We start from the raw sequence: 57,671 nt of genomic DNA on the forward strand, positions 1-57,671 counted from the left end.
CGGCGCATCCACGTCGCAATCGAATAGCGCTGACGATGGGCGATTTGCACTTGATGTTGTAAGTCACTATCAAATATGACTAGTCGATTGGCAACAGGCATCACATCATGATGGACTCCATGTTTATCGACGACTTCTAATGCACCGCCGTCACTGGCTGCCCATTCATCATTAAGATAAAACACCGCGGAGATAACGCGTTCATCGCGACCAGCCGGATTATCACTATGCCATTGATAGCCAAAGCCCACTGGATAGCAGGCATAATGCGCTTCACTATGGCGAATACCAGCGAACAAGCTACGATTAAACAGCATGCCAAGCGCATTGATGCTTTGCAGATAAAAATAGCCGGCAAAGAAGTTCTCAGTGATCCAGCGGATGCGATCACCACGAATATCACTGATACGCACACCCGCCGTTAGCTCTGCATCACGATAGTCAATAAAACCGCTTTCCGCTTGCAAGGCTAATAATGCTGTATGCTCAAATATGTCATCGATAACTATCCAACCATCATCCACGAACTTATCAAGTTGCGTATCCGTCAGCTTATCTTCCCAGCTCACATCAAAGTCGGACATTTGCAAGATATGTTGGGTTGCCAACTTATTGCTCGTTTTATCGCTTCCCATATCAGCGCATGGCGCAAGTAATGGCGGATTATCAGGACCTATCGGATGATCAACCACCAGCTCTGTCACATTCAGGTTGCTAATAATTTTCGTCATTTCACCTCGTTCTTTTGTTAATATTGAATCAATCATCAAATAACTATCAATTAGTCATTAATCATTTGGTGTTTATGGCCTTTTTGTTGAAGCTACTTACCAAAACCACATTATCTTTTACTCTGCCTATGCTACCATAGATGCAATTTTTCTTATTTAAACTTTTGAGATTATGAACTATAAACACGCCTACCACGCTGGTAACTTTGCTGATGTGGTTAAACACATTTTATTAGTACAACTACTTAATCAACTGGGTCAAAAAGACAAGCCTTTTTATGTGCTCGACGCTTATGGTGGCCGCGGTCTGTATTCGCTTAGCAGTGAAGAAGCACGTAAGACAGGGGAGGCCAAAGGCGGTATTCAGGCTTTGTTAAAAGCGGATACCGAAAAAGCACCAGCTGCTGTCAAAGATTATATGGAAGGCATCAAGCAAGCCAAATTCACTTATGATAGTAAAGTCTATCCTGGCTCACCGTGGTGGATTGCTCATCATGTCGAAAAGAATCCAGACGCTGGCGTTCGTGGTGAAGCATTTGAGGCAAAAGCTAGTGAATATGATGCGTTGAACTATCAATTGCATAAGCTACCAATTGGTATACAGCATCGTGATGCTTTTGAAGGTATTACGGCGGTTATTCCACCAAAAGAAAAACGTGGTCTAATTTTTCTTGATCCTCCTTATGAGCAAGAGCATAAAGACTTCACGCGCCTTATCAATCTGCTAGTCGCTGCTTATAACAAGTGGCCACAAGGCACTTACGCATTATGGTTCCCAATCAAGAATGTCGAAGCGGTAGAGCTGTTTTATAAGAAGCTGAAGCGTACTGAGATGAGACGTCAGCTGGTCTGTGAGCTTAATATCTATCCTAATGATGTTGCGGTTGGTCTTAATGGTACAGGTATGCTCATTATCAATCCGCCATGGCAGTTTGATAACCAAGCGCGTGAGATATTGCGTTTCCTACAGCCTGCTCTAAAAGTAGCTGATGCTCCAGACTTAACTCCTGATAGTGCGACCAGTGTACGCTGGCTAGTTGGCGAATAAGGATAGCGTTATGACGACTGAGCAACCACCCCATAAGAGCCTAAATGATAGCGCAGCTACTCAGCCGCCTTTTGTTGACGAGCATGAATTCAACATTCGCTTAGCGGATAATGACAATTATGATGGTTTGACTTTTGAGGTGATTGAAACAGAAGTTGCAGAAGGTAAACCTGTGGTCAGTCGCGGTGTCTATTTGGCACCCAATTTGATTACAACCTTATCGCTATTGTCTGGTTTTTACTCGATTCTAGCCAGTACCCAAGGCGAATTTTATAAGGCATCTTTAGCGATTTTCTTATCGGCTATCCTCGATGGCGCTGATGGTAGAGTCGCGCGTATGCTGAATGCGCAAAGCCCTTTTGGTGAGCAGTATGATTCTCTGGCTGATATGTTAGCCTTTGGCGTTGCACCTGCTATCTTGATTTATAGCTTCGCTTTAGAGCCCTTAGGTCGTATTGGGCTTGGTTGCGCCTTTGTCTTTACCGCTTGTGCCGCTTTCCGCCTCGCACGTTTTAATGTTCAGGTTGGAATTGTCGATAAAAAGTACTTCGTAGGTTTGGCAAGCCCACTTGCTGCGATTTTGGTAACAGCTGCTGTGATGGTTGCCGTCGATCATAATGAGTGGGTCGGGCAGTATGATACGCAGGTCATGTTATTGTTTGCTGCTTGGGTAGTCATTTGCGGCTTGTTAATGGTTAGTAATATAAAGTACTACAGTTTTAAAGAGTTTGATAAAAGAAAAGTCCCGTTTGTGGTTCTTATTGTAGGCGTATTAGTCATGAGCATCGTGCTGTATGACATACCCGTAGGTATTTTAGCGATTGGTATCATTTATGCTTTGTCGGGTGTATTTACCACTCTAAAGGCCAAAGCCGGACATTAATATGATTGGAAGGTTCTGCTGTATCTCTTATAAGAGTTAAGAATGTAAGACATAGACCCAAAAAAACCGCTTATTTTTAATAGGCGGTTTTTTTGTGCGTTTTATTTGGTAAGAGGGGTTTTTATACATGGCTATAAGTTTTGGTCTTTTCGGCTCTCAATAAATCTGCTTTAAGCCATGTTTCAATTCATCATATCCCGCCTACCGTTTATCCGTAATATTGTGTTTTTTCTTTACAAATTAAAAGTGTTTTTGATACATTGGAAATATAAGTTTACAAATATACACATATGTATTTCTTTGGCTATCACAAGGCTCCATTTTTTGGAAAATTAAGATTGTTAGTTAGCAGCTTGAAAATGGTTTTACTTAATTTCAATGGCACGATTCATGCATTATTTATTTGGTACAACAAAACATAGCTCTTTTTTATACGAAAACCTAATCAACTACTTTACCAATAATGCTACACATACATAGGATACATCGATGTTAAACCATGTCTACCGCGTTGTCTTTAATCGTTCTACGGGTTGCTATACAGCCGTTAGTGAAATCAGCAAGTCGGGTGGAAAGTCTAACAATAGATCAGGTCAAGCTGGTTCAGTGGGTGCGTTGCCATCCGCGACTTTAGGTACGTTACTACGTCGAAGTACTATAAGTGTTGCCATTGCTGGCGTGCTTGGATTGACGGCGATGAGTAGTCAGGCAGAAGTGTGTTTGACAGAAAATTTCATGCCAAGTAACAGTGTTGCATCATCTGAATCTATAGCCTGTGGGTTTTTAAACGAGGCATTAGGCACTCGTAGCACTGCAATAGGCTATGACAACACAGCTTCAAATATTTATAGCTCAGCTGTCGGTACTATAAATATCTCTTCTGGTGAAGGTAGTTCAGCGATAGGTTCTTATAACATCGCTAAAGGTAATGTCACCTCAGCCATAGGTTCGCAAAACAATGTTGATGGCCTAGGAAGTTCAGCATTAGGCATACTAAACCATGTGAACAATACTTATAGTACGGCAGTAGGTTCTAGTAATACAGTAAACGGGCAAATGGCTTTAGGGGCAGGGCATAAGAACGTAGCTTCTGGCCGATTCAGTTCGGCAGTAGGTTTCGTCAATACCTCTGCAGGGGATTATAGCTTAGCAATAGGTAGCGACAACTCAACCGCTAATGAACGTAGTACTGCAGTAGGTAGTCTAAATGTAGCTTCTAAGCTGCATAGCTCGGCAGTGGGTTATAGCAACGAAGCCTCTGGTGAACGTAGCTCAGCACTAGGTCACGACAACACTGCTTCGGGTAATGATAGCTCAGCAGTAGGTCGTATCAATATCGCATCAGGTAATGAAAGTGCAGCACTAGGTCGTATGAACACAGCCTCAGGTGTTGCTAGCACAGCGGTAGGTGTTGCTAACCAATCTTCAGCTAACAATACCTCAGCATTGGGTACTGGAAACAGAGCTTCTGGTAATGACAGCTCAGCAATGGGTCGTGCCAACTTCGCTTCAGGTGTCAACAGCTCAGCGTCAGGCTACCTTAACCAAGCTTCTGGTAACAACAGCTCAGCTGTAGGTTATAGCAATATAGCATCAGGCTATACCAGCTCAGCACTAGGGGGTTATAGTAGAGCCACTGCTAGTGGGGCTACTGCAATAGGTAGTGGCAGTACATTTGCATTAGCTGCTGTTAAGGATGCTGCTGTGAAAGCGGACTTTACGGTTGCGACCACACCTATTGAGACAGATTCTCAAGGTCGTAGATTTAAAGCAGATGGCTCTGGTGGGGTAATCTATGAATTTGCACCCACAGATTATGAGGCGTTAGGTATTGGTGCTACGGCAAGTGGCATTCGAGCAGTTGCGCTTGGTACTAATGCAGTAGCTGATAAGCGTGACAGTATCGCTTTAGGTAGTAAAAGTGTCACTACTGTTAATGCTGGCATTGCAGGTTATTCAGCTAACGGTGATACCAGTTCGACATGGAAATCTACCCTTGGTGCCGTTAGTGTTGGTGACACTAGAGATGCTGATCCTGCCAACTGGGAGACCCGTCAAATCACCGGCCTTGCTGCTGGTACGACTGATACTGATGCAGTCAATATTGCTCAGTTAAAAAGATTAGAAACAACAGGTTTGTCTCATTTCAGTAGCGTAGCAACTGCTCTAGGTGGGGGTGCGCAGCTTAATAGTATGGGTGTATTCCAAGCGCCTACGTATCGAATAAGCAGTGCAGACTACAGCAATGTGGGTGCAGCGTTTACTGCGGTTGACGGTAAGCTGACTGACTTGCAAACACAGATAGATACTATTGAATTAACACCCGGACCTAAAGGTGATCAGGGTGATAAAGGAGAAACGGGTTTTCAAGGCCTAGCAGGTCAAAACGGCACTGACGGTTTAAATGGTATCAACGGTACAGACGGAGCTGATGGTGCTCAAGGTCCAGTTGGTCCGCAAGGCTCGGCAGGTCAGGACGGTACAGACGGTTTAAATGGTACTGATGGTGCTAAGGGAGACAAAGGTGATTCAGGTATCAGCGAAGAAGCTAAAGTTGAATTAGAAAACAAAATTGAAGAAAGCAAAGAGCGCTTTGTTAGTATCAACACTTCTGGTACTAAGATAGAAGTTGACTACGATAATGAAGGAGCTACAGGCAACGGTTCAATAGCAGTTGGTGTCAACGCCAAATCTGCTGGTCAGGATAGTATTGCAGTTGGTACAGATTCTAAGGTAACAGGCAATCAGTCTCTTAGTGTTGGCGTAGGTAATATCGTTTCAGGCGACAAGTCAGGTGCAATTGGTGATCCAAGTATTATCGGTGGCGATAGCAGTTATTCATTGGGCAACGACAATATTATTGGCGATACCTCTAACAACGTTTCTGTAATAGGTAGCAACATAAAAGTAGGAGCTACAGCTGCAAGTATTGTAGATGGCAATCCAGTCTTTACTGGAGTAACTAACGCCTCAAACTCTGTCGCTATCGGTGAGTCAGTGAACGTTCAAGCCACAGACGCAGTAGCTATCGGTGCTAATAGCAGTGTAACTCATAGCAATGCCGTTGCATTAGGAGCAAACTCACAATCAACAGCAGACAATACGGTATCGGTAGGCAATGCAAACACTCAACGCCGAATCACCAATGTCGCCGCTGGTATCAACCCAAATGATGCGGTGAATGTATCTCAGCTCAACCAAAATCGTGCTGAAGCAATGGGCTATACAGACAGAAGAATAAATGATCTCGAAGGAGAGACTCATTCAGCAGTTGCAGGTGCACTCGCATTCGGTGCACTGCGATATCCTAATGTTCCTGGCAAAGTTAGCGTAGGTCTTGGTGGAGGCACGTGGGAAGGCGAAACAGGATATGCTTTAGGTGTAGGCTACACCACATCAAACGGACTTTTCTCTATCAGTAGTGCTTTCGGTGGTAGCGGCAGTCAACAAGGTGGAAACGTCGGAGTAAGCTATACCTTCGATTAAAGCCAGTTTTTAATTGAGTATGCATATATTTGAGCCTACCTTCTTTATGATGGTAGGCTTTATCAATTGGTGTCATTGGCTACTGGTATTTGAAGAATAAAAAATAATTTTTAATATTAAGCTATTGATAAATATAGAGGTATTTCTTTAATGTTAATTGTGTAAAAATAAACTCTACAAACCCCCTTGACCCTCAACCGAAAGCGCGTATAATGCGTCCCAGTCGGAAGGGAAGGTAGTTTGAGAAGTGGTTCACCACTTATTAAGAACGCTTCTAGGTAAGTTACTTTTAATTCAGTTTAAAATAAAATAATTTACTGCTTGACACTTCGTTAAAAGCGTCTATAATACGCCCCTCAATGAGACAAACGGTAATGATTGCAGTGTATTATTACACAACAATAACCCAATTAACTTATTGAAACGAAACAAAATAAAAGCTTGACAAATCAAATCATTATGATATGATAGTCGGCTCGCTAGATAGGTTAAGCCATAACGGTTTAAGGTTATTTAGCAAAGAGAAGTACCCTATATATCAACTACTGGACGACAGTAGATTGACACTATTTAAAAGCATAACTAAAGAACAACTTGTGTGGATTTTTGCTGATTCAGAATGCTAAAAAATAAAGTTGACTATCTTTTCTTTTCGGGAAGATTATTAACTATAAAAATTATCATTTAAGACAGCAGAAAAACTCAAAGTTAATTCATTACGAACATAATTTTTAGCGATTTGCCAGATTAAATGAGCCAAGTTTAGAAGTCTCTTTAAAGGACTTCATAGCAAGATTAAACTGAAGAGTTTGATCATGGCTCAGATTGAACGCTGGCGGCAGGCTTAACACATGCAAGTCGAGCGGTAACATTTCTAGCTTGCTAGAAGATGACGAGCGGCGGACGGGTGAGTAATACTTAGGAATCTACCTAGTAGTGGGGGATAGCTCGGGGAAACTCGAATTAATACCGCATACGACCTACGGGAGAAAGGGGGCAACTTGTTGCTCTCGCTATTAGATGAGCCTAAGTCGGATTAGCTAGATGGTGGGGTAAAGGCCTACCATGGCGACGATCTGTAGCTGGTCTGAGAGGATGATCAGCCACACCGGAACTGAGACACGGTCCGGACTCCTACGGGAGGCAGCAGTGGGGAATATTGGACAATGGGGGCAACCCTGATCCAGCCATGCCGCGTGTGTGAAGAAGGCCTTTTGGTTGTAAAGCACTTTAAGCAGTGAAGAAGACTCCGTGGTTAATACCCACGGACGATGACATTAGCTGCAGAATAAGCACCGGCTAACTCTGTGCCAGCAGCCGCGGTAATACAGAGGGTGCAAGCGTTAATCGGAATTACTGGGCGTAAAGCGAGCGTAGGTGGCTTGATAAGTCAGATGTGAAATCCCCGGGCTTAACCTGGGAACTGCATCTGATACTGTTAGGCTAGAGTAGGTGAGAGGAAGGTAGAATTCCAGGTGTAGCGGTGAAATGCGTAGAGATCTGGAGGAATACCGATGGCGAAGGCAGCCTTCTGGCATCATACTGACACTGAGGCTCGAAAGCGTGGGTAGCAAACAGGATTAGATACCCTGGTAGTCCACGCCGTAAACGATGTCTACTAGTCGTTGGGTCCCTTGAGGACTTAGTGACGCAGCTAACGCAATAAGTAGACCGCCTGGGGAGTACGGCCGCAAGGTTAAAACTCAAATGAATTGACGGGGGCCCGCACAAGCGGTGGAGCATGTGGTTTAATTCGATGCAACGCGAAGAACCTTACCTGGTCTTGACATATCTAGAATCCTGCAGAGATGCGGGAGTGCCTTCGGGAATTAGAATACAGGTGCTGCATGGCTGTCGTCAGCTCGTGTCGTGAGATGTTGGGTTAAGTCCCGCAACGAGCGCAACCCTTTTCCTTAGTTACCAGCGGGTTATGCCGGGAACTCTAAGGATACTGCCAGTGACAAACTGGAGGAAGGCGGGGACGACGTCAAGTCATCATGGCCCTTACGACCAGGGCTACACACGTGCTACAATGGTAGGTACAGAGGGCAGCTACACAGCGATGTGATGCGAATCTCAAAAAGCCTATCGTAGTCCAGATTGGAGTCTGCAACTCGACTCCATGAAGTAGGAATCGCTAGTAATCGCGGATCAGAATGCCGCGGTGAATACGTTCCCGGGCCTTGTACACACCGCCCGTCACACCATGGGAGTTGATTGCACCAGAAGTGGATAGCTTAACCTTCGGGGAGGCGTTCACCACGGTGTGGTTGATGACTGGGGTGAAGTCGTAACAAGGTAGCCGTAGGGGAACCTGCGGCTGGATCACCTCCTTATAGATGGCATTCGGTCAGCAAGAATTCACAACAAGTTGTTCTTTAGTTTAAGCTAGTTTATTAAAGCCTAGGCGTGATATATATGCGCTCTATAGGCCTGTAGCTCAGCTGGTTAGAGCACCGTGTTGATAACGCGGGGGTCGGCAGTTCAAGTCTGCCCAGGCCTACCATTATTTCAGGGGCCATAGCTCAGTTGGTAGAGCGCCTGCCTTGCACGCAGGAGGTCAACGGTTCGACTCCGTTTGGCTCCACCATATAATAAACTATTCTTTAGTATGCAAATAAATAAGTAGATGTATAAATAGAAACAAGTGATTCAGCCAATAGGTATTGATTACTTCTTTCTGTTTTATACAGAATCTGTGGCTCGACGAGAGCACAGAGACTATTTAAAAACATAGATATGAGTCTGGGTTAGGAACACGTGTTCACGCGTTGTTCCTAACCTTAATAATCGACCTCTTAACGACATCAGTTGTTATCCCAGGGGTTGATTATTAAAAAAGTAAAGAGAACTGAATCAAGCGTATAAACATAGGTGATATCGTTATCATAATTAGATTGTAGAACACTTAGGAATCTAACTCTATTTATAGAGAAAGACTACTTGGGGTTGTATGGTCAAGTAATGAAGCGCACATGGTGGATGCCTTGGCAGTCAGAGGCGATGAAAGACGTGACAGCCTGCGATAAGCTTCGGGGAGGCGGCAATATCCTGTGATCCGGAGATTTCTGAATGGGGAAACCCACTTACCATAAGGTAGGTATCTTGTACTTGTACAAGAAGCGAACGAGGGGAAGTGAAACATCTCAGTACCCTTAGGAATAGACATCAAATGAGATTCCCCAAGTAGCGGCGAGCGAACGGGGAGAAGCCGATTAGTGCTAATGTAGAAGAACAGCGTGGGAAAGCTGACCGTAGTAGGTGATAGTCCTGTATTCGAAACATTAGCGTTAACATATTAAGTAGAGCGGGACACGAGAAATCCTGTTTGAAGATGGGGGGACCATCCTCCAAGGCTAAATACTCCTGACTGACCGATAGTGAACCAGTACCGTGAGGGAAAGGCGAAAAGAACCCCTGTGAGGGGAGTGAAATAGAACCTGAAACCGTGTGCGTACAAGCAGTGGGAGCCTTAATTTATTAGGGTGACCGCGTACCTTTTGTATAATGGGTCAGCGACTTATGTTCTGTAGCAAGGTTAACCGTTTAGGGGAGCCGTAGGGAAACCGAGTCTTAATAGGGCGTTTAGTTGCAGGGCATAGACCCGAAACCGAGTGATCTATCCATGAGCAGGTTGAAAGTGCCGTAACAGGCACCGGAGGACCGAACCCACTGTCGTTGAAAAGCCAGGGGATGACTTGTGGATAGGGGTGAAAGGCTAATCAAACTCGGTGATAGCTGGTTCTCCCCGAAAGCTATTTAGGTAGCGCCTCGGACGAACACCATTGGGGGTAGAGCACTGTTTCGGCTAGGGGGTCATACCGACTTACCAAACCGATGCAAACTCCGAATACCGATGAGTGATATCCGGGAGACACACAGTGGGTGCTAACGTCCATTGTGGAGAGGGAAACAACCCAGACCGCCAGCTAAGGCCCCAAATTCCTAGTTAAGTGGGAAACGAGGTGGGAAGGCATAGACAGCTAGGAGGTTGGCTTAGAAGCAGCCATCCTTTAAAGAAAGCGTAATAGCTCACTAGTCGAGTCGGCCCGCGCGGAAGATGTAACGGGGCTCAAACTAGGAGCCGAAGCTGCGGATTTGAATTTGTTTTCAAGTGGTAGGGGAGCGTTGTGTAAGCCTGTGAAGGTGTATCGTAAGGTATGCTGGAGGTATCACAAGAGCGAATGCTGACGTGAGTAACGATAATGCGAGTGAAAAGCTCGCACGCCGGAAGATCAAGGGTTCCAGTCCAACGTTAATCGGGGCTGGGTGAGTCGACCCCTAAGGCGAGGCCGAAAGGCGTAGTCGATGGGAAATCGGTTAATATTCCGATACTTGTTTATAATGCGATGGAGGGACGGAGAAGGTTATGTCAGCCTGGCGTTGGTTGTCCAGGTGAAAGGATGTAGGTTTATAGCTTAGGTAAATCCGGGCTATTTCATACCGAGATCTGATAGCAAGCTGTACTTGTACAGCGAAGTGGCAAATACCATGCTTCCAGGAAAAGCTTCTAAGCAATAGTTATAAACGAATCGTACCCTAAACCGACACAGGTGATCAGGTAGAGAATACCAAGGCGCTTGAGAGAACTCTGCTGAAGGAACTAGGCAAAATGGTACCGTAACTTCGGGAGAAGGTACGCTGTTGATGGTGATAGGACTTGCTCCTTGAGCTGTTGGCAGTCGCAGATACCAGGCTGCTGCAACTGTTTATTAAAAACACAGCACTCTGCAAACACGAAAGTGGACGTATAGGGTGTGATGCCTGCCCGGTGCTGGAAGGTTAATTGATGGGGTTAGCGTAAGCGAAGCTCTTGATCGAAGCCCCAGTAAACGGCGGCCGTAACTATAACGGTCCTAAGGTAGCGAAATTCCTTGTCGGGTAAGTTCCGACCTGCACGAATGGCATAATGATGGCAGCGCTGTCTCCAGCAGAGACTCAGTGAAATCGAAATCGCAGTGAAGATGCTGTGTACCCGCGGCTAGACGGAAAGACCCCGTGAACCTTTACTACAGCTTTACATTGAACTTTGACCTGACTTGTGCAGGATAGGTGGGAGGCTTTGAAGCCGAGACGCTAGTCTCGGTGGAGCCAATCTTGAAATACCACCCTGGTCATGTTGGGGTTCTAACTCAGGTATAACAATACCGAGGACAATGTATGGTGGGTAGTTTGACTGGGGCGGTCTCCTCCTAAAGAGTAACGGAGGAGTACGAAGGTGCGCTCAGACCGGTCGGAAATCGGTCGTAGAGTATAAAGGCAAAAGCGCGCTTAACTGCGAGACCCACAAGTCGAGCAGGTACGAAAGTAGGTCTTAGTGATCCGGTGGTTCTGTATGGAAGGGCCATCGCTCAACGGATAAAAGGTACTCTGGGGATAACAGGCTGATACCGCCCAAGAGTTCATATCGACGGCGGTGTTTGGCACCTCGATGTCGGCTCATCTCATCCTAGGGCTGAAGCAGGTCCTAAGGGTATGGCTGTTCGCCATTTAAAGAGGTACGCGAGCTGGGTTTAGAACGTCGTGAGACAGTTCGGTCCCTATCTACCGTGGGCGTTGGAAATTTGAGAGGATCTGCTCCTAGTACGAGAGGACCAGAGTGGACGAACCTCTGGTGTTCGGGTTGTCACGCCAGTGGCATTGCCCGGTAGCTACGTTCGGATGGGATAACCGCTGAAAGCATCTAAGCGGGAAGCCCACCTCAAGATTAGATTTCCCTAAAGAGCCGTTCAAGACTAGGACGTTGATAGGCAGGGTGTGGAAGCACAGCGATGTGTGTAGCTAACCTGTACTAATTGCTCGTTTGGCTTGACCATACAACACCCAAGTGGTTTGTATACAAGTCTAATTAATCTATCTTGTATGAGCTGTAGTGGCTTATAAAGTAAGAATATTTCGATATCACCTTAAACCTTGATTCAGTTAGGTTTATGTTGACAGGCCTCAAGTAATATTGAAGTCATAAGAACAACAACAGACTCATATCTAACCCCCTTTGCTGACGACAATAGCACGATGGCCCCACCTGATCCCTTCCCGAACTCAGAAGTGAAACATCGTTGCGCCAATGGTAGTGTGGGTCCGCCCATGTGAGAGTAGGTCATCGTCAGCTCTCTATTCTAGATGAAGCCCCCTGTACATAAGTACAGGGGGCTTTTCTTTCGTGTGGGATTATAATTTAGTATGAATATACATGAGAAATGAATTAAACTGAAAGAGATGGTAATCCCCCCCCTAAAAACAAGAACACTTGAAAGTAGAGATTAACTGCTAAACTACCAGCAGGAGATTTTTATGAAAAAGACACGCTTTAGCGATAACCAAATCGTTAACATCTTAAAGCAAGCGGAACAAGGCGTACCTATCGTTGAGTTATGCCGTGAGCACAATATTGGCCAAAGTACCTTTTACAACTGGCGTTCAAAGTATGGCGGTATGGATGCCTCTTTGATTACACGTTTAAAAGAACTTGAGGTTGAAAATGCTCGTCTTAAAAAGATGTATGCTGAAGAACGCCTTAAGTCCGACATCCTACAGGATGCCATGACAAAAAAGTGGTAGCGCCGATTGGGCGCAAAGAGATAGCTTGTCATTACATTGCAGAACGAGGTCTCAGTATACGTAGAGCTTGCCATATCTTTAGCATTAGTATGACCTGCTATTACCACAAGTCGGTAGCCTCTGATGCGAACAGTCAGATAGGTGACTTGCTTATAGAGTTGACCACTCGGAATAAGAACTGGGGCTTTGGATTATGCTTTATGACCCTGCGTAATGTACTGGGGCTGCCCTACAACCCTAAGCGGGTGTATCGTATCTACTGTGAGCTTGAATTGAATCTGAGAATTAAACCTCGCCGTCGAATTAAACGCGCTAAACCAATTCCCTTAGCTGTACCAGACAAGATAAACCAAAGTTGGAGCATGGACTTTATGCATGATGCCTTGACGGATGGCCGTGCCTTTAGACTGTTTAACGTGATTGATGATTACAACCGTGAAGCTTTAACCGTTGAGATTGACTTCTCACTGCCCGCTCAAAGAGTCATACGCAGTCTGCATCAGCTGATTGAATGTCGAGGTAAACCGGTTCAAGTAAGATGTGATAACGGACCTGAGTACATCAGTAATGCACTCAAAGACTGGGCGATAGAACAAGGCATTACGATAAGCTATATTGAGCCTGGCAATCCACAACAAAATGCTTATGTTGAGCGCTATAACAGAACGATGCGCTATGATTGGTTGAATCAAGAGTTGTTTACTGATTTAGATCAAGTCCGTCAGCAAGCAGAGGATTGGTTGTATCACTCACTACAATAACGAACGTCCTAATATGGGCAATGGCGGCTTTACGCCAATACAGAAACTAAATCAGGCAGCTTAATTCTATTTGGTAAGTGTCTTATAGTTGGGATGATTACCAGATAAAGGTCAACATTAAGAAATAACCTCACGATAAAGGTTCTAGTTTTGGTATGTATAAGGCATTTAAACAGCCATTTGATAGTCATTAGTTATTGTTTTTTTCTACCATATTAATTCGTGGAGTATATATGGACGCTGAGAATAAGGAAACAACTATATTCTTTTTAGAAAGTTGGTTAAACGAGGTCATAAATAATAGTCAGGTTTTTCTTCAAAATATTAATGAACCTATTTCATTTGAAGACAACTTTCATAAAAGAAGGATGTTTGATGAACATTATATTCTAACAGCTACTGTAATGAGTGTTAGATTTTCAAAACAGTTAGTTAATCATGTATCTAAAAATATTAAGCATAGTCTTTCATCTTTTATAGAAAATACTAAAGATGCTGTCGATGTTAGAGACATGAGAGAACACTCAGATGAATATTTTCTTGAAAAAGGTCGTAAACAGGGTGGTTTTTTTAAAGGCAGTTGTGAAGATATTCAATGTGACATGTCATCATCAGTACAGAATTAATTTGGTTATATGCTTGGTAATTTGATCGCTATGGAAAAAATCCAGAGTGAATGTGCTAAGCTTTTGAGTTCATTGATAGAAAATACATAAAAAATCACTGTAAAGAACTAGAATAGTGACCATTGTTTATACCTTAGTTTTTTAGAATAAAAATCTCTTGTATCTAATTAATGAGTCGAATACAAACTCTTTTCTATAATTTATAGCTGTAAAAGTTTCACGTATTAATTAATAATTTTAAAGTACTTATTGTCTATTAATAGGCTATTTAAATTTTTAAACGGCAATAACTCAACAGGATAATCATCAAAGAGAAACCTATGACAACCTCAAAAGTAACCTACCGAGGCGATTTGCGTACTACTGCTATCCACTTGCAATCAAACAATGAGATTATCACTGATGCGCCTGTCGATAATCACGGTAAAGGTGAAGCATTTTCACCGACTGATTTGCTAGCAACCAGTTTAGTTAGCTGTATGCTGACCATTATCGGTATCAAAGCTCTTGATATGGACATCGATATTGCAGGCACTATGGCTGAAGTGACCAAAGTAATGTCAGCTGACCCAAGACGTGTGAGTGAAGTACATATCGCTATTACTTTCAATCAACAGTTAGATGATAAAACGCAAAAGATATTCTATAACACCGCGCTCACTTGTCCGGTTGCGAAAAGTATTCATCCTGATATTATTCAAAAAGTGACTATTAATACTAAGAGCTATTGATGCCAAGAACGAATAATTCCAAAAACTAGTAACCTTTATAAGGGTGATTGATATGGCTAGCAAAACCTTACTTATCGTCGCGCATGCACCATCACCCAATACCAAAAAATTGGCGCAAGCGGCTTATAACGGTACTAATCATGCTGATATCGGTATTGAAGTGGTATCAAAGCCGTCGATACAGAAATTGATGTTGTAACTACTATGCCTGAGGTGATCAAAGCTATAGCGGCTAAATTGAGAAGAGTCAGTGAAGTGAATATGATCATTATTGAGGTAGCTTGTGACGCTTGAGATAAACGTCACGATCCGCCTGTTTTAATTAGTTCTATTTTACTTTTTCAAATAATTTTAGGTTTGACTCAACAGGGGTAATGCAACAAGCCTCAAACGATAAAGCTTGCCAAAACTAAATTCTGGCAAGCTTTATTACTGTTATAATGTTAAAACAACCTTCATGAAATGCGTTTTTGGAAATTACTCAGCTAGACATAAAGCCTAAACCTTGGTTCTTATTTTTGCTCAAGTTTTGGTACACCATTTCCCCAAACATCCCAGTTATTAACGATATGATTGACAGTTTTTGATCCCACTGACACTATGTTCTCAACTGTTTCTGAAAAGCCACCTGCTGTTTCTCCTGGAGCAGGATCTAGGTGTTGAAGAGTAGTCTCATTTGGATTACCTTGGTCAAAATTCACTGCACCGCGTAAGCTCATTATGCGTTCAGTTCCCACGGTTCTGTTCAGTACTTGTGCTATTGCAGCGGCTTCCATTTCAGTGATAATGTAATCATCTGCATTATATAATTCAGTTATGTATTGGGCTTGTTTTGACAACCCTGGACCATGAAAAAATGTATCTCCTGTCATATGAGTTCCTACTGTTATAGCTGGGCTGCGTCGTGCTGCGGCATTTGGATATCTCATTCGATAGGTGTTGGCTTCTTCTGAATCCTTTAAAGGGACCGATTGGCTTAAATATAGATTCCAGTTAAGTAGTTCAGGGTTAAGTTGATATCTACGAATGTCTTCATAACCTTTACGGGGCATAAAAGTAGGTGCGCCTTTTTCACCTTCTTCGGCTTTCCAGCGATGACCTAAATCATAATCTACTAGCCAAGATCCCCAGCTTACATCACCTATTGTTCCTTTGTCGGGTGGTGTTCCTGCGACACCGCTTAGAACGAAGTAGCTTTTCGTAAAGTCAAATTTAGGAGAAAGTGTTATTGCTTGCATGGATGCTGAAGACCCTACTTTACCCATGCCTAATACCGAACCACAGACCCCTTCGGAGTTACAGTAAATTGGGCTATGGGCACCTTTTACTTTTATGGGTTTACTGTCGGTAAAATATTGGTTATACCAATGCTGAAATTCGCCTGCTTTATCTCCACTGTTTTCACCAATTTCGAACATCGCTGCGATAAATACCTTCACTTGGATCTTATCTTGGTTAGTTTCAGCTTGTGCATTACTACATAATACAAGCATCACAGTAAAAATGGGTAAATGAAAAAAACGTTTATTTATAAACATATTGGATGCCTATTTAAAGTGTTTGAGTCTGAGTTTGAAGTCTAATTAGCAATAACTAAAAATTTTTGCTAAAACTAAATGAGGTGGTGTTCTAAAAAGTATGCTGACATCAGACATAGCCATAATTGATATAAAAGAATACCAAATCAAACACTTTTAAGTGATTATCGAGCTTCTTAGAGAAACAACAGGTTCTTCTAACGGCTCGTTTTAGTCGGTGTCTAAGACGGCAGTTATTACCTTCAATACCTATCGTATGCTGTTTGCCAACTTGTTTGTTATCTGGTTTAAAGGCCGTTATGAAACTGTCCCAGTTGTCCATGCTAATAGCGTCATAGCTCACTTTAAGTTGCTTAAGACAGGCTCTTAGTTTCTGAGCCGTTTTCAAGTCGCGTTTGCCCCAAACATAAGCAACAATCTCATTAGTAGCCCGGTCATAAGCGTAGATGAGCCAGACTTTACGCTTCTTGCGATATACGTAAGTCCAAAACTCATCAACTTCTAAGCGTTCATAGTAGCGCTTATTAGGCACGATCTTATAAATGGATGAGCCTATGGTGCTGAGCACTTTACCAATACTCACCGAGGTAATGATGGCTATGTCTCTAACACCGCAGCCTCGAGCAGTCATCAGCCGTATTATGTCTTCTATTTGAGAGTGACAGCCTTGGTAGCTTAAGGCATGGTCGCCAATGAATTGTCGTTTGCAGTCCTTACATTGGTAGTTCTGCTTACCATAGCTTTTTATATAGCCAAACCCATTTAAAAGTGTTATAAACTAATTATTAAACCCAATTGTTATCATAAAGACCATGACTTACTCACTAGATTTTCGCAAACAAGTACTAAAAAGCTTAGACGAGGATATGACCTTTGCCGGGGCGGCTGAGTTCTATAATCTCAGCCCAACCACCATACAAAACTGGAAGCGACGTGTTCATAGCAAAACAATCAGGCAAACCAAACCCTATAAAATACCAGATGACGTGCTACTTAATGATGTCAAAGAACATCCTGATGATTACCAGTATGAGCGAGCACATCGTTTAAATTGTAGTAAAACAGGCATTTATCATGCCCTAAAGCGCCTAGGCATCAGTCAAAAAAGACCTTAGAGCATCCAAAAGCTTGCCCAATAAAAAGAGCGGCGTATCAGGGAAAGCTTGATAGCTTTACGCAGCAAGGCTATCCCATTGTCTATATGGATGAAAGCGGCTTTGAGCACGAGACCATCCGCTCTCATGGCTATGCGCCGATCGGTAAGCCTTGTATCGATAGCTACAACTGGCAAGGTAAAAAGCGAACCAACGTTATTGGTGCTCTGTATGAAAAGATGCTGTTTGCGCTTGATTACTTTGAGACAAACATCAACAGCATCGTCTTCTATCACTGGCGCAAACACAAGCTAATCCCAAGTCTTAAAACCAAATGCGTGATTGTGATGGATAACGCCAGATTTCATAAGAGCAAACGCATTCAAAAGCTACTAAACAGGCACGGGCATCGTATTCTTTGGTTGCCGCCGTACAGCCCAGACCTAAACCCTATCGAAAAGAAATGGGCTCAAGTGAAGTTTCTACGCCAAGGTTGGATGCAAAATGACTTATCCAAATTGTTTTATGATATTTGTCCAAGGCATAACATTTTTATTTTGAACTGACTATACCATTTTTCTTTAGACTAAGACTGTGACAGTCGGGGCAATTGATCTGTATTTGTGTCTTCATAACCTCAAATATATCATCTTGCTTCGGCTGTCACCCTTCCTTTATTACCCCAGCATACTTTTTGATACACCACCCTAAATGAATGCTTTCATATATCCAATATAGAATAACATAATCTGTAGATAGGCTGCAGCAGTCAACAAGCTTAGGGCGTTGGCCAAGTTAATTTGCTTATTAGCCTGTCCTAGATCTGAGATTTTCGAACAATAAAGGCATCACTGACGCGCAAACAGTCATGCCTTTTCATCAACAGATCTATTAGCGACTATTTTAATAAGTTGCATGCTGATAATTCTTAGTATTGAAGCTCTTGACATGGATATCGATATTGCAGAAACTACTGCTGAAGTAGCCAAAGTAATGGCAACTGATCTCAGACGAATCAGTGAATTAGATGTGGTCATTACTAAGGTAGCTTGTAATGCTTGAAATAAGCTTTGCCGTCAGCCCGATTCTCACTTTCTTAAATAATTTTAGGTTTGGTTTAATAGGCGGGATAGAACTAGCTTAAAACAATAAAGCTTGCCAAAACTGAATTCTGGCAAGCTTTATTGTTGTCAAAACGACCTTCACATATGAGGTGCTTTTATATATAAGATACTTTAAAAATTAATTAACTAGACATGAAGCCTAAATCCCAATTTTTGAACTTGTGTAGATTAGGTGCTACCATTGCTAGATTATTATCTGAGACGCCAAACCATTTAGCCAAAGTCGCTGAATACTGATCAATAGATGTCGTAGGTAACCATGCACCTTGACCGACATCAATAGCTGTATTTAGACCAATCTCTGGTGCTTCACCATAAAAATCTCTGCCTTTCACTGCGCCACCCATAATAATATGATGACCTCCCCATCCATGCTCTGATCCGTTACCATAGCTGTTAAGAGTTCGACCGAACTCTGACATAGTGAAAGTGGTGACATTCTGGGAAACGCCTAACTCTTCAGTGGCTTGATAAAAACTTCCTAATGCATCATCAAGTAGACGCATCAACGTACTATGTCGCCCAAGTAGATCATTATGCGTATCGAATCCTTTAAGTTTTACAAAGAATATCTGACGTTTGACACCCAGATTATCTCGTGCTTTGATGAGTGATGCTACTGTTTTTAACTGTTGCGCCAACGCATTCTCAGCAGGAAATTTAGTTGAAATAGTTTTTGCATTTTGTAAAGCAGATAACATCATTAATTCATTAGTAGAATTTGCAACTATATTATCATCAGATGAATTGACTAAGTTATTCATTGCTTCTGAAAAAGTCATAGCACCAGATACTGATGACTCTTTTTCAATACCTCCAGTAATTTTGAGACCATCAGAGGTAACTTTTAATGGATTGGTATTTTCGCCTGTCAGAAATACAGTATCATCATCGGTACTAATACAAGAAAACGCTCCATGCGAATTTTGTTTTAGTATGGCATCACCAATTTTTCCGCCCCAGCCTTCTCTAAAAGAATCCGATGCGGTGCTTTGCCAATTTTGCTTCTGATTAAAGTGAGCAAATAAACCTCTAGGTAACGCTACTGATCGATTCTTATACTGATCCAATGAGGTAGGTTGCACTAAAGATCCCACATTTTGTAAGACTGCCAATTTTTTTAAGTGAAATAAGCTATTTAAACGTTTAAGATTGGGGTTAAAACCCCATTTTAGACCGCCAGCTAGATCAGTTGCAGGTATTAAAGGTAATAAAGTGGATCGATCCAAAGCAATATCTTGACGTATCTTACGGTAAGTTGCATAGTTAGATGCGTCGATGGGAATCAAAGTGTTGGCTTGATCATTACCTCCGTCTAATACAACACAGACCAAGGCTTTATAATCTGAGGCTGTCGTTGCCGCTTTCGCTTCGTTCATAGCCGAGAAATTGATAGCCATAGGAGCAACAACACCCGCACCCGCTAAATAACTTAAACGCTGTAAAAAGGCTCTTCTTGATAACTCATTCACAATAACTTTCCTATAATCTTTATTACTTTATTGGGTATTAAACTATTGACCTGCGATACTACTAATAAAAATATCATCAACTATAATTTTTATTACCTGTTACATTTTGGACAATGACATTGGTCGAAGGATCAGCTTTAAAGCTTGCAACTTTAATGTTAGTTTTAGTATTAATATTTCTGGCAACACAATCTTCGCCAAGGGTAATTAGCCAGCTAAAAGATATCGTATTATCTAGTTTAATATTCTCAAACGTACAGTCTTCAAGTAACTTCTCATACCTTGATGTCATAATGACGCGGTTATTATATGTACCACCCTCAACATTGATACCTCTAAACACTTTTTGATCAGATTTTGATTTCAGGCTTATGAAAGGGGCATCTCCATTATGATTACCTTCCTTGATCATAAGACAATTACGAATAGTAATATCAAAGTAATTGCGATTATTACGATTGTTATCTTGTATTATGATTCGTCGACCTCCAGACGAGTTGCTAGCATTGATAAACTCAATGTCTTCATATAGTACATTGCCCCATTGAAGAGAAGAGGTAGGTGGTTCAATATCAGCAAGGTATAAACCGCCATAGGTTGGTTCAGAGTCATCTCGTCTAGGGTTTGTAGAATAGACATATGTATGTTTTTTAAACCGAATGACGCCATTTTTAAGCGTTATGCCTAAGCCTGATGCGATAGTAAGACAGTTTCTGTTAGATGGACCTATTTTGAAATCACTAGCTTCAAAGTTCATTTCACCATCGCCACGTATATATAAGCTATCGTATATCGCTCCTTCAGACGTAAAGTTACTAAACTTACAATCCTTACCCCATATCCACATGCAATAGATAGAGGTGGCCAATGGGCTGTTAGTGTCAGCATGCTTTATAGTTTGACCTCTAAAATGGATGCCTGTCGCTTGAAAGCCATTTCCTTTTTCACGAACCTCAAGCACTGCCGATCTAGATTTAGCATAAAAGTAGGTTTCACCCGTACCGAACAACCGAATATTGGGCGCTCTAGGTTTTAGCGCTACTTCATACTTACCATCTGGGAATATAATGTTGGCACCTCCGCGTTTAGCCGCATCCTCAAGCGCTTCTTCAGGCGTATTATAATTATTCTTATAATAGATTGTATCCTGATTAGGGTCAGGGTATACGCCCTCAAAATTTTGAGGAGGCAGTACTTCGCCATCCTTTACAAACATACGTTTGTGGTGGTAGGCACGGCCACCATTCATATTGAGACGCGCATAGTGAGCATCTATAGGGGCAGTAACGGTGATACTTTTAGAATATCTGTCTCTTGCGGATACCCGTTTGATAAAATCTCTGTTGCTATCGTAATAGGCAATATAAATAAATGTGTCACGACCTCTGCGTTGTTCGCTAGAGATGTTATATTTAGCATTTGGCTCTACTTTAATGAAGTCAGATATATCACAACCACGATTACTAACAACTATACCCTCGCTGCTAACCATCTTACCTTCTGTGACCGTATCCAAATTCAACAAATTATCATTGGTGGATTGATTCTGGCTAATACTCATAAATATTCCATTCATTTAACTCAAATTGGTTCGAATAGCCGAGTTTGTAGGGCTATAATATAGTTTTGTCTTACATATGTTGAAGATTCAGTGCTTAATTTTGACTGTAGTATCGGGATTGTGAGTATAGACTAGCTTTCTTTCTATAAAACCCATGACAACCAAGAAATTGTAGCAATCAAGTTTTGATAACCATACTGATTTGCATAAGTCTTATACTAATGTAAATTAGTGTAATGAGATCATTCTATATAGGCACTGCTACTAGCAGGTATAACAACTTAAGCTACCTTTGAGTGATAACGTGCAAAAAGTATTCCACAATACTGCCCTTGAGTGCTTTTTTCCCAAAAGTATCTATTGTGATATTATTCAAAAAGTGACTATTAACTATAATAATGGTGATTGATATGACTACTAAAACTTTACTCATCGTCGCGCATGCGCCGTCTACTAATACCGAAAAATTAGCACAAGCTGCATACGAAGGTGCTAATCATCCTGATATAGATATTAATGTTATCCTAAAATCGCCACAGGATACCCAGCCTGAAGATGTGTTGGCAGCAGATGCATTATTATTAGGAACGACTGAGAATCTAGCTTATATGGCAGGGCTGACCAAAGACTTCTTTGATCGCTGTTATTACCCTGTACTAGAAGAAAAGCAAGGCATGCCATTTGCGTTATATATTCGAGCTGGACAGGATGGTACGGGTACCAAGCTTGCTATGAAGACGATTACCACTGGACTGCGTTGGGAATGGATTCAAGAGGCGCTAATCTTAAAAGGTGATTGGCAAGAAGGCTTCACTGAGCAAGTAGAAGAGCTGGCGATGACGCTTGCAGCTGGAGTAGAAGCGGGTATTTATTAGTTTTAAAGCGTTTAGCTACTATTTGTGAATGTTCAATACGCCCTAATATCGTGATATCAATAGTATAAAAATTAGGATGTTAATAATGAATAATAATATTAATACTGATTCTATGTCTGCTGCTGTACTGCCATTCTCTCGAGCTTGTGAGAATAACAAGCAGCCTATATTAGCTATTTTGCAAAAAGAGTTAAAAGACTCTCTGCATGTGCTAGAGATTGGCTCAGGGACTGGTCAACATAGTATTTATTTTGCCCCAAGATTAGCGCACTTAACATGGCAGACCAGTGATGTTGTCAACAATCATGCAAGTATTAATGCTTGGCACACCGAACATCCTGCGGCTAACTTATATGCACCTCTTGCTTTTAATTTAGCTCATGACTCAGTGCCAGTTAACCATAATATTGATACGCCTTACGATGCAGTATTTACTGCCAACACCCTGCATATCATTGCTTGGTCTTTAGTTGAGCAGTTGTTTGCTTTGGTCGGAGATATACTACCTGTACACGGAAAGCTGATTGTATATGGACCATTCAACGAAAATGGACACTACACCAGTGTCAGTAATCAGCAGTTTGATATCAGCCTACGGCAGCGTGATGCACAGAGCGGCATTCGCAATTTGGAAGACATAACAGATTTAGCAGAACAACATCATTTAACGTTAAGTGAGAAGTATGCGATGCCTGCGAATAATCAGCTATTGGTCTTTCAGAAAACAAGCTAAGACAAGGGTTGTATAGGAAGTTATGTTGCACCTGAAAAGTTGAAAAGGCATCAAGATAAAATCACTTAATTCTATCTTGATACTCTACATATGATAGATATCTTGTTGATTGGACTAACACAATTTATTCTAATTATTTATATTCTTCTGCTAAAAAATCCAAATAACGCTTCCAAGAGCGTTCATCGGCACGTTTATCATATCTATCACTCCCGAATACACTAAAGGCATGTGGCGCACCACTATAAGTTACCATCTCATGTGGTACCTTAGCAGTCTCTAACGTCTTACCCAAAGTAGCAAAGCTCTCAAGGGATACAGATTCATCAGCAGAGCCGTGGAAAACTAAGATTTCTCCAGTGGTATTGTCATAACTTTGACCCGTTGGAATATCAAAAGCACCATGGAATGGTACAAACGCTTTTTGCGGGAAGCCTGAGCGTGCTAGCTCTAAAGCAACCGTACCGCCAAAACAATACCCCATTGTAGTGCCTTTACGCACATCATTACCTTGTAGTCGTCCGGCATTCAGTGCACCTTGTAGCAAGCGGCGCATCTTGCTACGATCGTCATATAATGCTCCGGTTAAGCGTTTGTTTTCTTCAATAGAAGTAGGGTGAATGCCTTGCCCAAACATGTCTGCTGCCAATACGTTATAGCCTTCAGTTGCTAACATATCAGCGCGTTTACGCTCATAGTCTGTCAACCCATCCCAATCATGAATGAGTAAAATAAAAGGCGCATTAGGTTTATCGGCTTTAGCGTAATAACCTTCATATACTTGGTCATCAACCTTATAGGTAACGTTTTTGGTAGTAATGGCTGCAGCTGTTTGGCTAAAAGTGAGCGCCATCAAACCTAATGAAGTTCCCAGCATTAATGAGCGATAGAGGCTCTTAGAAGAAGAGTCAGATGTGGTTGATGATGTTGGTAACGGTGACATAATAGGTAGCCTCATAATTTGATAAGAGAGAGATAAATATGTGGCTAAGAATAATGTCCATTTATTTATCATCGGTGTGTAATCCTTCATAAAATCATACCTTAAAGAAGATCTACATTACAAGAATCGATTTCTAAGACGTAGGCTAAAGAAATAAGGTCTTTCTATTTAAAATGCATAAACTTTAACTAAATATCAACAAGGTTCACTATATACACCACTTAGTTTTTGGGTAATATAACTCGTAAGCCTATTATTTATTTATCTTTTTGATAATCGGCAGTGCTAAAACACAGATAACTAATAGACATATGAAGTCATCATTATCTCCAAGGATACTAAACCTGTGTAAGCACTTTATTAATGATCTCAAAAGAGGTCATTTTACTCATTAGCTAGGATATATTATGAATAAGAATCTAGATTATACCGACCCCGCTAAGAATATGAATACTGAACGTGGTAACGGGGGTGAGACTCATCAGCGCGCAGGTGATGACACTAAAGTTTTAACGACCCAGCAGGGCGTCGCTATTTCTGATAACCAAAATTCTCTAAAAGCAGGCGCTCGCGGGCCGACTCTATTAGAAGATTTTGTACTGCGTGAAAAGATTCATCATTTTGACCATGAGCGTATTCCTGAGCGTATTGTCCATGCGCGCGGTAGTGCAGCGCACGGTTATTTTGAACTAACAGAGTCATTAGAAGAATATACTACGGCGAAAATCTTAACTGAAACAGGCAAGCAGACGCCATTATTTACACGTTTTTCTACGGTTGCTGGTAATAAAGGTTCAAAAGATACACCACGTGATGTACGTGGTTTTGCAGTGAAAATCTATACCGAAGAAGGTAATTGGGACATCGTTGGTAACAATATGCCAATCTTCTTTATTCAAGATGCGATGAAGTTTCCAGATCTTATCCATGCCGTAAAACCAGAGCCTGATCGTGGCTTCCCGCAAGCGGCATCTGCCCATGATACGTTTTGGGACTTTGTGTCGTTAAGTCCTGAGACTATGCATAATCTAATTTGGCTGATGAGTGATCGTGCTTTACCGCGTAGCTTACGCATGATGGAAGGCTTTGGCATTCATAGCTATCGTTTGATTAACAAAGATGGTAAGAGTACCTTTGTGCGTTTTCATTGGAAGCCAGTACTTGGTGTACAGTCGACCACGTGGGATGAAGCAGTGAAAATTTCAGGTGCTGATCCTGATTATCATCGTCGTGATCTGTTTGAATCAATTAATAACGGCGACTATCCTGAGTGGGAGTTTGGTGTACAGCTATTTACCGAAGAAGAAGCCAATGAATTCCCATTTGACCATTTAGATGCTACCAAGCTGATTCCAGAAGAAATGGTGCCAGTTAAGGTAGTGGGTAAAATGGTACTTAATCGTTATCCGGATAATTTCTTTGCGGAAACGGAGCAAGTCGCATTCTGTCCATCACACTTGCCGCCTGGTATCGATTTTAGTAATGACCCATTATTACAAGGTCGTCTATTTAGTTATTTAGATACCCAGCTCTCACGGTTAGGCTCGCCAAACTTTGCACAAATTCCAATCAATGCGCCAAAATGTCCGTTTGCAAATAATCAGCAAGACGGTCATATGCAAATGCAAGTACCTAAAACTCGCGTCCTTTATGAACCTCAGAGTTTAGATCCAACCAGACCGCGTGAAAGCGTTAAGCGTGGTTTTGAATCATTCCATGAGCAGTTAGATGATGGCGTGAAAGGTCGCGTACGTGCGGAGAGCTTTGCGGATCATTATAGTCAACCGCGTATGTTCTATCGCAGTCAAACGCCAGCTGAGCAAGCACATATTGCTTCTGCTTACGCGTTTGAGCTTGGTAAGGTAGATACGGCGCATGTACGTACTCGTACGCTTAGTCATCTCATTCATATCGATGAAGACTTGGCAAATCGTGTGGCAAAAGCGCTTGGTATGGAATTGCCAGAACCAGCCGACGCAGCAGCACCAGTACAAGATATGGCAACTTCTGACGCAGTACAAACGATTGGTCTTACTCCTAAGAGTTTGAAAGGACGTCTGATTGGTATCTTGGTCGCTGATGGCTCCAAACATAGCGAAATCAAAAAGTTTGAAGATGCGGCAAAAGAGCAGGGCGCTAGCGTAAAAATCGTTGCGCCCAACAAAGAAGTTGTGTTGGATGACGATACACGCATACAAGCTGACGAGCGTCTCGCTGGCGGTCCTTCAGTGATGTTTGATGCAGTGGTTAGTATCATTATGCCTGATCAAGCTAAAAAGCTTGCCAAAGACAGCTCAGCATTAGATTGGTTCAATGACGCTTATGGGCATTGCAAAGCGATTGCTTATTGCGGGGCGACCGATGAATTTATCTTAAGTAAGCTACCTATCGAAAAAGATAGCTTTGTCACGCCATTGGCTGAGTTAGATACCTTTATCGAAAATGCCAAATCACGTCTGTGGGAACGTGAGCCCAAGGTTCGTGATCTTGCCTAGTTAAATCAGTAAAGGCTAGCTTAGCAAAGATCAATTTTGTTTAAACAACGCTAACTGCAATTTCAATTATTAAATGCTTTATCTTAAACTCAGCCTATGTGCTGAGTTTTTGCTTTTCTGATGACAAATTTATAAGTTTTTTGTTCAAGCGTTATTCAAGATTAACTATTTATAGTCACAAGCGTTCACTCAAAGTCATTTATTTAAAAATGACGAACGCTATACTAAAGATTATTGCTTACACTGAAAGGAAGCCTCACAACAAGAATGATTAACGAGGCAGGGAATATAAATGAGTTTATGTGAAATTGTACGCTTAGATGGATATATTCAAAGTACGTATCTTGCGATATATCCATCTAAAATTATGCTATTAGATGGTGGCTGCCGCCCTGATATAGCGATGGTGTTAGACTATATTAGAGCGACTTTGCAGCGCCCGATAACGGATTTGAAAGTAGTGATAGTCACTCACATGCATCCAGATCATGCCGGCGGGGCACACAAATTCAGAGAAGCGACAGGCTGTGTTATTGTATCTGCGGATAAGAATAGCCAGTGGTATAGCGGTATCGGTGGGCGAACCATGCATTTTGTAGATATGGGTCTGGCTAATTATGTGGCGAGACGTCAAGGGCGCTCACCTAAAAACTTGTATTATCCAGCGCACCTTAAGCCTGATATTGTCGTTAAAGATGGAGATTGTGTGCCGGGGTTTGATGAATGGCAAGTCCTAGAGACGCCAGGCCATACAGATCGTGATTTATCTTTGTTCCATGTGCCGAGTCGGCAAGTATATACGGCTGATTTGATTATTAAGCTACGTCATAAATTCGTTGCACCTTTTCCTATTTATGATCCTAAAGTTTATATCCAGTCATTACAAAGAATAAAAGATTTAAAGCCATCAGTAGTCATGATGGCGCATGGACGTGAGTTAGCTATAGATGAAGCGACTTTTGATATGTTAATAAAGCAAGCGCCTAAGCACCCACGTACGATTAAAGATACTATCAAGCATAAACTGCTGTGGCGAAAAGATGCTGACTTTAGTATTTTTAAAGGTAACCGTAAGAAATAAAGAAAAGCTTCAGACGAAAAAAAGCCCAGTCACTATATCGTATAGTGACTGGGCTTTTAGGAATATGGTGGGCCGTCCGCGATTCGAACGCGGGACCAATTGATTAAAAGTCAACTGCTCTACCAACTGAGCTAACGGCCCTGAGAAGCGTATAAAAAAAGCACTGCTTTTTTAGCTTCGCAAGAGAAAATCCTTTAAATAGGATTATCTAATACTTATGCATATAATCAATATATCTGATTGTATGCAAGAATAATTTCCTTAAAGGGAAATTATATAAAACTTGAAACATAAATAAGGTCTTTCAAACTAACTTATTAAACAACTACCGGATAGGGCAGAACGCTTAATAAGGATCAAACTAAAAATGGTGGGCCGTCCGCGATTCGAACGCGGGACCAATTGATTAAAAGTCAACTGCTCTACCAACTGAGCTAACGGCCCTGAGAAGCGTATAAAAAAAGCACTGCTTTTTTAGCTTCGCAAGAGAAAATCCTTTAAATAGGATTTTCTAATACTTATGCATATGATCAATGTATCAGATTGTATGCAAGAATAATTTCCTTAAAAGGAGATTATTTCAAACTTAATTTCTTTATATATCGACTTATCAATATCAACAGAGACATCAAGTTTGTTCTCTCGTTTAAAGAATTTGTATCCCTAAACGTGAGAGCACATTATATATATTATTATGACAATTACAACCCCGCATTTTAAAAAAAGTGCAAATCTCACATAAAAATTTAGATTTCTTTCTTTTTTTACTGTTTTATCTATTCTTAAGCCTTTATATCTTATATGTTGCTTCATGAATCATTAGCTAATCTCTAGAAAGTGCTTCAACGGGATCAAGTTTGGCGGCATTTCGTGCTGGCAAAAATCCGAAAACAACCCCAATCAGCGTTGAGCAAACAAAAGCAGCAATAATAGAAGTTGGCGAGTAAATAACTTTGAAGCTATCGCCGCCAACACGGTTGATTAATTCACCAATGGCGAATGCCAACCCAATACCCAGTAGACCACCTAAAATACAGACCAACACAGCCTCAATCAAAAACTGTTGCATAATGTCATTTTGACGCGCACCAACTGCCATACGCACCCCAATCTCGTTGGTACGCTCGGTAACTGATACCAACATAATATTCATCACGCCAATACCGCCAACTATCAGTGAGATAACGGCAACTGATGAGATTAGTAGCGTCAAAGCGCCTGTTGTTGACTCGATAGTTTGACGTATAGAGTCTGAGTTGCGAATTTGGAAATCCTCTTCACCATGACGGCTCTCTATTAAGTCAGAGATTGCAGACTCAGCCACACTTGAGGAGACATCATCACTTACCAAGGCCACAAATCGATCGATATTGGTACTGCCTCTAATACGTGACATTACGGTGGTATAAGGCATGTATATGGTAGGCGTAGTAAGATCTGCGCCAAAACCGCCATCATTTTCTTCAAGCACACCAATGATTCGCCCTGGAACGCTGCCAATTAATATTACCTCGCCAATAGGATTGTCATTATCTGCAAAAAAGGTTTGCTTGGTATTGTCATCTATAATGATATCTTGGCTACGCAAGTTAATACTTTGCTCGTCGAAACCTTGGCCGAGTGCTAAGGTCTCACCAGTGACTTGTAGGTAGTCTTTACCGACACCATTGACGGTAGATTCCTCTTGTATGTTGCGATAGCGAACACTGGAGTTGGCATTAACCTGCGGACTAACACTGGTAATATAGGGCTGATTACCAACCGCTTGTGCATCCTCTGGGGTCAGGTTGTCATCATTGTAACGACGTCTTGGATCGCCCCTAGGGTAACCATCACTAACGGTAATGGTGTTAGTACCCAGTGAGCTGATATTGGCAAGAATCTGCTGCTGGGAGCCTTGACCAAGACCTACAATAGAGACGACAGCAGCAATACCGATAATAATACCCAGCATGGTTAGCAAGGTGCGCATCTTATGGGCTCGCATAGCAAGCAAAGACATCTTAAATGCTTCGAACAGACGATCAATAAAACTAGCAAACGCGCTTTTGCGGTGATTGTCTAAAATGGGTTCGGGTTTAGCATCAGTTTGTTGATAATTGTCATTTTTATAATCAGCAATGACATAGCCGTCTTTGAGCTCAATTACTCGTTCAGCTTGTGCAGCAAGGTTTGGGTCATGAGTAACCATGATGATGGTATGACCTTTTGCATTTAGGTCGTGTAATATTGCCATCACATCTTCGCCAGACTTACTATCAAGCGCACCAGTTGGCTCATCGGCTAAGATGATATCACCACCATTCATCAAGGCCCTAGCGACAGAGACACGTTGTTGTTGTCCGCCTGAAAGCTGATTGGGGCGATTACCGACTTTATCCCCAAGCCCTAAGTCGGTAAGTAACTTTTCGGCACGGTTAATCCGAGCTTCCGTATCCATGCCAGCATATACGGCAGGGACAGCAACATTGTCTCTTGCACTGATATCACCAAGCAAATGATAGCGCTGAAAGATAAAGCCAAAGTGCTCACGGCGTAGCTTGGCAAGCTCATCAGCGTCTAACTTACGTGCTGACTTACCATAGATTTTATATTCACCAGCTGTTGCTTGATCGAGGCAGCCTAAGATATTCATCAATGTGGACTTGCCAGAGCCAGATTGCCCGATGATAGCGACCATTTCGCCTTGGTTAATGGTTAAATTGATATCGTGCAAGACGCGAATGGTTTGCTCACCTGCAGGAAACTCTCGAATAATACCCGACAGTTGCATGATAGGCTTGTCAGCTGCCGATTGAGTATGATTCTGTGAGTCAGGTTTTCTAGTGGCGTTAGCACTGTTGGCAGACGCTTGTTGCTCTAAGCCTTGGCTGGCTTCACTGTTAGACGATGGTTTAGAAGATTGAGATATAGTCATAGCAATGTCTTTAATCAAGGATGATGAACGTCGCTGCAGTAGGGCTATCGTGCTTAAGCCCCATTGCAACCAACATATACAAAGAGCAAGTTACATTCCTGGTGGACCGCCACGCATACGACCGCTACCAGAACCTTTGGCACTACCTTCACTGATAATGACTTGTTCACCTTCTTGTAGACCACTTAGAATTTGTGCATTTACTCGGTTATCAATCCCTACAGTTACTGCGCGTTCTTCTACTGTTTCATCGTTATTTAATACGCGTATGAATTTACTGGTTTTAGCTTTTTTATCGGCTTTATTTTTAGATGGTTTTTCTTGCACTGCAGCTGATGGTACGAGCAACGCGTCTTTGGCTTGGTCGATAACAATATAAATTTGCGCCGTCATATCAATGCGAAACAATCTGTCAAGGTTTGGCACTTCCACGTAGCCCACATAATAGATAGCAGAGTCCGTTGAACTGGTCTCACTAATTTTCTCAGGTGCTGGTTCAATAGCAGTCAGCACTGCATCATATTGCTGGTCTGGATTACCAATGATATTGAAATAGGCGGGCATACCAGCTTCAACATTGATAACATCGGCCTCAGAGATTTGTGCATTGATACGAACCGTTGATAAATCCGCTAAAGTGACCAGTGTCGGTGCGGTTTGATTGGCATTAACAGTCGTCCCTTGCTCGGTAGTAATAGAAACGACGGTGCCTGATATAGGCGCACGGATGGTGGTATAACTGAGATCTTCCTCTGCCGTACTTACATTAGTTTGCGCTTTACGTAATGCTGCCTGTTGGCCATTAATATTAGCCTGCGTAGTGGCAATAGCAGCCTTAGCAGTATCTATAGCAGCGCGCGCATTAGCAACCGCGGCTTTTGCTGTTTCAACGCTAGTCGCTTGAGTGTCATACTCTTGCTGCGAAATCGCATCGATAGCGACTAAGTCTTGCAAACGTGCGAAGTCTGACTGTGCTTGCTTAAGCTCAGACTGGCGGCTGGCAAGATCAGCATAGGCACTTTTTAGACCAGCTTGACGGCTTAATGCTTCTGCGCGTGCACTTTGTAATGCGGCCTCACTTTGCTCAAGGCTAGCTTGCTCATTGCTTAAGTTATTATTTTGAGTTACTTGATCGATTTGAGCAATAAGATCGCCTTCTTGTACTTCATCACCAACCTCAACGTAGAGACGTTTTACTTCACCAGATACCTGTGCACCGACATCAACGGTATTGAGGGCTTTGACTTTCCCTGAGGCCATGACATTGTTTTCGATATCACCAATCTCAGCAGTCGCTGTCAGATAGTTGGGTTTTTCTTCTTCTGGTTTTAGAGTAGTGTAAGCTAACGCCGCCAACGCTACGACAATCAGGACAATGACACCCCATTTAATAGCAGACTTTTTGCTCATTTTACGCATAACAACAATCCAATCACAGTGAACTCAAGTGTATGTATAGTAGAGACTTCATAGGTAAAAGGGAATGGCAATTAGTTTAAGAAAGGTTAAGGTTGTTTTATGGAATATCAGAAAGCAGAAGGAGGGCTGATTATAAACGACGGTTTGTAAAATCAATCTGTGTAAAAAACTGAATAATAGCTAGGAAAAGTTATCAAGGTAATTGATTAAAGAGTAGAGGCTATGAAGTAGAAGGTATAAAGAGCGAAGATAGCAGGGCTAATAGTTATCGAGCAGTAAACAAGCGCTTGCCAGAAAGTTCTAACGCTGCTTGCAACAGTAATTCCCAAGCTGGCTGACGAACCAGTCCTTTGATCGCTTGGTCACAGCGATAAAGCAGGGTAGGCCATTCGGCAGTATAGGCTTTTGACTGACGGCGGCAAGCTTGTTGATATAAGCCTTGTTTGCTGCGCCATATGCCAAGAGCTTGTGGGTCTTGTCCATCCATCAATTGCATAATCTGACGCATGTCCTTGCTAATCGCCCAGAGCACTAAGGTCGTTGGCTCATCAGTGGCTTTAAGCTGAAAGATGATTTTTGCCACTTGTGGACTATTACCAGCAAGCATTGCATCCGATAAATCAAACACGCTAAATTGGGCATCACTGACTAAGGCGGCTTGTAAATCTTTTATATCCAAGGCGACATTGGTAGCAGGCTTTGTAGATGTACCATGCTCTTGACTGGCATCATCACCATTCGCCATTAGTTGTGGCGCAAACAGATAAGAGAGTCGCCACAGTGTTTGATAGGCACTTAACAGATGGTGCTCAGTATGTGACATAAGCAGTTGCCAAGCCTCTTGAGACAGCTTTAAGCCAAACTGTTGAGCTTGTATTTGCAATAGCTGTTGACGTTGTTGTTCGTTGTATAAGTTGCAATCAATAACGTGACCATATTGAGCAAACGGTGTAAACCATTTACTGCTTTGGGCACGCTTGTCTTGTTTGGATGTTAACCATAATAAACTATGACTATGTGCACCTGTTTGCGCGTCCTGAGCGAAGCGTTCTAGCTCAGCGATAACTCCCTTATCTGGCTTATGGTTGCCAGTCACGATGAGCGCACTTGCATCGTCAAATAAAGACTGGCTACCCAGCTCCGACAATACTTCTTGCCAGCTTTTCACCGATATCAGCTCGATACGCTTGATGGCATAGTTTTGCGCGCGCCAATGTGGGCGCATGGCATCGATAAGCCATTGACTCAGTAACGGCTCATCACCATGTGCCAGCCACAAGCCTACCACTGCAACTGAAGGTTGTAGTAATTTTGGATAAGCCTGTATAAAGGTATCTTGCATAAGTATTGAGCTATAACCTTTTAGAACTAAAATAACACCAAAAGATGCTAATAATAAGCGTTAAGAGCTTGGCACAATTACAGTGGTCTTCTCTGGACTTTTAAGCGTTTGAGAAGACTTATTGGCACTAGCAGGCGCCACTTTAGGAAGAGAAATAGCAACGTATTGATCAGTAATACGGCGTGCTAAAGTATCATAAAGCCAGTCACGAATCTGATTGCCTTGCTGATCATCGGTACTGACAGATGCCTCATTATATTGATAGCTGCGCTCAACTTGAATAGGATTGCTTAGCGTCACAGGTTTGCCATTCTCTATGGTTTGGTAGCTAACATCTGCTGATAATACTAAACGAATCTCTGTTAATACACCGACTAATTCATAACGTTTAAAGCGTATGTTATTTACCGTAATAGCAGCAATGGGGTCAGCGCCCACATTGTTGCTGTTGTTAGCGATGTCAGCCAAGGTCATGTTATCGATTACGTCGAGACCTAAAGCTTCTAAGCGTCGTGTTAATGGCAACTTGAGTGGAAATGCAGTGCGATTGTCTTCAATAATTACCGCTGTTTTGGCAATATCAAAAAGCATTGGTGTATCATAACCACGTAGCTGAAACCCGCAACTACTAAGACCTGCTGTCGCACCAAGCACCGTAAGCATTGGCAAAGTAGCGAGTAGTACTTTCGCTAGTTTTTGTCTGCTTGATTTCTTTTGATGTGACTGCACAGCTTGATGCTTATCTAACATAATCGCTATCCTTATTTTGATAAAAAGGCTTAAAGCACTAAGTGTTAAAGGGTTTAGCCTGCAACCACAATATTAACCAGTTTATTAGGCACGACGATCTCTTTTTTAATCTCACCGGTAAGGAATTTTGCCACACTTTCCATTGTCCGTGCTTGTGCTTTTAGCTGCTCTGGATCGCTATTAGGGGCTACATCCATCTTGCCGCGCATTTTACCATTGACCTGCACAACCATCGTGATCATATCCTGCACAAGGGCACTTTCATCAACGGCTGGATAGTTTAGTGTTACTGTATCAAGCCCTAGCTGCTCAAGTAAGTGCTCACCGACGTGCGGTGCATATACTGATAACATGATAAGCAAATCAATCAATGCTTCATGCTGTACTTGCAGATCTTGCTCACTATTGGCGCTGAAGCTAGCAAGTTCGTTGGCAAGCTCCATAAGGCTTGATACTGGTGTGTTTAATGCTAGACGATCACCTAAGTCACTATCAATCTTAGCTATCGTTGCATGAGTCTTACGGCGCAAACCTTTGGCAGCTTTGCTTAAGCCGTCAATATTGAGGGCTTCTTTGTTTAGGGTATCAAGGTCTAAGTTCGCTGCAGTGAGTGCTTGCATGTGCTCGGTCGCAATACGCCACACTTTTTTGACGAAATTATAAGGACCTTTTAGCGCATCATCTGACCATTCTAGTGTTTGATCAGCAGGAGCGGTAAATAGCGTGTATAGACGAACCGTATCAGCACCGTATTTATCAATGGTGATTTGTGGATCGACACCGTTATTTTTTGACTTAGACATTTTTTCAATTTTGCCAATTGTTACAGGCTGTCCATCTGATTTTAGGATAGCTTTAATCGGTTGTCCGCGCTCGTTATAATCAATATCAATGTCTTCAGTGAAGTAATAAGTCGTACTGCCATCAGCATTAACGCGATAGAAAGTGCCAGCAAGTACCATACCTTGGGTCATGAGATTAGCAAATGGCTCATCGCCTGATACTAGTGACTCATCGCGCATTAGCTTGTGGAAGAAGCGCGCATAAAGCAGATGCATAACGGCGTGCTCTACACCGCCGACGTATTGATCGACAGGCAACCATTTGTTAGCAGCAGACTTATTGACCATGTTTTGCGAGTCGTTCGGGCTAGCAAAGCGCGCATAGTACCAGCTTGACTCAACGAAAGTATCAAAGGTATCGGTTTCACGCTCAGCAGGATTGCCACACTTAGGGCAAGTAGTATTAACAAACTCTGGAATATTTTTAAGTGGATTACCACGTCCATCAGGTACGACATCAGTCGGTAAGACGACTGGTAAATCTTGCTCTTCAACAGGTACCGTGCCGCAATGCTCACAGTTGACCATTGGAATAGGGCAGCCCCAATAGCGCTGGCGAGATACACCCCAATCACGCAGGCGATACTGAATCTTTTTATTAGCGAGACCTTGCGGTTCAAGCTTAGTTAGCATTGCTTCAAACGCTTGCTCAAAATCCATACCGTCAAATCCATCTGAATTGACTAGGGTATTGCGCTCAGTATAAGCAAGGTTTGGCTCAGAACCATCTGTTTTGGCTTCGGCGATAACGGACTCAGCATAACCATCAGGGGACTTGATAACTTGCTTGATAGGTAAGTTGTATTTAATAGCAAACTCGTAGTCGCGCTCATCATGCGCTGGCACTGCCATGACCGCACCTGAGCCATAGCTCATTAATACGTAGTTAGCAACCCAAACAGATACTTTTTCGCCTGTTAATGGATGGGTAACGGTTAGCCCAGTATCCATACCGATTTTTTCAGCTTTAGCTAAATCGGCTTCAGCAACTGAGCCTTTTTTACAAAGTGCACAAAATTCAGCAATCGCTTCACTATGTTCAGCAGCATATTGCGCTAGCGGATGTTCAGCGGCAACTGCTACATAAGTGACGCCCATTAAGGTATCAGGGCGAGTAGTGAACACGTCTAAAGTGTTATCTTCCCCAGCAAGCTCATAAGGAAAATGCACTTCCATACCTGCACTACGACCAATCCAATTGCGCTGCATGGTTAGTACTTCAGATGGCCAATGACCCTCTAACTGATCTAAATCATCAAGCAACTCATCAGCATAATCGGTGATGTTAAAGTAATACATTGGGATGTCGCGTTTTTCGACCGCAGCGCCACTACGCCAGCCTTTACCATCGATGACTTGCTCATTGGCTAAGACGGTATTATCAATCGGATCCCAGTTGACGGTAGCAAGCTTCTTATAAACCAAACCTTTTTTGTATAACTGTAAAAATAACCACTGCTCCCATTGATAATACTCAGGGCTACAGGTAGCAAATTCACGTGACCAATCAATGGATAAACCAAGCAGTTTAAGCTGCGCGCGCATGTTATCGATATTGGCAAACGTCCATTCGGCAGGTGGTGTTTGGTTAGCAATCGCTGCGTTTTCAGCTGGCAAGCCAAAACCATCCCAGCCCATTGGCTGCATGACTTCATAGCCTTTTAGGCGATAATAGCGGCTTAATACATCAGAGATCGTATAGTTACGCACGTGACCCATATGTAGCTTACCACTGGGGTAAGGGAACATAGACAGCATATAACGACTTGGCTTATCGCTTGGCTCATTACTTACTTCAAAGCGCTTGTCGGTCGCCCATTTGGCTTGCTGCGCAGATTCAATCAGCTGCGGCTGATATTGGGTGCTGTCAGTAGCAATATTATTAACGTTATTAGCGTTGGCATTAGCATTGTTAGTATTAGATTGGTCTGCTGTCACGGCGTTGCTCATAGTCGGCTCGGAATTGGTTAATACAGATAAAAATAGGTGAAATTTTACAATGCCATAGCATAGCGTAATTTGGTGAAAATTGCGATGATATGATGGTTTGCTTGCGTGATATGTTTGGCGTTTAAAAACTGATTATAGCTAAGGTTGCGGTCTACAACTAGTCAGTCTTGGGTATAATAAAGAGAATAACGATAATTAACTTGGAGTTCCAATGACCATCACTATTTACGGTATCAAATCTTGTAGCACGATGAAAAAAGCATTTACTAAGCTTGATGAGCTGAATGTAAGCTATGATTTTCACGATTATAAAAAGCAAGGTGCTGATAAAAAAGGTATTGATAAACAAAGCGTCCAGCGTTGGGTAGATGCGCTTGGTATTGATAAAGTATTGAATAAGCGCGGGACGACATGGCGCAAATTAGATGATGAGCAAAAGCAAGCAGCTGATGCCAATGTAGACAAGGCTATTGAATTGCTAGTAGAAAATACCAGCATGATTAAACGTCCAATCGTAGAAGGTAAGCTGGCAGATAAAAATAAAGGTCGACCGATATTGCTTTGCGGCTTTGATGAAGAAACGTTTGACATGACTTTTTCATAAAAAGGCTATTCTAAAGGTGATGATCGCATTAATGTTGCTTATGTCTCAGGGCCAAATGGTCGTTTAGATGGTGACCGTTATGACAATGAGACCTCGTACTTTACTGAGCGTAAAGGTAATCACCGCATGAAAGTGTATGGTAATAGCAGTCATAGCTCCGTAGAGTTTTGCGCTTATTAAGAAATTAGCATTTTTAGGTAAAAAGAGGTAGCAAAACCTGAGCTTAGAATAATCTAAGTTCAGGTTTTATAACACCCAAGATAAACCAGATTAGGCTAGCTACCCAAATAATTAGCACGTACATCCGAATCTGTTCAGCATTCCATTCAAGTGCAAACCATTCAATAAGAAAAAACGATTTCCAACCTTCTATCCATTTTGCGCCGCCGTAACCAATTATCCACCAGCAATATAGACTCTCTAAAATAAAAAGCAGACACCATAGCCACAATGCCATTACTTGCTCCTAGTCTCAGCTCATCGATGAACCCAAATCACGACTAATTAACGTGCCGACACCTTCGTTGGTGAAAATCTCTAATAGCGTGGCATGCGGGACGCGACCATCAACGATAACTGCACTTTTCACGCCGCTACGTACTGCATCAAGCGCACATTGAATCTTAGGAATCATACCGCCTGAAATCGTACCATCTTCAATTAAGCTATCGACTTTCTGTGGCGTTAAGCCAGTGACTACTTCACCGTCACGACCTAGTACCCCTTTAATATTGGTCAGCAGCATCAGTTTTTCTGCTTGTAAAAACTCTGCAACCTTACCCGCAACCAAATCTGCATTGATGTTATAAGTATTACCTTCTTCATCAACCCCAAGCGGTGCAATGACGGGGATGAAGTTAGAAGCAATAAGCATATTAATTACATCTTTATTGACGCTAACCACATCGCCGACGTAGCCTAAGTCTACAGGTACCGCAATACCGTCTTCACCGATTTTTTCTACTAGTAGTTTTTTAGCTTGAATAAGATTGGCATCTTTACCAGTTAGTCCAATAGCGCTGCCACCATGTTTGTTAATAAGGCTAACGATAGATTTGTTAACACTGCCACCAAGTACCATTTCAACGATATCCATGGTGCGCTTATCTGTCACGCGCATACCGTCAATACGATCAGACTGGCGACCAAGCTCTTTTAACAAATTATCGACTTGTGGACCGCCGCCATGGACGACTACTGGATGTAGGCCGACAGTCTTTAGAAGTACGATATCACGTGCAAATGAGCTTTCAAGTGCAGGATCGGTCATCGCGTTGCCGCCATATTTGACGACAATCAATTTACCGACGAAGCGTTGAATATAAGGCAGCGCCGTGGTCAACACTTCAGCGGTGTTTTTTGCATCATCTAAATTAAGCGACATCATACTCTCCTAAAATACAATTATAAAACGGTCGTTACCCACGCATTTTTATACTAATTTTTATGCCAGTAATGGCAAAGAATTTATGTTTAAAGCTATTGTTAAATAAATATTGTTTTGAATGATTATTCGTTGCTGTTGCTGCTTTTACTCAGCAGAAATAGCGGCAATTTGCTCAGCTATTTGTGTATCAAAGGCCTGACACAACGTCACAAAGCGCGCTTGCACGTCTTTCATGTCGACCAAATTGTCTCCTGCGAAACGTACTGTAAGGCTATGACTGGTATTTGATTGACGCAGTACACCAAAGCCATGAGCAAAGTCTAAACGTACACCATCGATGAAAGATAACAGCGTGCCTTTTGGTAAAAGCTGTTTAGCCTGTGTGGATGTTATTTGCTGTACATTATCGAAGCAACGACATGATGGCAAGGTCACTAAACCCTTTGTTTTTATAATGTCTGCTTGTAAGGTCGCTGCATCCATAACAGAAGACTCAACGTTAGTTTCTTCAACCAAGTGCTGTAGATAATGACAAAACGTAGTCAGATGCTTTACGATTGAACAATGATTAGAAGCATCATCCGACAGTGGTAAATAGTTGTCAGCAGTACTCACAAGTTTTGGCAAATATTGCGTAATATCAGTCAGCCGATACGGTAGGGTTGCTCTTCTAGGCGCGCCCCATTCATCATAATTTGGAGGCAGATTGCGGGTAGAGGTCTTAGTATCGATACCTCGCAGTGCGGTAATGTCAGATTTGACAACGGTCGATGCTAGCCAGTGTAGCAAGCGCAGTCCAGCATACATAGCGTCATCATAAACAATAAAATAGTCGTCGTTAAAGATAAAGTGCCCTGATAATTCACCGGCAAATATGGCTTGGCTATTATGAGACTGGAGCTGTTGGCGCAGTAAGCTACTACCCGTTTTACTCATCACTGGTATCGCATCGAGCTGATCAAGTAAGCGTGGCAAATGATGAGAGCACTTTACATCAAACAGAACCTGCGGGGCGTTTGGTTTTTTGTTGAGCGTAGGACGTTCTATGATTGCCACTCGTGCTAATAAATACAGTAAATGATCAGGGGTGACGACCTTACCGCTATTATCAACGATCATCAATCTATCACCGTCACCATCAAAGGCCAGACCTATATCTGCCTCATTGATGATAACAGTTTGCTGGAGCTCAGCCAGACGGTTTGGTTCAGTAGGGTCAGGATTGCCTGTTGGAAAATTACCGTCAGGAATATCATTAAGCACAATAACTTGCTTACAAAAGCGTTCAAATAAAGGTTGAGCAATCCTACTGGTTGCACCATTTAGGCAATCAAGAACGATCTTTAAGTCCAGTTTGGTTGCAGTACCACGATTATGAGAGGGGGATTGATTAGTTTGTTTTTCGATACGAGCAAATACTTGCTCGATAGCACTTATATAAGTGGAGGCGACAGTATTAGTAGGCAAGCTGATAAGGTTGCTGGCAAGAATATTTGCATTACAGGCACTAGATGTATTTACTTGAAATTTGTTGTCTTGCTGGTTATTTTTGTTATGTTGAAAGCTAGAGTCATTTAAGGAATTATCACTCGTTAGGCTTTGGTGAATTACTTGAATGTCAGCGTCACTAGGGGAGGCATTATTTACCAGCCACTTTATCCCTAGGATGTTCTTTTCAGAATGGCTGGCGGTGACTATAATGCCATGCCCATCATATTGCTGCGCCCAAAATGCCATCATTGGAGTCGTGATAAGCCCCAACTGGATAACCGTTAATCCATGCTGACTTAAACTGCTGGCAAGCATGTGAGCTATGGTATCGCTATCACAGCGCACATCATAACCTATGACCACAGTATTAGTTTGAAAGTTGGCTTGAGGATTCGCTTTATTGATTTGATGATGTTTGCGCGCTGAATGCTTTTCCGCTGCGTGAATGTTTTTTGTATTGCAGTTTTCTAAATGGTTGTTTTTTGAGTGATTGCATTCTAGATGACTACTTTTTGAACGAAAAACTTGCGCTTTATATAGCTGCGCGAAAACCTCACCTAATGCCGCTATAAATTCAGTAGTAAAATACTGGCGCGCCCCGCGAATATCGTAAGCACGAAATAGGGGGAGCTGTGCGGCAAAAGTCGTCATGACTACAAACTCCTTATATCCCTATTAATAGTAAGATGGTGAACCTAGTTAAAAGTACACCGCAGCTGTATATATCTAAACGTTATATAGTCAGTTCAAAATAAAAAAGGTACAAAATTTGGCATGCTACTGGTATAAATTTTCCTTGCATGCTGTTTACACAAAGGCTGCGCAAAGTTCATCCCAGTAGCACTGTATTCTTTTTAAATTGAATCGACTATATCTATTCTAATTTAAACGTTTTATTTTAAGTACTGTAAGTTTAATGACGACCCGAATGCCCAAAGCCACCTGCGCCGCGAAGACTTTCATCACTAAAATCTGACACCACTTCGAATTCTGGGCGGGCAACTGGTACTACAATATACTGTGCCATACGCTCAGCAGGATTAAGTACGAAGTCTTCAGTGCTACGATTCCAAACACTGACCATCAGCTCACCTTGATAGTCTGCATCGATAAGACCCACCAAGTTGCCCAATACAATGCCATGCTTATGACCGAGTCCTGAACGCGGCAAAATCATTCCGGCATAATTAGGGTCTTGAATATAGACCGCTAAGCCAGTACCTACCAAATGCGTCGCACCGGCTTTGATGATCAAAGGCTCATCAAGGCAAGCGCGTAAATCGATACCTGCTGATCCATCTGTTGCACGCGTTGGCATTGGAAAGTCAGGATGCGTACCAATTTTTGGATTTATGATTTTGACTTGTACAGCTTGCATAACACACTCACTTAAGTTTTTTGTAATTTTCATCATACTATTGTATTTGTAAGGCTAATATTAATAGCCATTTATAAACAGATAGCGATTATAGAGAACAACTACTCTCTGTCACGTTGTAATTTTGGACTGAAATTTTTGCTCGCACCTTGCAAAGAGTAACAACTACAGCAGCAACACACTTGCCAGCCCTAAAAATGACATAAAGCCGACAATATCAGTCACTGTCGTCAGAATAACTGAGGCTGATAGCGCAGGATCGATATTCATGCGCTTAAGCATCAGCGGAATACTAATGCCGGATACATTGGCAGCAGTCATATTAATGGCGATAGCAAAGCCAATCACTGCACTAATCTTAACATCATGAAACCACATTTGTGCAATAATCGCCATGATAATTGCCCAAATAAGTCCATTTATTGCGCCAACCCATAACTCTTTATTAAAAAGCCATAAACGGTTGGAACCACCGATTTGACCCATGGCCATACCGCGAATGACAATGGTTAGCGTCTGCGAGCCAGCTATACCGCCCATACTTGCCACTACTGGCATGAGTATCGCCAGCGCTACTACTTTTGCAAGTACCGCTTCAAACTGTCCAATAACTGCAGCGGCGAGTAGTGCAGTACATAAGTTAATTCCTAGCCAGATGCTACGACTTTTGGCACTGGTCAAGATAGGCGCAAATAGTTCCTCATCTTGACTAACACCAGCAAGGTTTTTCATGGTGCTATCGACATCATCTTGGATAATTTCCATGATATCTTCGCCATTTAACTGCCCAACCAGCTCGCCATGGCTATTGATAACAGGTGCAAAGCGAATATCTTCCGAACGAAAAATCGCCGCAGCATCTTGAATATCTAAACGGTCGTTGATAGTAATGGCGTTGTCTGTAAAGCTTGAAACCAGTGATTTTTGATTATGTTTAATCAGATCAACCAGACTTAACAGCCCTAATAACTGCTGACTTTGATCGACCACTAATAACTCTTGGCTTTGATCATCAAGCAGATCCTCGTTTTCTCGTAGCCACTCTTGCACTTGTCCCAAACTAATATCATCTTGAACCTGAATAGTATCAGGATCCATATAGCTGCCAACTTCCCAATCTGCATAGGTATCGAGTTTGTTCACCTGAATGCGAACGTCTTCGTCCAAAGTTGCCATTACTGAGGTACGCACGGTCTCAGTAACCGTCTCTAAAATCTCTGAGATGTCTTGCGCATCGAGATCTTGGGTAAATAATGAGATCTCTTTTGAGGAGATGTTTTCCATTAATGGTTGACGCGTATCAACCTCTAGCTCAGCAAGAACTTCACCTTTGAGATGGTCAGGAACTTGTGCCCAGATAATTTGTCGATCTTGATTGGGGAACGATTCCAGTAGGTTAGCAATTTCATACTCAGACTGCTGCGCTAAGAATTCAGTAATCGCTGCATACGCATTATCAGCCACCAAACCTTGCAAATATAATAGTTTATATTCAGCGTTATATTCTAACGGATTATATTCTGCCTGCGGTTTGGCTGGTTGTTCTGAATTGGGCGTAGGGGCGGGCATAGGCGTTCCAAAAGATCAAAAATAAATGATAAAAGTAATAAAAATGCCAGCCAATGCTTATTAATAAACAAACATTAAACGCTATTGGCAGATCTTTAACTATAAGCATAGTTAATATTAAAAATAAACGTTAAAGCCAGTGTTAGCGATTACCAAGCAATGCACGAATATTAGCCAAGTATTCATCGGCCACTGCTTCTGGATCTTTAGTGGCTTTTTTCTTTTTCGCTTTGGCTGGCCAGTCAATATGATCCTCAGGTAGCTCATCTAAGAATCTTGATTCTGAAGTGACACGCATCTGTCCACCGGCGCGGCGCTGGGTAGCCAAAGTCAGTGTCAGCTCGCGACGAGCCCGGGTTATACCCACATACATCAAACGCCGTTCTTCTTCGACTGTTTCACTCATGATAGAGTTGCGATGCGGTAGCATTTCTTCCTCAAGTCCCATGATATACACAAAATCAAATTCCAAGCCTTTTGCCGCATGCAAGGTCATCAAGTTTACTTTGTTAGTATTTTCTTCTTCTTGCTGCTGATCAAGCATATCGAGCAAAACGAGCTTACGAATGATGGTATCAATTGTCCGATCTTCATCTTCTTCGGCACGATTAATTAAAGACTGAATGCTGGTGTAAAGCATGTCGATATTATCGATACGATTCTTTTCTTGTTGCGGCGTTTTGGCATCACTGCGTACAAAGTCAATATAACCAGTTTCATCGATCATTTGGCGTACGATTGGCACAGGGTCAGGATGTTGATCCAGCTCACGAGTATAATGCTCGATGAATTCACCAAACTCTTTTATTGTCCCATAAGCCTTAGACGGCAAGACATGAGCAAGACCGGCGTGAGTACAAGAGGCTAATAACGATATGCTATGCTCTTGCGAAAACAGACCAAGTTTTTCGAGGGTCGCAGGTCCCATGCCGCGTTTGGGCGTATTGATAATACGCAAAAATGCGCTGTCATCTTCAGGGTTTAGGATAAGACGCAGATAACCCATGATGTCTTTAATTTCACTACGGGCGAAGAACGACTGACCGCCGGATAATTTATAAGGAACTTGCAGCTGACGTAACTGTGCTTCTAACATCCGCGCCTGAAAGTTACTGCGATAAAGAACAGCGTACTGCTCCCACTCATTACCAAAGCGTAATTTATGAGTGACAATCTCTTTTGCCACGCGCTCGGACTCATCATCGTCATTACGGCAGTTGATAATACGGATTTTTTCGCCTTGACCTTTATCTGACCACAGCTTTTTTTCAAATAAATGCTCATTGTTGGTAATGACTGCGTTGGCAGAAGTCAAAATACGCGTGGTCGAACGATAGTTTTGTTCAAGCATAACGATTTTAAGCTTAGGGAAATCTTCTTTGAGCAGCGCCATGTTTTCAGGCTTGGCACCGCGCCATGCGTAGATAGATTGGTCATCATCACCAACGACAGTAAAGCGCCCTTGCGGTCCTACCAGATATTTAATCATCTCATACTGTGCAGTATTGGTATCTTGATATTCATCGACCAATAGATAGCGAATACGGTTTTGCCATTTATCACGCAGCTCCCTATTTTCACGTAATATTTTAGTCGGCAGTACAATTAGATCATCAAAATCAACCGCATTATAAGCGCGCAAATTACGCTCATATAATGCATATAGGGTGGCAAAAATCATATCTTCTGGATCGTCTAAGGTTTCCATCGCCTTGTCAGGATCAATTAGATCGTTCTTCCAGTCAGAGATAAATTTGATGGCTTTACCAACCAGCTCGCGACTTTCAGCCCCGCTTAAATTGTCGCGCATCATAAGCTCCATGAGCAGGCGCTTACTGTCATCGCTGTCCATGATAGAGAAGTTGCCCTTTAGAGGCGTATGAATCAGCTCATAACGTAAAAACTGTAAGCCAAATTGGTGAAAGGTCGATACTGTCAGTCCACGCGTCTTTTCACTAGGCAGCAGTTTACTTACCCGAGCTTTCATCTCACGGGCGGCTTTATTGGTAAAGGTCACCGCTGTGATGCGTTCGGCTGGCATGTTGCATTCTTCAATAAGGTATGCAATTTTGCGCGTAATAACCGAAGTCTTACCGGAGCCGGCACCTGCTAGCACGAGCAATGGGCCGGATACGTAGAGCATAGCTTCTTGTTGTTTGGGATTAAGTTGACTCATAACGTGACCTGTAAGACAAAAGCAAAAAAGGGTAGGCGCTGATGTGCCCTAGCAAAAAAACGAGGCAGCGGGCGCAATAACGGCAATAAAATGTAGAGGTTAGCGTTGAGACGCCATGAAAATCAGGTGGGTTATTATAAAGCAAAAGCGTGGCTTTTTGGGAGGAGATGGATAAAGCGTTAAAGCGTATTATCCTTAAAACCTAACTACCTTATAGTTGTAGCGAAGAAGTTACTAATCGCAGCAATAAAATCGCGCCAACAGGCATAGAGCTGTAGGCGCGAATAGAAGGTTTTAAAAAATCGAGATAAAATTATGCGTTATTCAACTGACGTGCTGCTTCCAATGCAAAATAAGTCAAGATACCGTCGGCACCGGCTCGGCGGAAACCAATTAGCGACTCTAGAATAACCGCGTCACTGAGCCAGCCGTTTTGAATGGCCGCCATATGCATAGCGTATTCACCAGAGACTTGATAGGCAAACGTCGGTATGCCAAAGGTGTTTTTGACTTCACGAATCAGATCAAGGTAGGGCTGACCCGGTTTAATCATAACCATATCTGCGCCTTCATTGATGTCCATGGCAACTTCGTGCAAAGCTTCCGCGCGGTTACCAAAATCCATCTGATATTGCTTTTTATGGCCACCTTTTAAGTTGCCTGCACTACCGACTGCATCGCGGAATGGCCCATAATAAGCAGAGGCGTATTTTGCAGAGTAGGCCATGATAGCCGTATTCACAAAACCTTCTGCTTCAAATGCGTCACGCATGGCTTTGATGCGACCATCCATCATATCGCTAGGAGAGATGATATCTGCGCCAGCGCGAGCATGAACTAGCGCTTGTTTGACCAACACTTCGATGGTTGCATCATTGATAACATAACCGCTGTCATCGAGCAAACCGTCTTGACCATGTGAGGTATAAGGGTCTAAAGCCACATCTGTCATAACGACCATTTCTGGTACAGCATCTTTTACCGCAGCTACCGCACGCGCCGCAAGTCCATTTGCGTCATAGGCCGCTTTGCCATCTGGCGTTTTTAAGGAGTTATCAATGACAGGAAAGATATCAATAGTCGTAACACCCTCCGCTAATAATTCTTTCGCATAATTAATGAGCAAATCAATTGATAAGCGTTCGACACCCGGCATACTAGCAATAGCCTCACGTTGATTTTCACCTTCTAGTACGAATACTGGCGCAATAAAATGCTTAGGATGTAGCTCAACTTCACGAATCATTGCCCGTACATTATCGTTGTAGCGTAAGCGGCGCAAACGAGTTTCAGGGTATTGGCGGTTAAAGGTATAAGACATAATCGTTCCTTATTATATTTTCAATAATTATCGTTTCAACAGCTTTTCTTTCATTAAAATCAGTTTTATTAAAGCGTGTCATTCTTTATAAAGTTGGTTTGTATAAAACGGTGTTAAATATGGTGAGACTACTATAACCAAAAGCAGCCTATGAAAGCAAAAAGCCCCACCAAGGCGGCAGGGCTAATTGTAAGGTAATCTGTCTACCTCTCACATTACAGCTATTTAAGGCTCAATAATCTGCGTTACCGGTACTTGCTCAACAGGTGTCTCTTGGGTCACGACACCGACGGCAGCATCATTTCTACCATCGTTATTAACATCGACGACAGCAGTAGGCTTAAAGGTAGATGTCGCTGGCGTTTTAGATTGTTTGATTGCCAGTGCTTCTTGTGGAGATGCGACGCGAGCTGAGCTTGCAGCATCTATGGCATAAGCAGCTTTAGCTTTGGCACTGTTCGCAGGCAGACTAGCGATTTGAGCTACGTTAGTATACTGCGGCACAGGAATAGCCGTTGGTATATCTAGATTAGCACCGCCACCAAGCGCTTGGTATAGCTCGATTTGGCTAACGATTTTTTGTAGCTCTAAATCTAAAATACCTTGCTGGGTTGAAAACAATGAACGCTGTGCATCAAGGACATCTAGATAGTTTGAGATACCTGCTTTAAAGCGTGCATCTGCTATCTGATAGGTTTGTTCAAAGTTATCTTGCAGACGATATTGCGCTGCAAGTTGCTCACCTAGTGTGGCTCGTGTTGCCAGCACATCAGAGACTTCACGGAAGGCTGTCTGAATAGATTTCTCATAACTTGCAAGCGTCTGTTCACGTTCGATTTTAGCCACGTCATAATTAGCATCCAAGCGTCCTGCATCAAAGATAGGCACGCTAACGCTTGGACCAAATGACCATCCAACTGAACCACTTTTGAACAGATCGTCTAAGCTACCGCTACTTACACCGATGCTACTAGCAAGGCTGATAGAAGGGAAATAAGAGGCACGCGCTACTTCGATATTAGCACCAGCTGCTTTTAGATTATATTCAGCTTGCAGAACATCTGGACGGTAACGCAATAGCTCACTTGGTAAACCAGCACTAAAGACTTCATGCGTAGTGATGTTGCTGACCGCAGGCGTTGGAATAAGCTGGCTCGGAATAGGCGTACCAACTAAAAACTGCAAGGCATTGCGTGATTTTAAAATACTGCTTTGCGCACGTAATACAGCAAGTTTGGCATTTTCAAGTGCCGCCGAAGACTGTAATGAAGGTAACTTAGGATCGATACCTGCCTCAAAACGTTTGCTAGCAATAAACAGTGAACGCTCACGACTTTCTACCGTTGCTTCTGCTAGTTTGAGTTGCGCTAGGCTATAGCTTAAATTGGCATAGCTTTGAGCAATATTACTAACAAGGCTAATTTGGGTAGAGTCTTTTGCCGCCGTTGTCGCTAAGAAATTCTGCAAAGCTTGATCTTTTAGACTAGAAATCTTGCCCCAAAAGTCTAGCTCATAATTAGCCAGACCCAGATTTACGTTATAGCTATCGCTTGTTGTACTTCTTTGGCGTTGGCGAGAATAGCCTGCACTACCATCAATCGTTGGTAGGTCACGAATATCAGTAATTTGATATTGCGCCCGTGCTTTTTCAATCGCTAAACGTGCACTTTCAAAGTCTTTGTTGTTTTCAAGACCTAACGCAATCAGCCCTTTTAGGCGCTCATCACTATAGAAGTTCTGCCAGCGTTGACTAGCGAGACTAGGCTGCTCAGCATTGCTAACCGTCTCACGATCGAAAGCACCATAGCTTTGTCCAACAGGTATATTGGGCTCAGCGAGCACAGGGCGCATATCAGCTTTTGGGATCGTGTTGCAGGCAGCCATGCTCATCGCTAGTACGGTTAAACCTATTAAACGACCGCTTTTTCTGCGCACCTGTGAGATAACTGGTCTCACAAATTTAGCAACTGACGCTGCTTGTTTGTTTGTCATTGGGCGCACATTAGCAGCAGTATTGACTACTGCTGTTGAGTTGGTTATAAAAGGTTGTGAACTCATTGTGTATTATCTCCAAAGCTTGCAGGCTGATAACTCTCTGAGGGAGTTGGGTTCTGCGGAGTAGGCGTACCATTGCCGCCATCGCCTTTATCATTTGGCTGATTGTTGTCATATTTGTATGGGAACACACTGCGTACCCAAATATAGAACATCGGGATAAAGAATATGCCTAAGAGAGTCGCCGTGACTACACCGCCTACAACACTAGTACCAATGGCATTTTGACTGCCTGAACCCGGACCAGTCGCCAAGAATAATGGCACAACACCTAGACCAAAGGCAAGTGAGGTCATTATAATTGGACGCAAACGTTGACGAGCTGCGGTCATGACAGCCTCTTTCAGACTATAACCTTCCTCTTGATGGTCTTTTGCAAACTCAATAATCAAGATGGCATTTTTGGCCGATAGACCAACCACCGTGAGTAGACCTACTTGCAAGTAAATATCGTTGGCAAAACCTCGTAGCCAAGTAAATATGACTGCCCCTAGAACCCCAAGTGGAATGACCAATAGTACGGAGAAAGGAATAGACCAGCTTTCATATAGGGCTGCTAAGCATAAGAAGACGACTAAGATTGAAAGCGCATAAAGCATTGGCGCTTGTGCACCTGATTTTTGCTCTTCCAATGACATACCTGTCCACTCATAACCAATACCTTCAGGTAGCTGTTCTATCATCGCTTCCATCGAGCTCATTGCTTCACCAGTACTCAAACCGGGTGCTGCACTACCTTGGATGTTCATCGAGGGCAAGCTGTTGTAACGGGTCAGACGCGGTGAGCCAGACTGCCACTCGCTGGATGAAAATGCATCGAATGAAATCATATCATTCATATCATTTCGCACATACCATTTGCCAATATCATCAGGATTGGTACGGCTACTTGCTTCACCTTGAACAAAGACACGTTTGATACGACCACGATCAATGAAGTCATTAACATAGCTTGAACCCCAAGCCGTTGAGATGACACTATTGATATTACTTAATGACAAGCCATAAGCGGCAGCTTGCTCTTGGTTGATGTTCACCTTAAGCTGCGGTGAATCTTCTTGACCGTTGGGACGTACACCAGCGACTTGGTCATTTTGTGCTGCCATACCTAAGAGCATATTACGTGCTTCAAGTAGCCCATCGTGTCCAAGGTTACCATTATCTTGAATCATTAAATCAAAACCACTGGCATTACCAAGTTCAGTAATCGCTGGAGGTACAATCGCAAAAACCTGCGCTTCATTTAATTGAGTGAAGAAGTAACCCATCGCACGACCAGCAACAGCCTGTGCAGTATTTTCATCGCCGGAACGCGACTCCCAGTCCGACAAACGAACGAATGCTAGTCCCATGTTTTGCCCTTGACCAGCAAAACTAAAGCCTGCAATGGTAAAGACAGAGGCAATGTTGTCCGTCTCTTGAGTATCGTAATAGTTTCTTACTTTATCGAGGACATCTTGTGTCTCATCAAGCGTAGAGCCAGCAGGCAGCTGAACCAAGGTAAACATAATACCTTGATCTTCTTCTGGTAAAAATGAGCCAGGAATACGTAAGAAGACCACTGCCATGATGCCGATAATAGCCGCGTAGCCAATCAAATATAACCATTTAAAACGAATACTCTTACCCACAAAATTTTCGTAAGAGCGGCTAAGCTTGAAGAAACCACGGTTAAACCAGCCAAAGAAGCCTTTTTGCTTTTCGGTGCTACCTTTTTCATGGCTCTTACCACGTTTTAGTAAAGTGACACATAGAGCAGGGGTGAAGATAAGCGCAACCAGTGCTGAGAGTACCATAGCGGTAATCAGAGTAATGGAGAACTGACGATAAATTACGCCTGTTGAACCACCGAAGAAGGCCATCGGTACGAATACTGCTGATAGAATCAAAGCAATACCGATAACAATCTTACTAATCTCACCCATCGATTGAACGGTCGCGTCTTTGATAGAAATGTGAGGATCTTCTTCTAAGATACGTTCAACGTTCTCTACCACAACGATAGCATCATCGACCAGTAGACCGATGGAAAGTACCATCGCAAACATGGTCAGCACGTTGATACTAAAGCCCGCTACATAAAGCACTGCAAACGTGCCCAGTAATACAACAGGTACGGCAAGCGTCGGGATAATAGTTGCACGCCAGTTCTGTAAGAAAATGAACATGACAATAAATACCAACACAATCGCCTCAATGAGGGTCATGACGACTTGTTCAATAGATAAGCGTACAAAAGGCGTAGTGTCGTATGGTACGACCGAGATTAAACCAGCTGGGAAGTTTCTTTCCAGTTCAGCCATACGCGCGCCAACGGCTTCACGAGTCTCAAGCGCGTTAGCACCACCAGCGAGTGAAATACCCAAACCAGCAGCTTCTTGACCGTTATATAAAGAAACAACGCTATAGTTCTCACTGCCAATTTCGACATCTGCAACATCACCTAAGCGGACTTGAGCGCCAGAGGTATCAGTTTTCAGCAGAATGTTTTGGAATTCTTCAGGCGTTTGTAAATAGCTTTGTACAGTGACCGTCGCGTTAATAACCTGTTGGTCTGTATCAGCAGGTGCTTGACCTAATTGTCCGGCAGATACCTGAGTGTTCTGTGCTCGTATGGCATTGACGACATCAGACGGTACCATGTTATAGCTACGGAGACGTGAAGGATCAAGCCAAACACGCATCGCATAGGTGGACCCGAAAACTTGAACTTCACCCACACCTTCAACACGGCTAAGCGAATCGACGACATTGGAGTTAATATAATCGGCAATATCAGCTCGATCCATAGAGTCATCTTCGGAAATAAAAGCTTGCACCATCAAAAAGCTGCTAGACGATTTATTAACGTTGACGCCTTGACGCTGAACAGACTCAGGTAGCGAGCTCATCGCCGCTTGAAGTTTGTTCTGCACCTGTACCTGAGCGGTATCAGAATCAGTACCATTTTCAAAGGTGAGTGTTACTGACGCGCTACCGTTTGAAGAGCTTGATGATGACATATACATCAAACCATCAAGGCCTTTCATACGCTGCTCAATGATCTGCACAACTGAGTTTTCGACGGTTTGTGCGTTAGCACCAGGATAGCTTGCACTGACCGAAATGGTCGGTGGCGCAATACGTGGATACTGTTCGATCGGTAAATTAATGACCGATATCACCCCGATGAGCATGACTAAAATAGCCATAACCCATGCAAAAATAGGGCGATTAATAAAAAAACGTGACATAGTATATCCCTAAGTCTTCCTATCTTTGAATGGAATTAGTTAGCAGCGGCTTCTGTAGGTTTTTTAGCGGAAGCAGGTTTATCCGCTTCTTTAGCAGCCTGCTGCGGTGTTTTAGCAGTAGGCGCACCTTGAGCGGATGGAGCAGGGTTTGGATTTTCTAACGGCTTGACGACGACCTCTTGTTCAGGCTTAACTTTCGCGCCACCGATGATAACGACCTGATCTCCTGCTTGTAGACCTTTAGTGACTACCCACTGTCCATCATAAGTACCATTAATAGTGACAGGACGTGCTTGAATCTTATTATTTTGATCAACGATATATACCTGCGTCTCACTCTTAGGTGTACGCATAACCGCGCTCTGCGGTACTAAAGCCGCATTGGTAATAACGCTTTGAGTCAGACGTGCAGTTACGTACATGCCAGGCAATAAGATATTATTGCTATTAGGGAATATAGCCCGCAGGGTAACCGCGCCTGTTGATTCATCAACCTTTGCTTCAGATAAAGCAAGCTTACCGCGTACAGGATAGACTGAGCCGTCCTCTAACACCAATTCAACAGAATTCATCCCTGCCTGTGCTTTGCCTTCAGCTATTTGCTGACGCAACTTTAGCAGCTCAGAGGATGATTGACTGATATCGACATAGATAGGGTCTAAGCGCGAAATAGTAACTAATGGATCGGGCTGACCAGCGCTGACTAGCGTACCAGCGGTAACGCTAGAGCGATCAGTACGACCAGTCAACGGTGCGCGCACGATAGTACGGTTAAGATCTAAAGTACTAGCATTTAAGCCCGCTTTTGAGGTTTGAATGCCAGCTTTTGCGCTTTCAATACCTGCTTGTGTTTGCCCAACGGCGGCAGCTGCACTCTGAACAGCAGCTTGTGCCGTACGAACTTGTGTTTGAGCTTGCTCATATTGTTGCTTAGAGATGGCATCTATATCAACAAGTCCACGTAGACGTTGCAAGTCGTTTTGCGCTTGCGCAAGTGATGCTTGACGACTAGCGAGCTCAGCTTTGGCATTGGCATTATTTGCTAAAGCCGTTTGATAGTTGGCCTGTGCTTGCTGTACCGCAGCTTCACCGCTGGCAACAGAGGAGGTATAGTTATCAGTGTTAATGCGATAGAGAGGCTGACCTTGTTTGACGTTACCACCTTCACGGAATAGGATTTCTTCAATAACCCCATTCACCTGTGGACGGACGTCTGCAGTTTGATAAGCTGCAGTGCGTCCAGAAAAAGTCTGTACTTGGGGTACGCTATCAAAGGTCACGGTCTGGACGTTGACGACGGCTGGCGGCATCTGCTGCTGTGCGGCGGCATCAGCGGAGTCCTCGTTTTTGTCACAGCCAACCAGTACAGCTCCAGATAGTACAGATGCTATTACAAGCGCAAGATAAGAATGCTTCATCAATGTCCTCGTCAATAATGTAGATACGATATAAATAAAATTTTAGTAATAAACTTCAACGTTATATAGGTTCTAACGTCACAGATATGACTATTAACTGGTTCTTTAAGCCATCATAATGATTGATATATAGTAAATCTATAATCTAAATCCTGCCGCACAAAAAGCCGAACCAACTCATATTCTAAGTGGTTAGACCTAATCAGTATCTTATCAATTAAATAGTGAAATCATTCAGCGAGGTTTTAGTATTAAAAACAACCAAATGGTAAAGGTTGGTAAGTAAATTTAGTAGAGTATTATAAACTATAGGGTATACCCTACAGTCAAGCACAGAAAAACAGCTTTTACTTGTTGTAGAAGTTCTATTCTTTCTACAAGTTGGTAAAAACGTTGGAAATAAAAGCGTTACACTAAAAACCTGTAGAAGACTCTGCCTCAACTTGATAAGTAAAAAATTGTTAATTTTTGTTTTTTATACAAGATTAAGACGGATAAAGTAGACAATATCATGAATAAGAACAAGAAAATGAGGCTGTGATGAAAACGGCAACATTAGCAATGAGTAATTGCGATTGAACTGTAAAAGGTTGTTGTTAAACGATGGACAGTGGTAAAAAATACGATGACATAGGCTAGAAATTAAACATAAACTTTAGTAATTTATCAAAATTTGGTGTTGACGCTTATTAAGGTAGCTGGTGAGTTAGAGCTCCAGCATACCTTATGTGCCTATTGTTCTTATGTTTTTACAGTAGTTATTTTTCTATTATTTGCCAAATACAGTATGATGAACGAAGCTTTTTCAATACGATATAACGTTTATAGCAAACGTGCACTGGCAAGCTCAGTCAATTGATATAACCCTTGACGATAGCGATTGTCAGGTAGGGTGCTTAGTGCTTGTTGTGCTAGTTTAGTTTCTTCTAGGGCGCGCTTAGTACAGTAGGCGAGAGACCCAGAGTTTCTTACCAATTCAATAAGTTGCTCAGCATTCGGCGTTTTACCCGTCTGTACCGCAATACGTAGCTTCTCATAGCTGTCTTTATCGTTATCCTTAAGCAATTCAAGTGCTTTGATAGTGGGTAAAGTCGGTTTGCCTTCTGCGAGATCATCACCAAGATTCTTACCCATCAGCTCACTATCACCGCTGTAATCAAGTACATCATCAATAATCTGAAACGCATTACCAAAGTGCTGGCCAAAGTCTGCCAGTGCGGATAGATACTGGGTTTGCTCTTGCAAGATAGCTGCCCCTTGAGTCGCCATCATAAATAACCGTGACGTCTTACCGTCAATAATGCTTAGATAGTCATCTTCAGTTGCCGCAGGGTTATGTTGATGCTGGAGCTGTAATACTTCCCCTTCAGCAATATCGCAAGTACCGTCTGAGAAAACTTGTAATAATGGCAAGCTTTGGAATCCGACCAATAAGTTAAAGGCGCGGGCAATCAAATAATCACCGACCAATACCGCCGTGGCATTGTCCCAAGTGGCATTCGCCGTTGGCTTACCTCGGCGCTGTCCTGACTCATCAATTACATCATCATGGACTAGAGTTGCTGTATGCAACATTTCGGTAATGGCTGCCAAATGCATAGCCTGTTGTGATGGCTCGTCATTGAGCATACGCGCACACAACAAAGTAATTAATGGACGCATACGTTTGCCACCCGCATTAATCACATGCTGAGAGACACTCATAACGAGTTGTACTTTCGAGTTAAGACTGCCAAAAACTTGCTTATCCATAATGTCAAAGTCATCAGCAACGATACTTTGAATATCGGCATAACTTGGCGTAGATACAGACGGGGTAGAAGCGTTCGATAAAGTGGTCGTCATAGTAAATAGTCGTATTAATAAAAGGTAGAAAGAATCGTCTAATAGTGGTCTCTTACGAGACTATTAGTGTGCTTATAGTAGCATAGCTACACTATCAAATCGGTGATTAAAGTAAAGTAGGTATTGATATCGCATTGTAAGCTACTGATTGCATGAGTTATAATAACTGCACTTAAGCTTAAATTAACAGCTATTATTATCGTCAAGCTCGCTCCATGGTTTACTTCGCAGAAAGTTTGCTTATATACTTGGTCAGTTAGATGTTAGAGTAAATAGTATTAATATATTAGGTAAGTATCACCAACTTTCAAAAACAAGAGGCGCGGCTTGCTTTTATGAGCAAAAAGCCGTAAAATCTTGCCTTTAATTTTTCCCTGTCGTGTTCGTCGTAAAAGCGTTGGTATGATATCAGCCACGGCACACGGGTTAAACGGAGTCATACAATGTACGCAGTAATCAAAACTGGTGGTAAACAGCACCGTGTAGTCGTCGATGAGCTTTTAAAAGTTGAATTACTAAAAGCAGAAACAGGCGAAACAATCAAATTTGAAGACGTGTTGATGGTTGTTGACGGCGATAACGTCAAAATCGGTCAGCCTGTCGTTGATGGCGCTAGCGTAGAAGTTGAAGTGGTTAAGCACGGTCGTGGTGACAAAATCCGTATCATCAAGCACAACCGTCGTAAGCATTATCACAAAGAACAAGGTCACCGCCAATGGTACACCTTGTTAAAAATCAAAGCCATTAATGCCTAATTGCCCATTTAGCAATTATTGCTAAAATAGCGCACTAAATGCTTAAGAGTTATCGCATCAGCGATAAGTCACATTAACAAGGAGATTTTCTCATGGCACATAAAAAAGCTGCCGGTTCGAGCCGTAACGGTCGTGATTCAAACCCAAAAATGCTAGGCGTTAAAATCTTTGGTGGCCAAGCTATCACAGCTGGTAACATCATCGTTCGTCAACGTGGTACAGAATTCCACGCAGGCGAAGGCGTTGGCATGGGTCGTGACCATACTTTATTTGCACTAAATGACGGTGTGGTAAAGTTTGCGACCAAAGGTAAATTTAACCGTCGTTATGTTATGGTTGAAGGCGAGTAGTTATCGCTTTTAAGCACAAGCTGCTTTATGTTATGTAATTAAAGCAGCTTGCTACATACTAAAGTCCCTATTACCGATTGGTGATAGGGACTTTTTTTATGACTAATACTATAATTAACTCTCTAATTATTGTTGATGATACAAAAATTTCAGAATGAAATATTGTAACTACTGTCGTTACAAGTGTGTATGGCAGGCGTAGTATTGATTGCAATTGAAGACTAGGCGCGTAATAAAAAAACTGGCACACTGTGGTCATTGGTTAATAGCACTATATTTGTTGAGAGTTAATTGAAATACTTTTAATAGATAAGCAGCTAACGACTAATGGTTAGATCAAAATAAGGAGTTTATATCTTTATCGCGATAACTCACAATGCACGTGATTTTATTTAGTGCAATAGATGAACACAACAAAAACGCAGTGATCTAACTTTTATAACCATTGATTGAAATTTTATTTTTATTACGAGAGGAAGAATTATGACTTTATCTACTACAGTAAAACAAAAAATGATGAGTGGCGCCTTGGCTGGTGTATTGATGACCACCCTTGGTGTTGCAGCGCCAATGATAGCGTTGACCCAATCGGCGACTGCTGCACCTGCTGATAATTTGGTAGCAGCCAAACGCTTGAACAAACTATTAACCAACACTAAAAGTATGACCGCCAACTTTACTCAAACTACTAAAGGCGCAACCAATGGTACTTTTAAGGGTTCGATGAGCGTTCAGCGTCCGAATAACTTTCGCTGGGAAACTAAGTCGCCATCAGAACAATTGATTGTGGCAAATGGTGACTCAATGTGGATTTACGATAAGGATTTGGAGCAAGCGACCAAACAAGGTGTGGATAGCCAAGTAGGCAACACGCCAGCACTATTACTATCAGGTGATCCAAGTAAAATCGACAAAAACTTTAAGATCACTCAGCCATATGAAAATAAAAACTACTATGTGCTGTATCCTAAATCAGGTGACGCCAGCTTTAAGAATCTATCGGTAAGTTTTAGTGGTGGTAAGCCAGTAATGATGGTACTTAATGATACATTGGGACAAACTACTTCAATTAAGTTCAACGGCATCAAACTTAATCCAAGTATCAGTAGTAATCAGTTCAAATTCA

General features: G+C 42.5%; 38 protein-coding genes, 4 tRNA genes, 3 rRNA genes and 1 pseudogene (2 of these 46 cut by a window edge). 22 read left to right on the plus strand and 24 right to left on the minus strand.

Annotated features, from left to right (window positions below):
• Positions 1 to 731 carry the 5' portion of a 2OG-Fe(II) oxygenase gene (locus tag AK823_RS03245; protein WP_068326141.1) on the minus strand. The gene continues 37 nt to the left of window position 1, outside the view, so 731 of the gene's 768 nt are visible here — the first part of the coding sequence; it begins with the start codon at positions 729 to 731; the stop codon falls past the left edge of the window.
• 172 nt (positions 732 to 903) lie between these two features.
• On the opposite strand from AK823_RS03245, the gene rlmJ reads away from it, so the two are divergent.
• The 12 genes and pseudogenes from rlmJ (at position 904) to AK823_RS14015 (ending at position 15,026) form a co-directional block, all read left to right on the plus strand.
• The gene (gene rlmJ / locus AK823_RS03250) at positions 904 to 1,779 is read left to right on the plus strand and encodes a 23S rRNA (adenine(2030)-N(6))-methyltransferase RlmJ (RefSeq protein ID WP_068326144.1); all 876 of its coding nucleotides are present in this window, start codon (positions 904 to 906) and stop codon (positions 1,777 to 1,779) included.
• 10 nt (positions 1,780 to 1,789) lie between these two features.
• Entirely contained in the window at positions 1,790 to 2,662 is an 873-nt protein-coding gene (gene pssA / locus AK823_RS03255; protein ID WP_227514107.1) for a CDP-diacylglycerol--serine O-phosphatidyltransferase, read from the plus strand.
• A gap of 489 nt (positions 2,663 to 3,151) precedes the next feature.
• Positions 3,152 to 6,148 carry an ESPR-type extended signal peptide-containing protein gene (locus AK823_RS03260; protein WP_068326154.1) on the plus strand — a complete coding sequence of 999 codons (2,997 nt, stop codon included), beginning with the start codon at positions 3,152 to 3,154 and terminating at the stop codon, positions 6,146 to 6,148.
• Between the two features lie 797 nt (positions 6,149 to 6,945).
• Positions 6,946 to 8,484 (plus strand): 16S ribosomal RNA (locus tag AK823_RS03265).
• Between the two features lie 93 nt (positions 8,485 to 8,577).
• A tRNA-Ile gene (locus tag AK823_RS03270) sits at positions 8,578 to 8,654 on the plus strand.
• A gap of 8 nt (positions 8,655 to 8,662) precedes the next feature.
• Positions 8,663 to 8,738: transfer RNA gene (locus AK823_RS03275), tRNA-Ala, on the plus strand.
• A gap of 365 nt (positions 8,739 to 9,103) precedes the next feature.
• A 23S ribosomal RNA gene (locus AK823_RS03280) occupies positions 9,104 to 11,964 on the plus strand.
• A gap of 181 nt (positions 11,965 to 12,145) precedes the next feature.
• A 5S ribosomal RNA gene (gene rrf, locus AK823_RS03285) occupies positions 12,146 to 12,260 on the plus strand.
• Together the 16S, 23S and 5S rRNA genes with 2 tRNA genes alongside form the textbook arrangement of a ribosomal RNA operon.
• Positions 12,261 to 12,442: 182 nt before the next feature.
• Positions 12,443 to 13,534, plus strand: a pseudogene (locus tag AK823_RS03295) (IS3 family transposase).
• Between the two features lie 169 nt (positions 13,535 to 13,703).
• On the plus strand, positions 13,704 to 14,096 hold the full coding sequence (locus tag AK823_RS03300; RefSeq protein WP_203226568.1) for a hypothetical protein: 393 nt from the start codon (positions 13,704 to 13,706) through the stop codon (positions 14,094 to 14,096).
• 320 nt (positions 14,097 to 14,416) lie between these two features.
• Positions 14,417 to 14,827, plus strand: coding sequence for an OsmC family protein (locus tag AK823_RS03305; RefSeq protein ID WP_068326160.1), 411 nt, complete (start codon positions 14,417 to 14,419; stop codon positions 14,825 to 14,827).
• Between the two features lie 52 nt (positions 14,828 to 14,879).
• Complete coding sequence (locus AK823_RS14015; RefSeq protein WP_228138903.1) at positions 14,880 to 15,026, plus strand: hypothetical protein; 147 nt, start codon at positions 14,880 to 14,882, stop codon at positions 15,024 to 15,026.
• 313 nt (positions 15,027 to 15,339) lie between these two features.
• Here the strand turns inward: AK823_RS14015 and AK823_RS03310 are convergent, their stop codons facing one another.
• Complete coding sequence (locus AK823_RS03310; protein WP_068326163.1) at positions 15,340 to 16,365, minus strand: purine nucleoside permease; 1,026 nt, start codon at positions 16,363 to 16,365, stop codon at positions 15,340 to 15,342.
• A 109-nt stretch (positions 16,366 to 16,474) separates the two neighbouring features.
• A complete protein-coding gene (locus tag AK823_RS03315; RefSeq protein ID WP_068326164.1) occupies positions 16,475 to 17,140 on the minus strand; it encodes an IS1 family transposase in 666 nt (221 codons plus the stop codon).
• Between the two features lie 37 nt (positions 17,141 to 17,177).
• Here AK823_RS03315 and AK823_RS03320 point away from each other — a divergent pair, with 37 nt between their 5' ends.
• Both AK823_RS03320 and AK823_RS03325 read left to right on the plus strand, forming a co-directional pair.
• Positions 17,178 to 17,480: an IS630 transposase-related protein gene (locus AK823_RS03320; protein ID WP_068326165.1), complete on the plus strand. Its 303-nt coding sequence runs from the start codon at positions 17,178 to 17,180 to the stop codon at positions 17,478 to 17,480.
• A 20-nt stretch (positions 17,481 to 17,500) separates the two neighbouring features.
• Positions 17,501 to 18,025 carry an IS630 family transposase gene (locus tag AK823_RS03325; protein ID WP_149031832.1) on the plus strand — a complete coding sequence of 175 codons (525 nt, stop codon included), beginning with the start codon at positions 17,501 to 17,503 and terminating at the stop codon, positions 18,023 to 18,025.
• Between the two features lie 680 nt (positions 18,026 to 18,705).
• Here the strand turns inward: AK823_RS03325 and AK823_RS03330 are convergent.
• Entirely contained in the window at positions 18,706 to 20,055 is a 1,350-nt protein-coding gene (locus tag AK823_RS03330) for a DUF1501 domain-containing protein (protein WP_068326168.1), read from the minus strand.
• A 76-nt stretch (positions 20,056 to 20,131) separates the two neighbouring features.
• On the minus strand, positions 20,132 to 21,616 hold the full coding sequence (locus tag AK823_RS03335) for a hypothetical protein (protein WP_068326172.1): 1,485 nt from the start codon (positions 21,614 to 21,616) through the stop codon (positions 20,132 to 20,134).
• Positions 21,617 to 22,026: 410 nt separating this feature from the next.
• Between AK823_RS03335 and AK823_RS03340 the strand changes: the two genes are divergently transcribed.
• Positions 22,027 to 22,491 carry a flavodoxin gene (locus tag AK823_RS03340; RefSeq protein ID WP_068326175.1) on the plus strand — a complete coding sequence of 155 codons (465 nt, stop codon included), beginning with the start codon at positions 22,027 to 22,029 and terminating at the stop codon, positions 22,489 to 22,491.
• A gap of 85 nt (positions 22,492 to 22,576) precedes the next feature.
• The gene (locus AK823_RS03345) at positions 22,577 to 23,224 is read left to right on the plus strand and encodes a DUF938 domain-containing protein (RefSeq protein WP_228138904.1); all 648 of its coding nucleotides are present in this window, start codon (positions 22,577 to 22,579) and stop codon (positions 23,222 to 23,224) included.
• Positions 23,225 to 23,357: 133 nt separating this feature from the next.
• On the opposite strand, the gene AK823_RS03350 is transcribed toward AK823_RS03345, so the two are convergent.
• On the minus strand, positions 23,358 to 24,167 hold the full coding sequence (locus tag AK823_RS03350; protein WP_203226570.1) for a dienelactone hydrolase family protein: 810 nt from the start codon (positions 24,165 to 24,167) through the stop codon (positions 23,358 to 23,360).
• Between the two features lie 407 nt (positions 24,168 to 24,574).
• Between AK823_RS03350 and AK823_RS03355 the strand changes: the two genes are divergently transcribed.
• Together AK823_RS03355 and AK823_RS03360 are read left to right on the plus strand one after the other, a co-directional pair.
• Complete coding sequence (locus AK823_RS03355) at positions 24,575 to 26,662, plus strand: catalase (protein WP_068326177.1); 2,088 nt, start codon at positions 24,575 to 24,577, stop codon at positions 26,660 to 26,662.
• 292 nt (positions 26,663 to 26,954) lie between these two features.
• Positions 26,955 to 27,743, plus strand: coding sequence for an MBL fold metallo-hydrolase (locus tag AK823_RS03360; protein ID WP_068326178.1), 789 nt, complete (start codon positions 26,955 to 26,957; stop codon positions 27,741 to 27,743).
• A gap of 65 nt (positions 27,744 to 27,808) precedes the next feature.
• On the opposite strand, the gene AK823_RS03365 is transcribed toward AK823_RS03360, so the two are convergent.
• The 7 genes from AK823_RS03365 to leuS all read right to left on the minus strand — a co-directional run bounded on the left by AK823_RS03365 (position 27,809) and on the right by leuS (position 36,963).
• A tRNA-Lys gene (locus AK823_RS03365) sits at positions 27,809 to 27,884 on the minus strand.
• Between the two features lie 227 nt (positions 27,885 to 28,111).
• Positions 28,112 to 28,187: transfer RNA gene (locus tag AK823_RS03370), tRNA-Lys, on the minus strand.
• Between the two features lie 379 nt (positions 28,188 to 28,566).
• Positions 28,567 to 30,516: a MacB family efflux pump subunit gene (locus AK823_RS03375; protein ID WP_068330111.1), complete on the minus strand. Its 1,950-nt coding sequence runs from the start codon at positions 30,514 to 30,516 to the stop codon at positions 28,567 to 28,569.
• A gap of 234 nt (positions 30,517 to 30,750) precedes the next feature.
• Entirely contained in the window at positions 30,751 to 32,079 is a 1,329-nt protein-coding gene (locus AK823_RS03380) for an efflux RND transporter periplasmic adaptor subunit (RefSeq protein ID WP_068326179.1), read from the minus strand.
• A gap of 265 nt (positions 32,080 to 32,344) precedes the next feature.
• Positions 32,345 to 33,421, minus strand: a complete 1,077-nt coding sequence (locus AK823_RS03385; protein WP_068326180.1) for a DNA polymerase III subunit delta — start codon at positions 33,419 to 33,421, stop codon at positions 32,345 to 32,347.
• 60 nt (positions 33,422 to 33,481) lie between these two features.
• Positions 33,482 to 34,171, minus strand: a complete 690-nt coding sequence (locus AK823_RS03390; RefSeq protein WP_068326182.1) for a hypothetical protein — start codon at positions 34,169 to 34,171, stop codon at positions 33,482 to 33,484.
• A gap of 53 nt (positions 34,172 to 34,224) precedes the next feature.
• Positions 34,225 to 36,963: a leucine--tRNA ligase gene (gene leuS / locus AK823_RS03395; RefSeq protein WP_082785623.1), complete on the minus strand. Its 2,739-nt coding sequence runs from the start codon at positions 36,961 to 36,963 to the stop codon at positions 34,225 to 34,227.
• 211 nt (positions 36,964 to 37,174) lie between these two features.
• Here leuS and AK823_RS03400 point away from each other — a divergent pair, with 211 nt between their 5' ends.
• Complete coding sequence (locus tag AK823_RS03400; protein WP_068326185.1) at positions 37,175 to 37,567, plus strand: Spx/MgsR family RNA polymerase-binding regulatory protein; 393 nt, start codon at positions 37,175 to 37,177, stop codon at positions 37,565 to 37,567.
• A gap of 223 nt (positions 37,568 to 37,790) precedes the next feature.
• Here AK823_RS03400 and AK823_RS03405 read toward each other — a convergent pair whose 3' ends face one another.
• The 11 genes from AK823_RS03405 to AK823_RS03455 form a co-directional block, all read right to left on the minus strand.
• A complete protein-coding gene (locus AK823_RS03405) occupies positions 37,791 to 38,024 on the minus strand; it encodes a hypothetical protein (protein WP_068326192.1) in 234 nt (77 codons plus the stop codon).
• A gap of 15 nt (positions 38,025 to 38,039) precedes the next feature.
• Positions 38,040 to 38,951 (minus strand): acetylglutamate kinase, encoded by a 912-nt coding sequence (argB, locus tag AK823_RS03410; RefSeq protein WP_068034720.1) that lies wholly within the window; start codon positions 38,949 to 38,951, stop codon positions 38,040 to 38,042.
• A 147-nt stretch (positions 38,952 to 39,098) separates the two neighbouring features.
• Positions 39,099 to 41,096 carry a phosphomannomutase gene (locus tag AK823_RS03415; RefSeq protein WP_068326195.1) on the minus strand — a complete coding sequence of 666 codons (1,998 nt, stop codon included), beginning with the start codon at positions 41,094 to 41,096 and terminating at the stop codon, positions 39,099 to 39,101.
• A gap of 262 nt (positions 41,097 to 41,358) precedes the next feature.
• Positions 41,359 to 41,823: a dUTP diphosphatase gene (dut, locus tag AK823_RS03420; protein WP_068326199.1), complete on the minus strand. Its 465-nt coding sequence runs from the start codon at positions 41,821 to 41,823 to the stop codon at positions 41,359 to 41,361.
• 165 nt (positions 41,824 to 41,988) lie between these two features.
• The gene (mgtE, locus tag AK823_RS03425; RefSeq protein ID WP_068034727.1) at positions 41,989 to 43,392 is read right to left on the minus strand and encodes a magnesium transporter; all 1,404 of its coding nucleotides are present in this window, start codon (positions 43,390 to 43,392) and stop codon (positions 41,989 to 41,991) included.
• Positions 43,393 to 43,534: 142 nt separating this feature from the next.
• Positions 43,535 to 45,568 (minus strand): UvrD-helicase domain-containing protein, encoded by a 2,034-nt coding sequence (locus AK823_RS03430; protein WP_068326202.1) that lies wholly within the window; start codon positions 45,566 to 45,568, stop codon positions 43,535 to 43,537.
• A 313-nt stretch (positions 45,569 to 45,881) separates the two neighbouring features.
• Positions 45,882 to 46,889 carry a porphobilinogen synthase gene (gene hemB / locus AK823_RS03435; protein WP_068034731.1) on the minus strand — a complete coding sequence of 336 codons (1,008 nt, stop codon included), beginning with the start codon at positions 46,887 to 46,889 and terminating at the stop codon, positions 45,882 to 45,884.
• Between the two features lie 225 nt (positions 46,890 to 47,114).
• Complete coding sequence (locus AK823_RS03440) at positions 47,115 to 48,947, minus strand: efflux transporter outer membrane subunit (RefSeq protein WP_082785624.1); 1,833 nt, start codon at positions 48,945 to 48,947, stop codon at positions 47,115 to 47,117.
• On the minus strand, positions 48,944 to 52,177 hold the full coding sequence (locus AK823_RS03445; RefSeq protein ID WP_068034735.1) for an efflux RND transporter permease subunit: 3,234 nt from the start codon (positions 52,175 to 52,177) through the stop codon (positions 48,944 to 48,946). The genes AK823_RS03440 and AK823_RS03445 overlap by 4 nt, the downstream gene beginning before the upstream one ends.
• Before the next feature lie 35 nt (positions 52,178 to 52,212).
• Positions 52,213 to 53,595 carry an efflux RND transporter periplasmic adaptor subunit gene (locus AK823_RS03450; protein ID WP_068326205.1) on the minus strand — a complete coding sequence of 461 codons (1,383 nt, stop codon included), beginning with the start codon at positions 53,593 to 53,595 and terminating at the stop codon, positions 52,213 to 52,215.
• 822 nt (positions 53,596 to 54,417) lie between these two features.
• The gene (locus AK823_RS03455) at positions 54,418 to 55,440 is read right to left on the minus strand and encodes a polyprenyl synthetase family protein (RefSeq protein WP_068326208.1); all 1,023 of its coding nucleotides are present in this window, start codon (positions 55,438 to 55,440) and stop codon (positions 54,418 to 54,420) included.
• 443 nt (positions 55,441 to 55,883) lie between these two features.
• Here AK823_RS03455 and rplU point away from each other — a divergent pair, with 443 nt between their 5' ends.
• From rplU to lolA, 3 genes are all read left to right on the plus strand, one after another.
• Entirely contained in the window at positions 55,884 to 56,195 is a 312-nt protein-coding gene (gene rplU / locus AK823_RS03460) for a 50S ribosomal protein L21 (RefSeq protein ID WP_068034742.1), read from the plus strand.
• A gap of 92 nt (positions 56,196 to 56,287) precedes the next feature.
• Complete coding sequence (gene rpmA / locus AK823_RS03465; RefSeq protein ID WP_068034744.1) at positions 56,288 to 56,545, plus strand: 50S ribosomal protein L27; 258 nt, start codon at positions 56,288 to 56,290, stop codon at positions 56,543 to 56,545.
• Between the two features lie 483 nt (positions 56,546 to 57,028).
• On the plus strand, positions 57,029 to 57,671 hold the 5' portion of the coding sequence (lolA, locus tag AK823_RS03470; RefSeq protein ID WP_068034746.1) for an outer membrane lipoprotein chaperone LolA. It continues 35 nt past the right edge of the window; the window shows 643 of its 678 coding nt (coding positions 1-643); its start codon is at positions 57,029 to 57,031; the stop codon falls past the right edge of the window.

It is taken from the genome of Psychrobacter sp. P2G3, from assembly GCF_001593285.1.
Classification (GTDB): Bacteria; Pseudomonadota; Gammaproteobacteria; order Pseudomonadales; family Moraxellaceae; genus Psychrobacter.

Coding starts and splice junctions, on each gene's coding strand:
- rlmJ (WP_068326144.1), top strand. CDS start 904: ATGAACTATAAACACGCCTACCACGCTGGTAACTTTGCTGATGTGGTT.
- pssA (WP_227514107.1), top strand. CDS start 1,790: ATGACGACTGAGCAACCACCCCATAAGAGCCTAAATGATAGCGCAGCT.
- AK823_RS03260 (WP_068326154.1), top strand. CDS start 3,152: ATGTTAAACCATGTCTACCGCGTTGTCTTTAATCGTTCTACGGGTTGC.
- AK823_RS03300 (WP_203226568.1), top strand. CDS start 13,704: ATGGACGCTGAGAATAAGGAAACAACTATATTCTTTTTAGAAAGTTGG.
- AK823_RS03305 (WP_068326160.1), top strand. CDS start 14,417: ATGACAACCTCAAAAGTAACCTACCGAGGCGATTTGCGTACTACTGCT.
- AK823_RS14015 (WP_228138903.1), top strand. CDS start 14,880: ATGGCTAGCAAAACCTTACTTATCGTCGCGCATGCACCATCACCCAAT.
- AK823_RS03310 (WP_068326163.1), bottom strand. CDS start 16,365: ATGTTTATAAATAAACGTTTTTTTCATTTACCCATTTTTACTGTGATG.
- AK823_RS03320 (WP_068326165.1), top strand. CDS start 17,178: ATGACTTACTCACTAGATTTTCGCAAACAAGTACTAAAAAGCTTAGAC.
- AK823_RS03335 (WP_068326172.1), bottom strand. CDS start 21,616: ATGAGTATTAGCCAGAATCAATCCACCAATGATAATTTGTTGAATTTG.
- AK823_RS03340 (WP_068326175.1), top strand. CDS start 22,027: ATGACTACTAAAACTTTACTCATCGTCGCGCATGCGCCGTCTACTAAT.
- AK823_RS03345 (WP_228138904.1), top strand. CDS start 22,577: ATGAATAATAATATTAATACTGATTCTATGTCTGCTGCTGTACTGCCA.
- AK823_RS03350 (WP_203226570.1), bottom strand. CDS start 24,167: ATGTCACCGTTACCAACATCATCAACCACATCTGACTCTTCTTCTAAG.
- AK823_RS03355 (WP_068326177.1), top strand. CDS start 24,575: ATGAATAAGAATCTAGATTATACCGACCCCGCTAAGAATATGAATACT.
- AK823_RS03360 (WP_068326178.1), top strand. CDS start 26,955: ATGAGTTTATGTGAAATTGTACGCTTAGATGGATATATTCAAAGTACG.
- AK823_RS03375 (WP_068330111.1), bottom strand. CDS start 30,516: ATGCAACTGTCGGGTATTATTCGAGAGTTTCCTGCAGGTGAGCAAACC.
- AK823_RS03380 (WP_068326179.1), bottom strand. CDS start 32,079: ATGCGTAAAATGAGCAAAAAGTCTGCTATTAAATGGGGTGTCATTGTC.
- AK823_RS03385 (WP_068326180.1), bottom strand. CDS start 33,421: ATGCAAGATACCTTTATACAGGCTTATCCAAAATTACTACAACCTTCA.
- AK823_RS03390 (WP_068326182.1), bottom strand. CDS start 34,171: ATGTTAGATAAGCATCAAGCTGTGCAGTCACATCAAAAGAAATCAAGC.
- leuS (WP_082785623.1), bottom strand. CDS start 36,963: ATGAGCAACGCCGTGACAGCAGACCAATCTAATACTAACAATGCTAAT.
- AK823_RS03400 (WP_068326185.1), top strand. CDS start 37,175: ATGACCATCACTATTTACGGTATCAAATCTTGTAGCACGATGAAAAAA.
- AK823_RS03405 (WP_068326192.1), bottom strand. CDS start 38,024: ATGGCATTGTGGCTATGGTGTCTGCTTTTTATTTTAGAGAGTCTATAT.
- argB (WP_068034720.1), bottom strand. CDS start 38,951: ATGTCGCTTAATTTAGATGATGCAAAAAACACCGCTGAAGTGTTGACC.
- AK823_RS03415 (WP_068326195.1), bottom strand. CDS start 41,096: ATGACGACTTTTGCCGCACAGCTCCCCCTATTTCGTGCTTACGATATT.
- dut (WP_068326199.1), bottom strand. CDS start 41,823: ATGCAAGCTGTACAAGTCAAAATCATAAATCCAAAAATTGGTACGCAT.
- mgtE (WP_068034727.1), bottom strand. CDS start 43,392: ATGCCCGCCCCTACGCCCAATTCAGAACAACCAGCCAAACCGCAGGCA.
- AK823_RS03430 (WP_068326202.1), bottom strand. CDS start 45,568: ATGAGTCAACTTAATCCCAAACAACAAGAAGCTATGCTCTACGTATCC.
- hemB (WP_068034731.1), bottom strand. CDS start 46,889: ATGTCTTATACCTTTAACCGCCAATACCCTGAAACTCGTTTGCGCCGC.
- AK823_RS03440 (WP_082785624.1), bottom strand. CDS start 48,947: ATGAGTTCACAACCTTTTATAACCAACTCAACAGCAGTAGTCAATACT.
- AK823_RS03445 (WP_068034735.1), bottom strand. CDS start 52,177: ATGTCACGTTTTTTTATTAATCGCCCTATTTTTGCATGGGTTATGGCT.
- AK823_RS03450 (WP_068326205.1), bottom strand. CDS start 53,595: ATGAAGCATTCTTATCTTGCGCTTGTAATAGCATCTGTACTATCTGGA.
- AK823_RS03455 (WP_068326208.1), bottom strand. CDS start 55,440: ATGACGACCACTTTATCGAACGCTTCTACCCCGTCTGTATCTACGCCA.
- rplU (WP_068034742.1), top strand. CDS start 55,884: ATGTACGCAGTAATCAAAACTGGTGGTAAACAGCACCGTGTAGTCGTC.
- rpmA (WP_068034744.1), top strand. CDS start 56,288: ATGGCACATAAAAAAGCTGCCGGTTCGAGCCGTAACGGTCGTGATTCA.